This window comes from Bacteroidota bacterium (assembly GCA_016195025.1).
Taxonomy (GTDB): Bacteria; Bacteroidota; Bacteroidia; order Palsa-948; family Palsa-948; genus Palsa-948.
Window position 1 is genome coordinate 1 of record JACQAL010000002.1, and the last position, 57,671, is coordinate 57,671.

The following is a 57,671-nucleotide window of genomic DNA, read 5'->3' on the forward strand; positions in this document are numbered from 1 at the left end:
GCATGAATTGCAATATCCATTAAAAGGAGGTTGCTGCCATGTTTGTGTAGTTAGGGAAATATCCTGCTGTACATCAAAATCGGATTTCTGATAACAGCAAGGAGCAATTTCTACAGGATGGCAAACAGTTGTAGAGCATCCTTTGGCATCCGTTACAGTCAAACTCACCATATAAACTCCGGGTCCGCTGCTAACAGAAGAATAAACATGAGATGGATTAGCCATTGTGGAAGTGTTATTCGAACCAGAAGCAGGGTCACCGAAATTCCAATTATAGATAAATGGCAAGATGCCACCAAACACAGAACTTGTAAACTGAACTTTACCACCACTAAGGTCTAAACAATGGACGCCATTATCGGTATTGAAAATTATCGCGAAGGGCAAAACTTGTACGGTAATAGTTGCCGAAGAAGTGCATCCGCCAGGACCTGTGAAGGTAACCGTATAGTCAGTTTTACTTTGCGGACTAACCGTTGGATTGAAACTGGTAGATGTAAAACCCGCAGGAGAAGAAGTCCAACTTGCAGTAACGCCTAATGCTTGTAATTGCTGCCAACATGGGGATGAAATTAGTAGTATTGAAGTTCCTTGACAAATTATAGGGTTAGTTGGCTGCGGGCTGGGATCAAAGGGAAAAAGTTCAATATCGTCAATATCCCATGTATGAATCAATTTTACTATTTGTGAAGGAAATAAAAATAAACTGCCATAAGAATTATTATCGGTCTTGAAACAAATAACTTTTTTTGTCCAAGCCGTATAATTAACGTTATCATTTCCTTTTATCGGACCTACAATTTCAAAATTAGGAGAAGGAAGGGGTTGTGGTACACATTGCAGATGAGTTGGGTCTCCCTGACCCTTCGTCATAATTGGACCTAAACCAATAAATGCACTTACTGGCGCTGGATAACCATTTTGGTCATATCCAACATGGTCATAATAAGATAAAATATAACTTGCATTGTTGCCAACAGGATTTGGTAGAACTGAAAATATAGCATCGCTTACGGCTGCTTTAGGGTTACTGCCACAAGTTCCATATCCGGCACGCAAAATAGCATAATCAGGAGAAGCGGGAGGAGGTAGAGGTACGATAGTACCTATTCCAGCCGCACCCCATGCATCGTTCCAGCAACAAACATCACAGGAATAAAAAGGACTTTGACCAGATGGCGGAGTATGATTATTTGTAAAATCTCCGTTAGGAATTATCTGACATGATGAAGCTTTACAATTAACCGAAACACAATTGTTACTGCTGCATGGACCCGCAGTGCTCACATGGAATTTATTACTTATATTACTTATACAATAAGAGAATGAAGAATTCGAAAGAGTAGTTTTTAAATTTAGCAAATAAAGTTTCCCAGGTGTAAAAGGAATCGAATCGAAGGCAGATTCAAATAAGCTGGTATTGCCATGATTTGCGATACAAGTAAAAAAAACATTTTGATTGCAATCGCCATAATAAATAAATAATGTATCATTTCCAATCTGTGCATTATTATCTCTAACAGAAATTCCTACCTGCTCGGAATCAGGAATAAATTTTAACCACAATTGATTATCGGATGTTATCTGATTATTCGCGCATGTATCCTTATTTCCCAAATCAATGGCAGATGCACAGGAGGATCCGGGAGAAGCTGATGATTGCGGAGTGCTGTATTTCACGGTAGTCATATTATCGTTTGTACCCGTATAGCTGCTACCGGTTACATATACAACATCTTTTTGCGGTACTGCCAAAGCATAAGCTAAAGATTGGCAGAAAGTGGAATTATTACATCCTAAATCCTCTGCCCCATAGGTCTGTTTCCATAAAGCATTCCCGTTAGGTGAATATTTAACAACTAAAAAACTGGCGCTATTATAAAATTGGCTTGTTTGCTGGTTGGATAATTGGTACGACCTGTATCCTGCAATATAAATATTGCCTGAAGCGTCTGTTTTAATTCCATTAACAACATTTATATTTTGATAGACAATTATGTTTGGGTTGGAAGAAGAATCTAAAGATTCCGATACCGCCCAAACTTCTGCACCCAAAGGACTGTATTTAATAGTAATGATATCTTCGAAATTACCATTTGAAATAGAAATTCTGCTTCCGCTGACAATACTATTTCCATTGTTATCTGATGTAATGTGCGGTAATTGCTGGTTAAGGGAACTTCCCTTGCTGTTTGCCCATAACTGGTTGCCATTGTTATCATATTTTACAGTGGCAATATCAGCATTTCCTTGGGCATTCGTTATACTAAATCCTGTAACGATTACATTACTCGAGTTATCCAATGTAATTCCAAATGCAACATCATCAAAATGAGCAGTGCCATCAAACATGGATGTCCAGACATCATTTCCATTCTGGTCATATTTAACGGTTAAATAATTTAGCCCGTTCTGTTGTGTGCCTACGCCTCCTGTTGTATAAACATTTCCGGAATTATCGACTGCCAAAGCATTTGAGCCGCCAGGGATATTATTATTGGCCCATTGCAGGATACCGTTGTTATCATATTTAATGACCAGTATATTACCTCCGCTGTTTCCTGCTTCATATACATTTTCCGCAGCGTCCAGTGCAATGTCAGAAAAATATTCATCTTTATTATTTGGATTAACATAGTTTGTAATCCACTGCTGATGGCCGAGCGAATCATATTTTACAACATGAATTTTTTGTTTGAATGATATAGAATCGAGATCGTCATACCCGATATAAATGTTACCGCCCGAACCAATTTTCAATTTGGGGTTTGTGCTTATACCGCCCGTGCTGCTTAGTATGCTTGATACCCACAATAAAGTTCCGTGTGAAGAATATTTTACGGTGGTAAGTTCTGCCGTACCGTTATTAAAGTTATAGGTCACTCCGCAGGCAATCGCGCACCCATCTGCATCAATATCGAACCCTATGCTTTCCAGCGTATCGCTTATGTTTTGATGCTGTACCCATTCAAGGGAAACGGGAGATTGCTGAGAAAAAATTGTCAAGGAAAAAAATGTAGAAAGGGCGATAGCGAGAGTAAAGATTTTTTTCATGAGTAAAATATTTTAGATTGAATTTCCATAAACCTTCAAATCAAAAATAACTGCAACGAGCCATTGGAACAACAAAAGTAAAAATTTATTTTACAAAAGCAAATAATAGAAATCATTCAAACAAAACCACTATATCGTAACCCTTACTATGAATATTTGTTCAAACATTCGCGGCTGTTATGAAAAGATACTGCGATGCTTTTCACTGATTTGCAAACACAATGAGATTTCTGACAAAACATTTTTTTCTTTTTGTTTATGGAATCATGTATGGAGGCGCATCTTCTCTCTAAACAATTAAAAACAATCATTAACGCTGGCGAGCATAAACGCAACAAACACAAATGAAAAAAATCATCCTCAAAGCCAGCGATTATGCGCGCTTCATCATCCTGCTGGCAGCCACGAGCAATCTTCCGAAAATTGTGATTTCACGCACCTACAAAAAACTGAACACTCCTGACCTGGGCGCATTCGCACATGACACCGTTCATTTTACTGGCGACCCCGATGCCACCGCTCCGCCCGTCCGCTCCGCCCGTATCAGACGGCACGCTGCAAGCCAAAGCAACTTCCCTGCTCACCGATTACGGCACCTGGCTCAAAACAAAAGACCCCGCGCTGGAAAAGCAAATCAAGAGAAAGCGCAACGACCTCATTCTTCAATTGGATAAAGATGCCGACTACCTGCAGGGGGTGGCAAGAGATGTGGCGGTGGCGGCAGGCGATGTTACGGCAGGCGAAGCGGTGGTAATTCGCATTGGCTTTACGCTGAAAAAGAAATCGCCTTCGCATCCGCGCGATTTTGAATTCCTGAAAGCCGAAAAAGGAAGTTTTCATGTGCGCGTGAAATCGGCAAGCAAGGGGCGCTCAACGTATGTATATGAATACGGAATAACCACTGATGAAGATGTAATGCCTGCTAAATGGGAAAAACCTGTTTCGCTTCCGGTTACCGAACTCATTGTAAGCGGGCTGAAAGCGGGAACCATTATTGGCGTGCGCTACACGGTGGTGCTTCCTCCGTCACACACCAAAAAAACCGCTGCTAAAATGAGCGCCACCACCGATAAAAACGCTACCATTCTAACCACTAACAAAGCAAAAAAAGTTACTGTAACGCACGGTACTGAACTTTACAACTTCAGCGAAATACTGTACATAGCCATTCAGTAAAAAGAAGACAGGGAGAAGATGAGAAAGCGGGGAAAGTGAGATTTGCTCGCCTGCCCGTTTTCTCAGTTTCTCAGTTTCTCACTTTCGTTTTTCGTCATACTTGCTTCTCCTAACGAAAGTCCTGCTTTTTTGAAAGAGAAACCTGCTCCTCAGAGCCGCGTGACTGCCCGAACGAGCGATGCGGACGCCCGAACGAGCGATGCGGACGTCCGAACGAGCGATGCGGACGCCCGAACGAGCGATGCGGACGCCCGAACGAGCCATGCGGACGCCCGAACGAGCGGTGCGGACGCCCGAACGAGCGGTGCGGACGCCCGACCGAGCCCTGCGGACGCCCGACCGAGCGATGCGGATGCCCGACCGAGCGATGCGGACGCCCGACCGAGCCCTGCGGACGCCCGACCGAGCGATGCGGACGCCCGACCGATCGGTGCGGACGCATCACGAAAACCTTTTTAAAAAATTAGGCGTGCACACCGTGTATGAACTGATGGAACTTGCACGGAAACTGGGGGCGGTGTAATATTTATTTTGCGCTTTGAAAAGAAAGAAGTAGGTTTGCGGGATGAAAAGGAAATTGGTTTTGCTTTTATTTATTTTATTCGTCATTGCGATGGCGCGCTTCGCGCCAGAAGCAATCTCTCAAACATGCGACAGCATGGGAGTGGAAAATGGATGGGCAGGATGGCTTTGGCAGAATGGGGGAGATACCGGTTCTCTTCCTCCTGTATGGTATGGTGCGCCTGCTGCGAATCCATCAACTTCCCCTGCTGGTCCCGGTGGGAATTTTTATACGATTACCAGCGGAACAGGAATAGATACAAATGGAAATTTTCCTGTAGTATGTCCCGGTTTTGGAAATCACTCTATAAAAATTGGAGATGATTGCGGCACCGCCTCTAATTGCAATAAACTTAGTTATGCTTTTACAGTTACTCCGCAAGACACAAATTTTGTTTTTGCTTATGCGTTTGTAATGAATAATGTTCAATTGCCGGGAGATATGCCCCGTGTATATTTTTCTATTTACGATACGAATGATGATTCGCTTCCTTGTGCATATTATAATTTTTGGGTAGGAGCAAATCTTCCAGGACTTTATCCTGTAAGCGGAACAGGTTGTGCTTTGGGCAGCGCTTTATATAAACCATGGACAACTATAGGAGTAAATCTTGCTCCTTATATAGGACAAACATTAAATATTGTCATCTCCAATCAAGATTGTATTTATGGCGGGCACTTTGCTTATTCTTATTTTGATTTTACCTGCGGAGCTATTAAACCGCAGTATTGCTCAGGAGAACAAATAACTTTATGTGCACCTGATGATTATTTTTCCAGCGGGAATAAATACCAATGGTCAACAGGAGATACTTCAAATTGTATTGCAGTTAACCCGCAGCCAAACGATACTTTTTCTGTTTATGTGATGAATACTTCGGGTTGCAATTATTATTTGTTCTTTGCTCCGGTAGATACTGGTAATTGCCTTACTGGTGTGAATGAAATTTATAATAACTCTATAAGTATTTCCCCCAATCCCACCAGCGGAGTGTTCACAATACAAATGGATAATGGACAATGGTTAATGGCTAATGGCAATACCTACCTGCCGGCAGGCACGGCATCAACAATTAATATTTATAATCTTCTCGGAGAAAAAATATTTACATCAACCATTAACCATCAAACATCAACCATTGATTTGAGCGCCTCGCCCAGCGGAATTTATTTTCTGCAAATCAAAACCAACGAGGGAGTTGCAAACAAAAAACTAATCATCAATAAATAAAACAAAATGAAAAAACTCTACGCAATTATTTTTGTTGCCGTTATTGCGAGCGCGGCAAAGCAATCTCATGCACAAAACACATGGACACAAAAAGCCAATTATGGCGGAGGTGCAAAGCAATATGCTTATGCCATCTCCATCGGAGCCAAAGGTTATTTCGGATTAGGAAATAACACCGGTTATACTACATGGTATAATGATTTCTGGGAGTGGGACCCTGGCACAAATATCTGGACACAAAAAGCAACATTCCCCGGAGCGGCAAGAGGTAATCTGGCAGGTTTTGCCATCGGAACGAAAGGATACATCGGCACGGGCTCTTATGCGCTTAATGCCAGCACATGGATTTCTTATAATGATTTTTGGGAGTACGACCCCTCCGGAAATACATGGACACCGAAAGCCGCTTTTCCCGGAGCTCCAAGATATGATGCCGTAGGTTTTGCCATCGGAGCAAAAGGATACATCGGCACCGGCTATGATGCTTCTGTAAACTACAGCGACTTTTATGAATATGACCCCGGAACCGACACATGGACACCGAAAGCCGCTTTTGCAGGAGGCACGAGGCGCAATGCTGTTGGTTTTTCCATCGGCACAAAAGGATACATCGGCACAGGTTTTCCAAGTTCAAACGATTTTTGGGAGTACGACCCATCAGGAAATACATGGACGGCAAAAACTCCATTCGGAGGAACCGCAAGATACGGAGCTGTTGTTTTGCCTTTGGCGGAAAAGGATACATTGGCACAGGCAATGATGCAAGTGGAAAAACAAATGATTTCTGGGAATGGGACCCAATGACAAATGTATGGACTGCAAGAGCTTCTTTTGCAGGAACAGCAAGAGTATATGCTGCTGGCTTTTCTATCGGCAGCAAAGGATATATTGGAACAGGGCAAGATGGTTCTCCTTATGTAAGCGACTATTGGCAATACAGCGCCATAAATGATGCGGTGAATGAAATCAATCTTGATAATTATTTTTCTGTTTCCCCCAACCCCACCAGCGGAGTGTTTGAATTGCGGATTGCGGATTGCCAAAATTGCGGATTGAAAATTTACAATACGCTCGGAGAAATTGTTCACCAATCCGAAATCCACACTCCGCAATCCAAAATTGATTTGAGCGCCTCGCCCGGTGGAGTTTATTTTCTCCAACTCACCACCGATAAGGGAATTGCAAGAAAGAAAATTGTAATCAGCAAATAATTTATATTTGTTCCCATTCAGTTTCGTACATTCGTTCCGCTAAAAGGCGGAATCCGTCCTTTGGCGGATAAAAATTCGTATTCGTAGCTATGAAAAGGAAATTGGTTTTCTTATTTATTACGATTAATTTTCCGGTTGTTCTTTTTTCTCAGGATACTTACTTTTCTCAATACAATTCTTTTCCGCTTCAATTAGATAAATCATTGGCAGGAAGCGCAGGTTGTTCGCGTGCTCTGGCAGGAACACGCCTGCAATGGCTGAATTTTGATGGCGGATACATCACCCGATATTTTTCTTACGACCAGTATTCAAGGCATATCTGTGGCGGATTGGGATTGGACTACTCTCATTCTGATGAATCGAACGGAGTAATAAAAAATGATTTTGTTTACCTGACCTATTCTCCTTCCATCTCAATTGGAAAAAGAGATTCTTCCGATTCGCTCAGACCTGTTGTTATTAAACCTGCATTCAATGGAGGATATGTGCGGCATTGGTTTGATTATTCTCAATTAACTTTTGGAGACGAGATAGACCCTTATTACGGATTTATCTATGGAACACGGGAAACACAAAACCAATACATAGTTAATGCGCTTGATTTTGGTGCGGGATTATCTGTGTATGGAAAAACTTTTGTTGCCGGATTTTACGCACATCATATTACGCAACCTGATTTGGCTTTTGTATACGGCAATGGCCCATTGTACATGAGAAAAGTTTTTCATGCTTCCTATCTGCTGAAGTGCAAATGGCTTGGCAAATTCACGCTTGTTCCTTCATGCGTATATGAAGCGCAGGGCAATGTAAGAAGAACTGAACTTTCATTGTCTGCAAAGTATGATAAATATATTCTGGGAATCAGCCGCAGGTTTGCAAGTTCTGTTGTGTTCATGGCGGGCGTTGAATATAAATTTCTGAAGGTTGGGTATGCGTATGATTTGAACACAACGCCCATAAGCAAAATAGTTGGCGCAACGCATGAAATACTTTTATGTTCACGGTTTGCTTGCAGGGAGAAAAAGAAAAGAATAAGAACGCTGAAGTTTTTCGGAATGTAAGTTACAGGAAGAGCGTGAACTTCCCCTGAAATTTATAATACTCACCGTTTTTGTCTTTCGCTTCAATGTAATAACCCAATGTCTGCATTGCCATACTATTTCCATCTGTTCCTCTTCCGTCAAACTTTGCCGGAGTGTTATACTTGACAATAATTTTTCCTGTCCTGTCAAAAATACTCAGGTGATAATCGGAAGAATCCAGTCCGCATGATTTTGGTTCCCAATAATCATTAGAGCCATCTCCATTTGGAGTAAATCCGGTTGGAACATAAAATGCAAAAGTTATGGGAGGTACGGTGCAACTGCAATTAACATTGTATGTTTTGGCAACCGTTTCATAAGTAATGAGTGAATCATAGTCCGGCTTCTGTTTTTCTTTTTTGCAGGAAGCAATTACAAGAACGAAAAGAAAAAATATAATCACGCGATTCATGGCACTAAGATAAAACAAAATATTGGAATAATAATTTCTACATTTGCCTCCACTATGAAAACCCTCCAATTCCGCGAAGCCCTCCGCGAAGCCATGAGCGAAGAAATGCGTGCCGTGTTCCTTAAGCGGACAAAATTTAATGATTAACTTTGTGCATGAGAATTTATATTGATACTTCTGTAATTGGTGGATATTTTGATGAAGAATTTGAGGAAAGTTCAAAAAAACTCTTTGATGAATTCAAGGCAGGAAAAAAAACAATGATTATTTCGGATGTTACGCTCAAGGAATTAGAAGATGCCCCTGTACGAGTACGCAGTTTACTTGACACGGTTTCCGATAAGCATAAAGAAATTGTTTTACTCGATGATGAAGCAAGAGAACTTGCCAACCATTATCTGAAAGAAAAAATTGTAACAGAAAAATCATTGGCAGATACCAGGCACATTGCAATTGCTTCCGTAAACCGCGCAGATGTTCTGGTGAGTTGGAATTTTAAACATATTGTGAACTATAAACTCATTCGCCTTTATAATTCTGTAAACTTAAAATTTGGTTACCCGATGCTTGAAATAAGAACACCTCAAGAAACAGTGGAACCTTAAAAAATAATACAAATGAGAAAGAAAAAATTTGACTCCGTCAAAATGATGCGTGAAATCAGGAATAAACTGAGTAAGCGCTGGGCAAAAAATCCTGAACAGGAAATGGCAGATTTGGAAAGGATAAGGAGCAAGTATAAAATCAGGAAAAGAACAAAAAAACACGCTGCATAAAATCAACCTAACTTATAACGGTGAAAGTTCTCCAATTCCGCGAAGCCCTCCGCGAAGCCATGAGCGAAGAAATGCGTGCCGATGAGCGCGTGTTCCTCATGGGCGAAGAAGTGGCGGAGTACAATGGCGCTTATAAAGTGAGCCAGGGAATGCTTGCCGAGTTTGGCGCAAAGCGCGTGGTGGATACTCCCATTGCCGAACTCGGTTTCACCGGCATTGGCGTGGGTGCTGCCATGAACGGCTTGCGCCCCATCATCGAGTTCATGACATTTAATTTTTCACTCGTTGCCATTGACCAGGTAATCAACAACGCGAGCAAATTATATAACATGAGCGGAGGGCAGTTTAATGTTCCCATTGTTTTCAGAGGACCCACGGCTTCTGCCGGGCAGTTGGCGGCACAGCACTCCAATGCGTTTGACAATTGGTATGCAAACTGCGCGGGGCTGAAAGTGATTGTGCCTTCCAATCCTGCCGATGCGAAAGGTTTATTGAAGAGCGCCATCCGCGATGATGACCCGGTGATTTTTATGGAAAGCGAACAGATGTATGGCGACAAAGGCGAAGTTCCCGAAGGAGAATACGTGATTCCGATTGGCGTTGCCGATATAAAAAGAGAAGGAAGCGATGTTACCATTGTGAGTTTCGGAAAAATTATTAAGGAAGCGTATAAAGCCGCGGACGAACTTGCCAGAGAAAATATTTCTGCCGAAGTGATTGACCTGCGCACCATCCGCCCGATTGATTATGCAGCGGTGGTGGAGTCGGTGAAGAAAACCAACCGCCTCGTGATTCTTGAAGAAGCATGGCCCCTCGGAAATATTTCCACAGAGATTACTTACCACATTCAGAAGAATGCGTTTGATTATTTAGATGCTCCCGTCCGCAGGGTGAACTGCGAAGATGTTCCGCTCTCCTATTCCGCTCCGTTTGTGGAAGCCGCCCTGCCGAACATGAAAAAAGTGATTCGCGCGGTGAAGGAGGTAATGTATCTCTGATTTATTCCCCCTTAATGAAGGGGGCAATCCCGCTTTGCGGGATGGGGGATGTCTTCTCATATCTTGTTAGCAACTTTCATCTTCCCTTCGGAAGAGAAAAATTTACATTCGCGTAAAATATTTCAGCACTCGTTCGTTACGTGCTCGTTTCTACAACCCGAAATTTGAACCATTAACCCTAAACTTTCCAACTCTTCCATGAAAAAACATTTCCTTTCTTTTTGCCTGCTGCTTACTGCCAACTGCCAACTTGTATTTTCCCAGATGGCCGGCAATTCCACCTACAACCAGGCGGCAGAAAATTACAAATCATCCCTTTCTCTTCGCGGTAGCAGATCTAATTCCGAAAGTATAACAGGGTATGAAGCACCTAAAATGTCAAATTACGATTATCAGCAGCAAACGCAAACCTATTACACTTCTTCCGTTGCAAATGCATGGGTGATTAGCGATACTGTTTTTGAATTGAGCGTGAATGCGCTGATGAATGCGCACGCCAACTCGTATGTGGTTTCTCTCGGAGTTTCGCAGGCAGCGGGCACCATTGATTCCTGTCAGCAAATCATCAACGAGCGAATCAATAATTTCATTGCGCAACTTATGAAGTCAGGAATAAAGAAGGAAGATATATTTATTGATTTTGTTTCGCAGGTTCCCGTTTTCGAAGTTGCCATTGAAAAAAAGATTTTCAGCAAGCGCTATAACGAACTGCCCAGCGGGTTTGAACTCAAGAAAAATATTCACATCGCTTACAGGAAAAATGAAACGCTTGATGAAATTGTAACGCTTGCCGCCAAGAGCGAGATTTACGACATCATCAAAGTGGATTACATCATCAATACTATTTCTGCCGTGTACGACACGCTTCGCAATGCATCCATAAAATTGCTGAATGAAAAAGCGGAGGACTATAAAAAACTCGGAATCAAATTTAATCCTAAGTTCCAGGTGATGGCGGAAGATGTGCAGGCGGTTTATCCGATTGAGCGCTATAAAAGTTATACTGCTTACAACAATTCATCTTTGCAGGCGCTGAAGAAAAGCGGAGTTTCTTCCACCAGCATTACTTACCAGCCCAAGCAAGCCACGCTTTACTACGATAAACTTCCCTACAACAATTATGATATAGTAATAAATCCGGTTGTGATTGAACCTGCCGCGCAGTTCACCTATAGTTTGAAAGTGCGTTATACTTACAAAGATGATTATGTTCCGAAAGAAAAAGTAACACCAATAACAACGACAGTAACTCCTCCTAAAAAATAAGGAAGACGTGGAAGAGCGGAAGATTGGTATTTGTCATTCTTCCGTCCTTCCCCCTACAAGAAATTCGATTTCAAAAATATTTCCACCCACATAATTAAAATCTTAAAACATGAATCGCAAAATGATGCTCACGCTCACTGCGCTCGCAGTGATTGGAATTGTTTCCATTCCTTTCCTGAAAAAAAGCGGAACTGTTTCAGGCGCGCAGAAAGTAAATCCTGAATACAGCGAATATATTTCTGCATTCACTGCCGGATATATTTCTTCGGAAAGCACCATCCGCATTGTTCTCGCAAGCGAAGCGGAAGGCGAACACGAGTTCAACAAACCAACGGATGAAAAATTATTTTCCTTCTCTCCGAACATTGAGGGGACAACGGTGTGGATTGACAACCGCACGCTCGAATTCCGCCCGAAGAGTAAACTTCCTTCGGGACAGAAATACGATTGCACGTTTCATCTTTCGAAAGTCACAGGCGTCCCTTCCAACCTCGAAGATTTTGATTTCACTTTTTCCACGCTCACGCAATCGTATGATGTGTATGTGGACGGAATGAAAACTGTTGACAAGAAAAATATGGTCTGGCAAAAAATTGCAGGGCAGATTGTAGTTGCCGATAATGTGGAGAACGATGCCGTGGAAAAAATGCTCAGCGCAATTGAAGGAGGAAGAAAATTAAAAATCACATGGGAGCACAGCGTTGAAAACAAACACAAATTCTCGATTGACAGCGTGGAGCGCAAAGAAAAAGAAATGGAAGTTCTCATCGAATGGACAGGTGCGCCAATCGGTGTGGAAGGAGGCAACTCGCAGAAGTTTATGATTCCCGCTCTTGGAGATTTTAAAGTGATGGATATAAAAGTTATTCAGGAACCCGAACAATATGTTTCCGTTCAGTTCTCAGACCCGCTTCTCGAAAAACAAAATCTCGATGGATTAATTTCCTGTGACAACAGCGGAGTGAATGTAACTTTCAAATATATCATTGAAGACAACGAAGTGAAAGCATATCCTTCCACGCGCCAGAGCGGAGTGAGAAATATAAATGTGGAACCCGGAGTGAAAAACATTCTCGGCTACGCGCTCAAATCAAAAATGACTATGGAAGTGATGTTCGAAGAACTCAAGCCGCAGGTGAGCATGACGGGCAAAGGCGTGATTCTTCCGAGTTCGAACGAAGGATTTGTTCTTCCCTTTCAGGCAGTGAGTTTGAAAGCGGTGGATGTGAAAGTGATTAAGATTTTTGAAAACAACATTGCGCAGTTTCTGCAGGTGAATGAACTGGGCGGAGAAAGAGAATTGAAAAGAGTGGGAAGAGTGATGCTCAAAAAAACCATTCAACTGAATCCGAAGAGCGAAGTGGATTTGCACAAGTGGTCAACTTACTATCTGGATTTATCCGATTTGGTGAAAGCCGAGCCGGGCGCTATATATAAGGTATCACTTGGTTTCCGCAAGTCGCAATCGGTTTGTCATTGCGAAGGCGAAACAAAAAATAAATCGAACACGGTGGAAGTGGATGAGGAATTCAACGCGGACAATAACACGGATGACAATGTGCAAACTAATTATTATGATTATTACGGAGAAGATTATTATGGCGAAGGTTATTATGATGAAGAAGGCGGTGGTTATAATTACAGCGAGCGCGATGACCCGTGCAAGTCAAGTTTCTATCGCAGCAGCCACGAAGTAAGCCGCAATATTCTCGCGTCTGATTTAGGAATTATTGCGAAGAAAGGAACGGGCGGACAAATGACTTTTCTTGTAACCGATTTGAAAACCACCAAGCCGCAATCGGGAGTGAACATCGAACTCTACAATTACCAGCAGCAATTAATTTCTTCTCTCAAAACAAACGGAGAAGGAATGGTGCAGATAGACAACATGAAAAAAGTTCCGTTCCTTCTCGTTGCGAAAACCGGAAATCAAAGAGGATATTTAAAACTGGATGACGGCTCTTCGCTTTCGCTTTCGATGTTTGATGTGGGCGGACAAACGGTGGAAAAAGGAATGAAAGGATTTATTTATGGCGAACGCGGTGTGTGGCGCCCGGGCGATTCGATTTATCTTTCCTTCATTCTCGAAGACAAACAAAAAACACTGCCTGCAAATCATCCCGTCACCATGGAATTAATTAATCCAAGATGGCAGACGGTAAAAAAACTTACTTCGACAAAAGGACTGAACGGCTTCTATAATTTTTCCACTTCTACTTCGCAGGATGCTCCCACAGGAAACTGGACGGCAAGAGTAAAAGTGGGAGGTGCAACTTTCTCCAAAGATTTGAAAGTGGAAACCATCATGCCGAACCGTCTGAAACTTCATCTGGATTTTGGCGCGGAAAAAATTTATTCCAATGCAAAAGATGTAAAAGGCGAACTCGAAGTGAAATGGCTGCACGGTGCAATTGCGCGCGGGCTTGCCGCAAAAGTGGATGTTACGCTTGCGGAACAAGTCACCGAGTTCAAGGGTTTCGATGGATTTGAGTTTGATGACCCGACAGTGCATTTCGAAACGGAACAGCAGACAATTTTTGACGGCAATCTTTCGCAGGAAGGAAAAGCGACTGTGATTCCCAATCTGAAAACAAAAACTTCTGCGCAAGGAATGCTGCGCGCGAGTTTTGTGGTAAGAGTTTTTGAAGAAGGCGGAAATTTTTCCATAGATAGATTTTCTCTTCCGTATTCTCCGTTCCCTTCGTATGTCGGAATAAAATCTCCCGAAGGAGATAAATATTCCGGGATGATTATGACCGATACGAACAACGTGGTGCAGGTTGCGACTGTGGATGAAAACGGAAAACCGATTTCCCGCGACAAACTCATTGTGAAAATTTATAAAGTGCAGTGGCGCTGGTGGTGGGATTCGTACGAAGAAAATCTCGGACAGTATGTGGGCGATGAATATCATCAGCCCTATCAGACGAAAGAAATTTCTACTGTGAATGGTAAAGGACAATTCATTCTCCGCGTGAACAAACCGGATTGGGGAAGATTTCTTGTTCGCATCACCGACCCTGTGAGCGGGCATTCCACCGGAAAAACAATTTACATTGACTGGCCTTCGTGGCGTGAGCGCGGAAACCAGGGCGACAATCAAGCGGCAACGGTTCTTTCCTTCAATGCCGACAAGGAAAAATATAATGTGGGAGAAAAAGTAAAACTCACGATTCCTTCAGGCGAAGGCGGACGCGCATTAATTTCTTTGGAGACAGGTTCAAAAGTTTTGCAGGCAATGTGGGCGGAAACAAAAAAAGGAACTACCGAAGTTTCTTTCTCCGTCACGCCTGAAATGGCTCCGAATATTTACGCGCATGTAACACTTGTGCAGCCGCACGCGCAAACGGTGAACGATTTACCTATAAGAATGTATGGCGTGATTCCGATTTCGATCGAAGACCCGAACACGCACTTGCGTCCGATAATTGAAACGGCACAGTCATGGCGGCCGGAAGAAAAAGCAAGCGTAACCGTTGGCGAAGAAAATGGAAAGCCGATGACATACACGCTCGCGATTGTGGATGACGGCTTGCTCGACCTCACGCGTTTTCAAACACCCGACCCGTGGAAATATTTTTACGCGCGCGAAGCGCTCGGAGTGAAGACATGGGATTTGTTCGACAATGTGATTGGCGCGTATGGAGCAACCTTGCAACGGTTGCTTGCCATAGGCGGTGACGGTGAAGGCGCGGGCAAAGGCGGAGCGAAAGCGAACCGCTTCAAGCCGATGGTAAAATTTTTCGGGCCGTTCCATCTCGATAAAAATAAAAAGAACACTACGGAATTTATGATGCCGCAGTATGTCGGCTCTGTGCGCGTGATGGTGGTTGCAGGCGAGCCCGGAAAAAAATCGGGAGCGTCCTGCGCGTATGGTTCATCGGATAAAACAGTTCCTGTGAAAAAGCCGCTGATGATTCTGGCAACGCTTCCGCGCGTGGTGGGCCCGAACGAGATTGTGAATTTGCCGGTAACTGTTTTCGCGATGGAAAAAAATGTGAAGAGCGTGAATGTAAATGTGGAAGCGAATGAATTTTTCTCGCCTCTCGAAGGAACGAAGAAAAATATTTCTTTCAAAGAAATCGGAGATGAAGTCATCAATTTCCCTATGAAAGTGAATCCGAAACTCGGAATCGGGAAAGTAAAAGTGCTGGCGACTTCCGGAAATGAAAAAGCAACTTACGATATAGAGATTGATGTGCGCAATCCGAATCCAAAGGTCACCGACTTCATTGAAACTGTGATCGAGCCGGGAAAAACCTGGAACTCCGATTATAAACCTGTGGGAATGTTCGGCACGAACAAAGGCACGCTGGAGATCTCTAACATTCCTCCGATCAATTTGGATTATCGTCTGAAATATTTGATTCAGTATCCGCATGGCTGTGTGGAGCAAACCACTTCATCTGCTTTTCCGCAGTTGTATCTCACCGACATTATGGAACTCAACAGCGATTTTAAATCTGCGATTGATAAAAATATTAAAGCCGCTGTACTTCGCCTGCAGAATTTCCAAACTTCCAGCGGAGGATTTTCTTACTGGCCCGGAGAAGTGGAAGCGAACGACTGGGCTTCTTCCTACGCGGGACATTTTCTTCTTGAAGCCGAAGCGAAAGGTTACGCGCTTCCCGCAGGAATTCTCGACAACTGGAAACGCTATCAGAAAAAATTGGCGAACGCGTGGACGTATAAAGCGCGCAACAACCGCTACTGGTATTACAACGATGATTTGATGCAGGCGTATCGTTTATACACACTCGCGCTCGCGAAATCTCCCGAACTCGGAGCGATGAACCGCCTTCGCGAAGCCGGGGAACTTTCTACGAATGCGCGATGGAGATTGGCGGCTGCCTATGCGCTCGCAGGACAGCCCGAAGTTGCAAAACAGTTAGTGTACAACGCAACAACAAAAGTAAATCCGTATGCTGAACTTACTTATACTTACGGCTCCGGCTACCGAGATGAGGCGATGATTATCGAGGCGCTCTGTATCCTCAATGATTTCACCAAGGCTGCTCCTCTCGTGAAAGAACTTTCGCAGCAGTTGAGTAATAACAGTTATTGGATGAGCACACAAAGCACTGCATATTCTCTCATAGCGGTTTCACGTTTCGCAAAAGCGGGAGGAATGTCAAGCACGATGAGTTATTCTTTCGTGCAGAATAATTCTTCGCCTGAAAATAAAAATACAAAACTTCCCGTGTCGCAAATCAATCTCGGAATCAAAGGAACTGACGCAGGAAAAATTTCTGTGACCAATAACGGAAAAGGAATTCTCTACGCAAGAATTATTCTGGAAGGAATTCCTGAAGAAGGCGATAAAACTTCTGCCGAAAGCAATCTCGGCATGAGCATTTCGTATCACACCATGGATGGAGGAAGCATTGATGTTTCCAAATTGGAACAGGGAACGGATTTCTATGCGGAAGTTACCATTTCAAATCCCGGAATAAAAAATTCGTGGTACAACGAAATGGCGCTCACGCAGATTTTTCCTTCCGGATGGGAAATTCATAACACGCGCATGGATGAAAGCGAATCGGCAATAAAAAGTTCAACGCCCACTTATCAGGATATTCGCGATGACAGAGTTTACACTTACTTTAATGTGGGACAGCGCCAACCGGTAACTTTTCGCGTGATACTGAATGCTTCTTACATAGGAAAATATTATTTGCCAACGGTGCAGTGCGAAGCCATGTATGATAATATGATCAACGCGCGCAAGCCCGGACAGTGGGTGGAAATTGTGAAGCCGGGGAATATTTAAAACAGAAGATGTAAATCTCTAAGGATGACATTGTGAAAATGGTGTCATCCTTTTTATTTAGAAAGTGAAAAATATTTTTCTATCAGGCAAGAAAAAAAAGATTTTGTTTGGAATCAGTTTTGTTTTTTTCATTTGGTTTATTTTCTGCCTTCCCCGCCATCTTTTCAAAGATCCAACCTGCACTGTTCTTGAAGACAGGAACGGAGTTTTAATTGCTGCGCGCATTGCAGAGGATGAGCAGTGGAGATTTCCGTACAATGAAAAAGTTCCGGAGAAATTTCGGAAAGCAATCACGGAGTTCGAGGATAAATATTTTGAATATCATCCCGGAATAAATCCTGTTTCCATTCTTCGCGCGCTGTGGCAGGATGTTACTCACGGAAAAATTATCAGCGGAGGAAGTACGCTCAGCATGCAAGCCATCCGCATTTCAAGAAAAGGAAAAGGCAGAAACATTTTTGAAAAATTTATTGAAATGATTCTCGCCACGCGCGCGGAAATTTCCTATTCCAAAAAGACAATTCTCGCTTTGTATTCTTCCAACGCTCCGTTTGGCGGAAATGTGGTTGGATTGGATGCTGCTTCGTGGAGATATTTCGGAAGAAGTCCTGAAAAACTTTCATGGGCGGAAACGGCTACACTTGCAGTTCTTCCGAATGCGCCTTCATTAATTTATCCCGGCAAAAATCACAACAAACTTTTAGCAAAAAGAAATCGTTTACTTGACGCGCTCTGGAAAGATGGTGAAATAGATTCGCTCACTTGCATTCTTTCCAAATCCGAGCCGCTTCCCGAAAAACCTTTTCCGCTTCCGCAGCTTTCTCCTCACTTGCTCGACCGCGCTTTCAAAGAAGGAATGAGCGGACAAAAAGTTTTGACTGTGCTTGATGGAACTTTACAGGAACGCGTTGCCGATATAATTGAAAAACATTCTCTCAAACTCCGCGGCAACCAAATCTGGAATGCAGCAGCAATTGTGGCTGATGTGGAAACTGGAAATGTGCTGGCTTACGTTGGAAATACTTCTCCCTCTCCTGTGGGAGAGGGACGAGGTGAGAGCAAAGATGAACACGGAAACTCTGTTGATGTTATAATGTCGCAAAGAAGCACCGGCAGCATTCTCAAACCTTTTCTTTATTCCGCAATGCTCAGCGAAGGAGAAATTCTTCCGAACACATTGGTGCCTGATATTCCCACGCAGATTGGAGATTTCTCTCCGCAGAATTATTATCTCACGTACGATGGCGCAGTTCCTGCAAGAAGAGCGCTTGCGCGTTCGCTCAATGTTCCCGCAGTGAAAATGCTTCAGCAGTTTGGCGTGGACCGGTTTCATTACTTTCTGAAAAAACTTGGAATCACCACGCTGAATTTTTCTGCCGACCATTACGGGCTTTCATTAATCCTTGGTGGCGCAGAAGCAAAACTCTGGGACTTAGTCGGAATTTACGCAAGCATGGCGCGCACGCTGAATCATTCCAATCGCGAAGAAAATTTTTCCGAAGATTTATTTCCATTGAATTATTTTTCTTCCACATCATCCATCATCCATAAACCCTCAACCATTCCACTTGATCCCGCTTCCGTTTATTTAACCTTCGAAGCCATGTCGGAAGTGAACCGCCCGGATATGGATGCGAGTTGGCAACTCTTTTCTTCTTCTTCAAAGATTGCGTGGAAGACAGGAACAAGTTTTGGCTATCGCGATGGCTGGGCAATAGGGATCACTCCGAAATATGTGGTAGGAGTTTGGGTCGGCAACGCGAACGGAGAAGGACGACCGAACCTTACAGGAATCGGAACTGCCGCGCCAATTCTTTTTGAAGTTTTTGGTTTGCTGAAATCGAATGAATGGTTCAGGATGCCGAAAGATGAGATGAAAGAAATTTTTGTCTGCAAGGAAAGCGGCTACCGCGCAACGGAACTTTGCGAAAATAAAATAAAAACTTTTGTGCAATCAGCAGGATTGAAAACTCCTCCGTGCCCGTTTCATCGCTTAGTTCATTTAGATGCTTCGGGAAAATTTCGTGTGAACAGCGAGTGCGAAGATGTTTCAAAGATGATTCACAAATCCTGGTTTGTGCTTCCGCCTTCGATGGAATATTATTACAAAACAAAAAATCCGACTTACAGCGAACTTCCTCCTTTCCGAAGTGATTGTAAAAGTTCTTCCGCAAGTTCAATGGAATTAATTTATCCGAAGCAGGACACAAAAATTTTTGTTCCGGTTGAACTGGATGAATCTTCCGGCAAAACAGTTTTCAAAGTTGCTCATCGTAAACCGGAGACAACTATTTACTGGCATTTGGATGATAATTATATCGGCAGTACAAAGGGAATTCACCAACTCGGATTTTCTCCCGAGCCGGGAAGACATAAACTTACTCTTGTGGATGAATTTGGCGAAACAATTTCGCAGCAGTTTGAAATTATCGGTAAGAAAACTAAGTAGTACATTTACAAATGCGAAAATTAATTTTCATTTTTGGATTTTTCTCTTTTCTCTTTTCCTGTAACGCCCAGAAAACTCTTCCGCAGAAATTAAACGGAGCTTATTGCGACAAAGTTCCGGGACTCATTGCATTTTGTCTGACCTTTGATGGAGATACTTTTCATTCAGCGCTTGCTTCAATGATGTTCGGTTACACCGGAAAAGGAACGTATGCGATAAAAAATGATTCGCTCATTCTTTATTATTGCAAAGCCGACAGCGGCTATTATGTGGATGGTACAACTCCTGCAGGCACAATTACAAAATATAAAATCAAAAAGGCGACTGAGGCGGAACTTATCATTAAAGGAACAGACGAAAAAGATTTCTCAACTTTAAAAAAAGAAAAACATGAATAGAAAAGAGTTTCTTCTAAAATCTTCTCTTGCAATGGGAGCTATAGGATTGGTAACCCCGTCCCTAAAGGGAGAAGAAAAAAAATTATCGGCTGTTTCACCCTTTAGGGCTGGGGCTTCATTTCCTCTTGTGATTGCCACCTGGAATAATCTTGGCGCAACCGAAGCCGCATGGAAATCAATTCAGCAAAACGGAACTGCACTTGATGGAGTGGAAGCAGGTGTGCGCGTTCCCGAAGCTGACCCGGAAAATGATTCTGTCGGTTTGGGTGGTTTGCCCGACCGTGACGGACATGTTACGCTCGATGCCTGCATCATGGATAAAAATGGAAACGCGGGCTCGGTAACTTTTTTGGAAAATATTGTTCACCCAATTTCCGTAGCGAGAAAAGTAATGGAGAAAACTCCGCACGTAATGCTGAGCGGTGAAGGAGCGTTTAAGTTTGCAATTGATAACGGATTTAAAAAAGAAAATCTTCTCACGGAAAAATCGAAGAAGGCATGGGAAGAATGGAAAAAAACTTCCAAGTACGAACCGATTGTGAATTATGAAAATCACGATACGATTGGAATGCTCGCGCTCGATAAAGAAAATAATATTTCAGGCGCGTGCACAACGAGCGGGCTTTCTTATAAAATGCACGGCAGAGTAGGAGATTCACCTATTATTGGCGCGGGCATGTTTTGTGATAATGAAGTGGGCGGGGCTTGTGCAACTGGCGTGGGAGAATTTGTAATGAAGACGCTTGGCTCTTTTTTGGTTGTAGAACTTATGCGCCAGGGAAAAACTCCGCAGCAGGCATGCGAAGAAGCGATTAATCGAATCGTAAAAAAATACGATTATAAAAAATTTCAGGTTGGATATCTTGCAGTGAATAAAAACGGAGAGACGGGTTCTTATTCAATTCAAAAAGGATTTACGTATTCCCTCTTTCTGAATAATGAAAATAAAATTTTTGATTCGGATTATTTTATGCATTGATAGACACGCTTCCATTATTCACCACCCCAACAATTTTTCCTTTCAGTTTTTTCCCTATGAACGGAGTGTTTTTGGATTTTGAACGAATATTTTTTTCTTCCAACTTCCATTCTTTGTTCGGAAGGAATAAAGTGAGATTTGCTTTTTCTCCCGCTTTTATTTTCGAAACAGGCAATCCGAAAATTTCTCTCGGGCGGACAGAAAATTTTTTCACGAGTTCATTTAACTTGAGATTGCTGTATGTATTTGCAATTGCAAAAGCGGTTTGCACTCCAATCATTCCGAAAGCAGCATAATCAAACTCCACATTTTTATTTTCCACATCTTCGGGCGAGTGGTCGGAAGTGATTGCATCAATGGTCCCGTCAGTCAAACCTTTTTTCAGCGAGGCAATATCTTCTTTCGTTCTGAGCGGAGGATTCACTTTATAGTTTGTGTCAAAATCTTTCAGTAATAAATCATCGAGCGCGAGGTTATATGCATTCACCGATGCGGTTACTTTTAATTTTTTCTTTTTCGCTTCACGAATCAATTGTACCGAACCTGCTGTGGAAATGGAAGAGAAATGAATTCTTCCGCTCGTATATTCGCAGAGAAAAAGATTTCGCGCCACCATCACTTCTTCGGCAAGCGCGGGAATTCCTTTCAGCCCGAGCGAAGTAGAAATTTTTCCTTCGTTCATTTGTCCGTTGAGAGAAATAGTTTTTTCATCGCAGTGCGTGAGTAAAAGTCCGTTGAAATTTTTTGCGTAGAGAAGCGCGCGCAGCAAAAGTCCGGAATCACTTACAGGTTTTTTATCATCTGAAAAAGCAACCGCACCCGCGCTATGCATATCAAACATTTCGGATAGTTCTTTTCCATCGGTGTTTTGCGTGATTGCTCCAACAGGAAAAACATCTATAATATTTCCTGCTATTTTTCTTTTCACATATTCTATTTGCGATTTATTATCTATGGGCGGATGAGTGCCGGGCATCACTGCAACTCCCGTAAATCCGCCAGCACTTGCCGAAGCACAGCCGCTCAGTAAATCTTCCTTGTATTCATGTCCCGGGTCGCGGAAGTTCACCTGCATATCAAAAAATCCCGGAGAGATATGCAAGCCATCTGCTTCTATAATTTGTGTATTGGAACTTGAAACCTGTAACTTGTAACCTGAAACCTCTTTGATGATTCCGTTCTCAATAAAAATGCTGATTGTCTTGTTGTGATGAGGAGAGTTGGGGTCAACTACTTTCGCGGACTTTATGAGCAACTGCATTTCAAGTGGCAAAGATAAAATTTATTTCCATAATCGGAGAAGAGCGGTTTCCATAGCAAGAAACAGCAAAACAAAAAGAATGCACCACTTCCATAATTTTTTTCCTTGACCAATATCTGCAAGAACTTTGGTGATGTCTTTATTGCCCGCATCAATGAGTGAAAAGTTTTTCAGGTTTGATTTTTCATAGAGAGAAATAAGTTCTTCGGGCATATACCGGCTCAGGTCAGATTCTTTTCTGTCATAGTTGAAAGAGATACCGGAAATTTTTTCTGCTCTGGCATAGAGTTCATAATTGCCTGCGTTTTTTATTTGGTCGTGTACAAAAATTGTGGGCTGCAAATCAACCATTCTGCTTTCAGGAATTACTTCAAAACCTGTGGTGAGCGGAGCCGAACCATCTCCTTTAATCTTGAAAACATTTTCCCCTGTTAATTTCGTTTTAACATCAATCGAATTATCTTTTCCGATTGTGTAAAATAAATCTGATGATGGCTGGCTGTTCATCGCAATCTTATACATCAGCGGAACAAATATGGCATGCTTGGAAAGATTGCTCCATTCAGAATTAAGCGGGACTGCGCTCAGATAAATTTTTCCTTTCTTGAAATTATATTTGGAAAAAAAAGGATTTCCATTTTTCATTTTCATCAGCACTTCTTCATTGGTTTTGCTTGAGTGTGATTGGATATAATGATTATGCACGACAGGCAAATCCAAATTCTCTCCTTTCTTTTCGAACACATCTGCAAAAATTTCGCTTTCGAAATTTGCCCAGTCAACTTTTGTGCCTGCTGTATCTTTTTTCAAATAAAAATTTGTCCCGAGAGAAGATAGAAATGCTTTGTAAGAACTTGTATCGGTTTCCGCGGAAGGAAACACAATTAAACTTCCCCCATTCTGCGCGAAGCGCGTTAACTCCTGCGCAAGCCCGGAAGAAATTGATTTGAGTTCGCTGAGAATAATTACTTGTTGTGAAGGCAGTGAAGAGTAATCAATTTTATTTTCATCCTGAACAGTTAAAATAAATAATGAATCCTTTCCGAATAAAGTTTCAATTGGTTTAGAAGATTCCTTTCCAATATTCATTACGAAAATATTTTTTGCCACATCAAACGAGAAATAAAACTTGTCATCATACGTAACCGGATAATCGGTGATTTCAATTCTTCCCTGCTGTATGCCCGGCTCTTTGATGACAAAAGAAAGTGGAATGTCTTTGCTTTCATTGGGCGCAATAGAAAAAGAGGAAGGAGTTTTCTGCTGGTTATTCAAAAAAAGTTTTACGGGAATATTTTCCAGATTATTTTCTGAAAGATTTTTTACCCGAATAAATAATTTTTCCGGTTGATTCAATTGATGAACGGGCGATTCAAACCAGCACGAATCAATATATAAATTACTTTGCTGGTTGGCGGGAACGGGCAGAAGAATGGCTTTGATGCCCGTATCTGCTTTCACTTTCTCAAAATCTGAAATTGATTTCTGGAAGTCAGAAACAATAAATAACTTTTTGTTTTTCGTTTCTGATTTACTGAGCACATCGTTTTGCCTTGCACTTATTTCAGAAATCGTTCTCACCGCAGGAGAAATTTTCACTTCATCGAGTAGGATGAGAAATTCTTCGCGACTTACTAAGCGTTGGTGTTTTCCTTCGAAATCATTGGTGAGCAATTGAAATAAATCTGTTTGAGAATGAGCGAGCGCAATTTCACGCGCCATTTTTTTCGCTTCATCGAGCAGCATTCCGTTCTTGCTCACGTTTTCCATGCTGAAAGAATTATCTACATAAATGCTCACTGCCTGCGTTCCAACGATTGCATTTTTTTTATCGGAAGGAATAAATGGCTGCGCAAAAGCAAAAACTAAAAATGAAATTGCAAGAATCCGCGAGAGTAAAATCAAAAGATGTTTGATTCGATTTCTGTTCTGAGTTTGCTGTTTTACTTCTTTGAGAAAACGTATGTCAGGGAAATAAACTTTTTTGAATCTGCGGAAATTTAAAAGATGAATAATTATCGGAATAGAAATTGCGGACAACGCAAAAAGAAAATATGGATAAACAAAACTCATCAAAAGCGAATTTATACTAACATACGAATAAGAATTTATTTTTCAAATGCAAAAATCCGGAAAGAAATTATTTCACAACCGCTTTGATAATTTTATTTTGCCACGGTTTCCAATCTTTCGATTCAACATAGTTAATGATGATTCGCTTGTAAGCAGATTGTAAATAAAAAAATGTGAGCACATCGCTTGCCGGTCCGCTCAAGCGGGAATTCGCGCTGAGCATTGCGTCAGTAATATATTCGATGGCAACATCATCGAGGTAATTTAATTTTTTCAGCGAGGTCATTGCGTTTGCGCGCGTGCGAAATTCATAGGAGGAACTGCAGAAACTCACGAGTTGGTCAACATATTTCGGATTGGTGAGCGAAGCAATCTCCAGCCATTTTATTTTTACGTTGCGACCGGGAAATCCTTCCACATCTTTTGTCTGCTCCAGATAAAAACCAATCTTATCAGGATTTGCAAACGCGAGATAATCGAGCACCTGCGTGATAATATCATAGGAAGGGTCTTTCAAAAGTTTTTCCACTTCGGGCAGCATATCTTCTTCGCGGAGTTCGCGGATGTTATCAATCACCGCTTTTCGCACATGCACATCGGCATCACTCAGCGCATTTTTAATCAGCGTCATTGATTGCTTGTGGTTGTCGTGCGAAAGTTGTTTTATGATTTCAGATTTCAGCGAATAAAAATCAGCTTTGTTATAAGCGGCAATCAGAAAATCGCGCTTGCGCTCTATGTCAATATCGTTCATTGCAACAAGCGCATCGTAGCGGTCAAGTACGCTGGCAGATTTCATTGCCTGCGCTTTCAGCATGTCAAAAGATTTATTGAAAGAAACATTTTTCAAAACTTCGTTATCGGGGTCGAACAAAGCAAAATCAATTTTCTTTCCTGCGGGAATTGGGAGGCGGATAATTTCTGTTTGCTGTTCAATCCGGATTTGTTTTTTGTCGAGTGTTCCATCGGTGTAATGAACTTCAAACCAGATTGGCATTTTCCAAAGTCCAGATGGGGTTGCAGAATTATTTTCTTTTTCCTGAACAAACGGGTCGGATGAAACAGCATTTGATTTATTTCCTCCCGCTTGCGGAAGACCAGAGATTTCTGTTTGCTCCTGCACCTGCTGAACTAAAAATTCAGAATAGTGCAAAGCATTTTTATCTCCTGAATTTTCTGTGATGTCACGAAACACGACTTGAAAATTCGGTTCGCCTCCGCGGTAAATCCATTCATCCCAAAACCAATCGAGTTGCATGCCCGTGACTTCTTCACAGGCAACAAGTAAATCTTCCGAATCAACATTTGAATAAGAATGAGTTTCGAGATAATGCTTGATACATTTATTATAAACTTCTCTTCCGCCTAAAATATATTTCAGCATGTTCAGCACAAATGCGCCTTTCGGATAATGGCGAACGCTTCCGGCTTCGCTGTGCGCGATTGGAAAATAATTTTTCTTCGATTCCTCGAGAGAATTTATTTGCGCGCCTCTGCGCGTCCAGTTAAAATTATTTTCTCCGAAAGTTTCTTTTTCAAAAAGCCAGTCATAATAAGTTGCAAAACTTTCCTGCAGCCAGTGATGTGCATCGCTTCTCGCTGTAATAAAATCTCCGAACCACTGATGCGCAAGTTCATGCGCGTTCACTCCGTAATAAGGGCGGTCAAGAAAAGCACGTTCATCGCAAAAAAGAAAATCTCCGAACACGGTTGCAGTTGTATTTTCCATAGCGCCATACATGAATTCCTGCACGGGAATCTGCGAATAACTTTCCCATGGATAATTCATGCCAATTTCTTTTTCGTAGAAGTCAACCATTTTTTCGCTCATCGTGTAACAGGTCTCTACACGATTTTTCCATTCAGGATAATAATATAAATGCATTGGAATTCCCGAAGCGGATTTTGTTTCTTTAATATCATATTTTCCGATTCCAATCATAATAAGATATGGCGCGAACGGATGACTCATGCGGTAATGCCACGTAAAAGTTCCGTTCGGATTATTTTTTTTGTCGAGCATTTTTCCATTTGATAAAACTTTATACGCAGTATCAAACGTGATAAAAGTTTCCGTAGTGATTTTATCGTTCATCTCATCGTACATCGGAATCCAGTTACGGTTGTCAACGCCTTGCCCCTGCGACCAGATTTGTTTTCTCGCAATTCCGGTTTTGTCATTCCACCCGATGAAATAAAGCCCTTTGCGCGGAGTGCATTCATACGTAATCGTCATCGAATCTTTTTTCTCCCAAGAAAGAGAAGGGCAGTAAATAATAATATTTAAACTATCACTTCGGAATTTTGCGGGCTTGCCGTTTAGAATAATTTCTTTTATATCCATATTGATTCCATCAAGAACAATTGAATCAACTTTTTGGCGGAGAGGAATAAATGTATGTGTAACTTTTCCTTTTACCAAATTTTTTTGCGGTTCGAAAGAAACTTCCAGTTTCAAATGCTGAAAATCTACGTTGTGTTCACGCGGAGCGAGGAGCGGGTCAATTATATAGGAACGGGTTTTGACTTGCGCATTGGAATTAAAAATTAAAAATGAAAAATTAAAAATGAAAAGACATGCATGCAGGAGTTTTTTCATATAGGAAATTTGATTCGCTAAAATACAAAAATGCAGGATGCAGAAAGATTGATTGGGATTCAGACGGGTAGAGAATTTTCTAACGGTTGCTCTGCGCTCTGTGCGTCTCTACGGGAAATCTTTAACATTTTTTAACGAAACCATTTCCCTCTTATCGTTGTTATACTCTTTGAAAAACATTCTAACTTTACTCCAATGAAATCAAAAATTTTTAATGCATTGATGACTGTTCTTTCTTTCTCATCATGCGCGCAAAATCAAAATAAAGAAGTACCAAAAATGGAAACACAAAAAGCAGATACGGTTGTTAAACCTGAAACTTCAAAAACGAAACTTGAAACTGCCACATTCGGTGCCGGATGTTTCTGGTGCGTGGAAGCACAATTTCAGATGCTCGATGGCGTGGTGAAAGTCGAGTCGGGATTTTCCGGAGGAAGCGTGAAGAATCCTTCCTATAAAGACGTTTGCACCGGAAGCACCGGTCACGCAGAAGTTTGCAATATCACTTACGACCCTTCAAAAATTTCTTACGAGGAAATGCTTTTTGCATTCTGGCAAACGCACGACCCGACTCAACTCAACAGGCAGGGAAATGATGTAGGCACGCAATACCGCTCCGTAATTTTTTACCACAACGAAAAACAAAAACGACTTGCGGAAGAGTACAAGAAAAAACTGAACGATGAAAAAGTTTTTGACAAGCCGGTGGTAACAGAAATTTCTCCGTTCACTGCTTTTTACAAAGCAGAAGATTATCACCAGAATTATTTTAACCAGAATGGAGAAGAACCCTATTGCCAGTTTGTGGTTCGACCGAAGGTGGAAAAATTTCAGAAAGTGTTTAAGAATAAATTGAAGAATCAGCAGTAAATAAAAAAGGGCTGCAATTGTTGCAACCCCTTTTCTTAAGGATTTTTTTTCTATTCATCCTGTACCGATAATTTGCCTCTCTTAATAATTTGCGTTCCATTTCTTACTTCGTAAATATACATTCCAACCGGCAGTTGGTTTTTCTGAATGGTAAATTTATTTGTTGCGATACTTTCTGTTTTTCTAATCAAGTTTCCTACTAAATCAAAAACATTAAATGAAAATCCCGCAGAAGATTTTTTAATATTATCAGAGATAAAAACTTCTGCAGAAGAAATCATCGGATTCGGATAAACAGAAACATTATTATTATTATAAAGCTCATTCACTCCGTTGAAGCTTGTTCCATAAATTTTAAAAGGTAATCCTTGCGGTGCATCATCTCCGGGTCCTGCCTGCGCAGTGTCAATAATTGAATTCCAAGTGCTGGTGTTAAATTGCATTGCATCGCCCGTAATGGTTGTTACACTATAAGAAACAGGCGGAGCCCACGGACCCGATGAAAGAGAACCGCCTGTTTGCCAATCCACCCAATATTGCCCGGAGGTGAGTTGAAGAGACGGAGTTAATGTTTCAACAACATTTTTCATAATAGGGCGGCTGGTAGCGGTAAGTGTTGCAGAAGTTACACGGTAAATGCCCGACCAATAAGAAACGGTAAGAACATTTGAAGTGGTGTCGCCCCAAATAATTGCTGAAGGGTTTGCATTCGTCAAAGGATTGGCGTTGCGCACTGCTAAACGCACATCGGTCATCGTTGAAGTGTTCCCTGAGTTGGTTTGATAGGCATAAAAAATAAGCGAGTCAATGGTCCATGTTTGACCTGCAGGAACAGTAAAATCATCTGCTACTCTGTAGCCGGATGAAACTGCATGACCGAAACCATAGGTGATAAGACCATCGTGGGTGGCAGATGCATCTGCACCGCCAGCACCTTGTCCGGGAAAATTTGCCAGCGGACCGTTGTCATAAAGCAGCGAAGCGTTGTAAGGTTCCGGGTTTGTTTTTGCTACCGGAAGAATAGCATTTTCCGCAGGAGAGATGGCGTTAACATCCGTTTCACAATCAGCCGCAAAATTTTTTTCGTTCTGTGCGAAAGCGAAACCTGCACCCGCAGTAATTAAACTGAGTAGAGTAAAAATTTTTTTCATGAAAAATAATTTAGTTGATGTTGAAGAATTATTAGAGGCGATGAAGATATACAAAAAAATTCAAAATGTTTTTTTTCTAAGAAGAAATTCTCAACTGTTATAAACAACTTTGATTTTCTCTCTCAAATTATATTGCGAAGCCATCACTTCTCCGTATGCGCCTGTTGTTCGGATGGCAATTAAATCTCCCCGCTTAGTTTGAGGAAGGATTACGGCTTTGCCAAAACAATCCGAACTTTCGCAGATGGGACCGACAACATCATAGCGGATGGTTGATGGTTGATGGTTGATGCTTGATGGAGAAGAAATATTTTCAATCTTGTGAAAGGATTGATAAAGTGCCGGGCGAATCAATTCCGTCATTCCTGCATCGAGGATTACAAAATTTGTATTCACACCTTTTTTTACATAGAGCACTTTTGAAATCAAACTTCCGCATTGCGCGACAATTGCTCTGCCGATTTCAAAATGCAAAGTTTGTTTCGGGCGTAGTTCAAGGAATTGTTTGAACAATCCAAAGTAAGAAGTAAAATCAGGAATGGAATTTTTATCCGGCTGGTGATAATCAACGCCAAGTCCGCCACCAACATTTATATGTTCCAAAGAAATTTTATGGCTTACAAACCAACTCTGAATTTCATTCGCGCGGAGGCAAAGCGATTTGAATGCATTCAAATCTGTAATCTGCGAGCCAATATGAAAATGTATTCCGCAAATTTTTATGTTCTTCAATTGCTGCGTGCGTTTCACCACTTCTTCCAGTTCCCAGAGATTTATTCCGAATTTATTTTCTTCCAAACCTGTTGTAATGTACTTGTGCGTGTTCGCATTCACATTCGGATTAATGCGGAAAGCAATCGGAGCAATCTTATTTTTTTTCTTTGCTAATTCATTTATCACTTCAATCTCCTGTAAACTTTCGCAATTGAAACATGAAATATTTTTTTCAAGCGCAACATTTATTTCTTCATCGTTTTTTCCAACTCCGGCAAAAAATAGTTGCGCAAACTTATATTCGCTTGCTTTTTTTACTTCATTACCGCTCACACAATCTGCTCCTAAACCGGATTTCTGAATCATAGAAAGTATTTCATCATTTGCATTTGCCTTCAGCGCATAGTGAACGTGATAGCCGTATTTCTCCGATTCTTTTTTCAATGCCTCAATCGTTCGAGTCAGCAAATCCAAATCATAATAATAGAATGGAGTGGAGATTGAAGAGAACTTTTGTATTGTATTTTTTGAAAACATCTATTTCAAATTAAATGACTGAATGGTTAGATGATTGGATGGTTATTTAACCATATAGCCATTCAACCATATAACCTATAAATTAAACAGCCCTTTGTTAAGGGCAATTAAAGCGTCCTTTTTATATTTCGTTCCCACCAGCATCGAAATATTATTTTCACTTCCGCCATAGGAAATCATTCTCAGCGGAATGTTTTTCAGCGCGTCAAATATTTTTACAGCCACACCTTGTTTTTCCGCAGTGAAACTTCCCACCACGCAAATGATGGTTTGGTCTTTATCAATTTCAACAGAACAAAATTCTTTCAGCTCTTTCACAATCGCGTCTAAATTTTTTAGGTTATCAATCGTAACAGATACTGCCACTTCCGAAGTGGTAATCATATCAATCGGAGTTTTGTAGCGCTCAAAAATTTCAAACACGCTGCGCAAAAATCCATACGCCAAAAGCATTCGAGCAGATTTTATATTCACGGCAATGATTTCATCTTTCGCAGCAACAGCCGTAATTCTTTCTGTCGGTTTCATTTCTTTAATCACTGTTCCTTTTGCCTGCGGCTGCATTGTGTTCAGCAACCGAACCGGAACTTTTCTTTTCTGCGCGGGAAGAACACAAGTCGGGTGAAGAATCTTTGCTCCGAAATATGCCAGCTCTGCTGCTTCATCAAACGAAAGTTCAGTAACCGGAAAAGTTTTTTCTACGATGCGCGGGTCATTATTGTGCATTCCGTCAATGTCTGTCCAGATTTGAATTTCTTCGGAGTTAAGAGCTGCGCCAATCAACGTTGCAGTGTAATCGCTTCCTCCGCGTTTCAGATTATCTATTTCACCGAATGAATTTCTGCAGATGTATCCTTGCGTGATGAAAAGTTTTTTCCCGGAATACTTTTTCAATTCTGCTTTCAGATTCTCCTCTATATATTTCAAATCGGGTTCATCATTTTCGTCAATGCGCATGAAGTTCAGCGCGGGAAGCAAAACAGAATCAATTCCGATTTCTTCCAGATAAAAATGTTCCATTGCGGTGGAAAGCAGTTCACCTTGCGCGAGAATCGCTTTCTCTTCATTCGCAGTGAACATATCGAGCGTAAATGAGCGGATAAACTCAAAATGATTTTTTACTAACTCCTTTCCTTTATTCAGAGAAGATTCTTTCGAGTAAAGTTCTTTCAGAACTCCTTCGTATTTTTTTTCAAGCGCGTCAATCAGTTGCTTTGCTTTGGCATTTTCTTTTGCGTACAAAGCGTTTGCAATTTCGACCAGAGCATTTGTGGTTCCGCTCATAGCGGAAAGCACAACAATCTTCGGCTCATCACTTTTAATAAGTGCGACAAGATTTTTCATCCGCTCAGCTGAGCCAACAGAAGTTCCTCCGAATTTTAAAATCTTCATAGCCGAATTCAAATAAGATTGCGAATATACAAACTCAACTCACATCGGTCCCATAGGAGTTTGAATGGCTTTCTTGCCGTTGCATTTTCGGTAAGTGTGGCAGGATGAAAAAAGAAAAGAGATAAAAATGAAAACGAATGCAACTGTTGCTAAGTGAATAAGAATTTTTTTCATCAGTCGAGAATTTTCACCTGCACCTGTTCAATAGTTGTGCCGGAGGTGCTGAGAATTTTGAAAACATAAGGAGAGATAACCACAATTTCATTTTGGTTGGGAATGCTTTGTCTGAGATGAAGAATTAATCCAGCCAGCGTGGTGTACTCATCCGACTGCGGGAGCGAAAGTTTATAGCGCTCGTTCAGATAATCAATTTCCAATCTCCCTGAAAAAACAAATTCATTGGAGGAAATTTTTTTCTCCGTCATTTCTTCTTTGTCGTGCTCGTCTTCAATCTCGCCAAAAATTTCTTCGATGATGTCTTCCATCGTGAGCATTCCTGCCGTTCCGCCAAATTCATCCACTACCAGCGCCACGCTTTTATGCTGCTGAATGAAAAGCGTGAGCACTTCGTTTGCGGGCATAGATTCGGGAAGGATGATGACAGGTAGAAGAATGGATAAAATGTTTTCAGGTTTTTTGAAAATTTCAGACGAGTGCGTGTAGCCGATGATGTTGTCCACGCTGTCGCGGTAAATTAAAATTTTTGAGAGACGCGTTTCGATGAACATTTTTTTTAGTTCTTCTACTGAATCGTCAATGTTGATAGCGGAAATTTCATTCCGCGGAATCATGCAGTCGCGGGCTTTCACTTTTGAAAATCCAAGTGCGCGTTTGAAAATTTTCACTTCATTCTCCAGTTCGTTGCGTTGCTTTGGAGAAGTGCTTTCACGGATGAAATGGTCGAGGTCAATTCTTCCGAACACAACTTTTTTTTCGGGGAATGAAGTGCCAAGTACGAAACGTAAAATAAATCGTGCAAGATTATTTGTAAGAAAAACTATCGGGTATAAAATCAGATAGACAAGCAGAAGAGGAATTGCGAACACGGAAAGAATTCTGTTCGGGTTTATCCGGAAAAGATTTTTCGGAATGAATTCTGCGGTGACAAGAATGAAAATGGTTGAGAGAACAGTTGTAAGAAGCAGAATCAAGATTTCCGAGGAAATATATTTTTTCAAATGCGGCTCTAAGATTTCTGCCATAAAAATACTGAACACAACCAGCGAAATGCAATTTCCCACCAGCATAGTGCTGATGTAATGCGAAGAATTTTTTATGAAGTAAGAAAGAATCTGCGCGGGGAAAATATTCCGTTTTTTCAGCAGTTCAATTCTTAATTTGTTGGAGGTGAGAAAAGCAATCTCCAGCCCCGAAAAAAATGCGGAGAGGATGAGCATTACAAGAACAATAATCCAGGGGGTAGTCATCAGCGAATGCGAATCTTTTACGAATGTACGAATAAGAAAACGAAACCTCTACTTCACGCGCTCCACATATTCGCTCGTGCGGGTGTCAATGCGGATTTTATCGCCTTGGTTTACGAAAAGAGGAACGTTCACTGTTGCGCCTGTTTCAACCGTTGCAGGTTTCATTGCGTTGGTTGCTGTGTTGCCCCTGACACCGGGTTCGGTGCGAATGATTTCTACTTCAACAAATGTTGGCGGTTCAGCATAAATGGGAGTTTCGCTTTCAATTCCTATTTTCACTTCCATTCCTTCCTTCAGAAATTTTGTGCCTTCGCCAAAAAGAGTTTTCGGAACATAAATTTGTTCGTAGGTAGCGGGGTCCATACAAACTAAGTTTGCGCCATCTTCATAAAGGTATTGCATCATTTTATATTCGAGGCGGGCAACTTCCACTTCTTCGCCTGAGCGGAAACGCTGGTCGAGCATTTTTCCTGTGCGAAGGTTGCGCATTCTCACCTGCACGAACGCGCGCTTGTTTCCCGGTGTGCGGTGCTGAAGTTCTGTAATCTGGCAGAGGTCGCCATTGTAGCGTATCACTGAGCCGTTGCCGATATCTTGTGTGGTTGACATAGTTTTTTTGTTTTCGTTTAAATGGACGCAAAGATAATTTATTTCATAAGAGCGAGAAAAGGAGTTTTGTACATTCGTTCTGCTATGAAAATTGCAAAGTGGATAGGCGTAATACTCGGTTGGATTTTGATTCACAACTTCTGGGGAATATTTTTGGGATTTATTATCGGGTCGCTCATTGACGAAGGACAAGTAAGAGTTTACAGCGGAAGTTCCGGCTCTTCGCCTTTCGGAAACATAAATGATTTCACCACTTCGCTGCTTTATCTTTCGGCTGCGGTGATGAATGCGGATGGAAGCGCGATGAAGTCGGAACTGGATTTTGTGAGAAGATTTTTCACGCAGCAGTTTGGAGAAGCGAAAGCAAATGCGGATATGCTTTTGCTCCGCGAAATTCTTCAGAAGGAAATTCCTGTGCAGGAAGTTTGCAGCCGGATAAAAAATTTTATGCCCTTTGCTTCCCGCTTGCAGTTGATTCATTATTTATTTGGCTTATCGAATGCGGACGGACATCTTCATCCTGCAGAAATTTCTGTCATAGAGCAAATCGCTTACTATCTCGGAATTAATTCTGCCGACATGAATTCGATAAAGGCAATGTACTGGCGTGATGCGGAGAGCGACTATAAAATTCTGGAGATAGAAAAGAATTCTACGGAGGCAGAAATTAAAAAAGCGTACCGCAAAATGGCAAACAAGTTTCATCCTGATAAGGTAGCAAGCGAAGGAGAAGAAGTTCAGCGCGCGGCAACGGAAAAGTTTAAGAAGGTGCAGGAAGCGTATGAGAATATAAAAAAGCAAAGAGGTATAAACTGATAAGTCAAAAATCAAAAGTTAAAAGAGAAATACGATTACATTTGCGTTATGCCGGTAGAAATAAAAGAAGTTAAAACGAAGAGTGACGCAAAGCAGTTTGTAAATCTTCCGTTTGAAATTTACAAAGGCAATGCCTTTTGGGTGCCGCCTTTGAAGGAAGGAGAAATGAAATCGCTTTTTCCCGAGACAAATCCCGCCTTTGATTTCTGCAAAGCAAAATTCTGGCTTGCGTTTAAGAATAAGAAATGCGTTGGAAGAATTGGCGCCATCATTAACGAAGCGTACAATAAAAAAACCGGAGAGAAGTTCGCGCGCTTTTCACGGCTGGAATTCTTTGATGACGAACCCCCCCCCCACTCCCCGAAGGGGGGAACACGGGAGAGTGGATTTCCTGATTTCCCCCTTCGGGGGACAGAGGGGGCTTTGCTTTCCACTGCCGAAAACTGGGCGAAAGAGAATAATTGCATAGGAATTCACGGGCCGCTTGGCTTTGCCAACCTCGATACTCAGGGTTTGCTGGTGGAAGGTTTTGAGCATTTGCAGGCGGTGGGTTCGGTTTATCATCACGATTATTATCACAAGCACTTGGAAAAACTGGGCTATGAAAAAGAAATTGACTGGGTGGAGTTTCGTTTAACGCTGGGGCAGCAGGCGGTGGAAAAAGCAAACCGCGGTGCCGCGCTCATTCAGAAAAGATACGGCATTGAAGTTCTTCATTTCAAAAAGATGGACGAACTTCTTCCGCATTCCGACACTATTTTTAAAATACTGAACGATGCTTTCAGCGAACTTCCGTATGTAACGGAGTTTTCTGAAAGGATGATGGAGTTCTACAAAGAAAAATATATCAAACTTCTCAATCCCGAATTTGTGAAGATGGTAAAACTAAAAGGCGAGTTGGTTGGTTTTGTAATCGGGCTTCCTTCTTTATCCCATGCGCTGCAAAAAGCAAAGGGAAAACTTTTTCCTTTGGGGTTTCTTCACCTTTTAAAAGCGCGCAAGGGCGGAGAAGTGGTGGAGCAGTTGCTTACCGGAGTGAAAAAAGAAGTGATGTCAACCGGTGCGGGAGTTATTCTGATGGCTGAACTGCAAAAAGAAATGCTGAAGAAGGGAATGAAATATATTGAGACCACAGGCATTTTTGAAACCAACCAGAATGCAATTTCCAACTGGAAAAACTACGAGCATATTCAGCATAAAAGAAAGCGGATTTACCGCAAGATGTTTTAGAAATTACTTCACCACCACCATCTTCTTTGTTCCCACACTCCCCTTGCTGGTTTGCAGTTGGTAATAATAAACCCCCGCAGGAAGTTGCGTGTTATCAAGCAGCAAATCAGTAAATGTATCATCCACTTTATAGCGTTTAACCTCTGCGCCTTGCGTGTTGTATAAAATTATCTCTCCCTCTTTTTCTCCTTTGGGTAATTCATATTGTAAAGTTACCGCGCCATTGCTTGGGTTTGGGTATAAATTGCCTAAGCCCTGCGCCTGCATTAGCGCGGCATTGCCCTCCTGTATGCCGGTGCTTAGGGTGCCGGGTAAACTATATACAATTGCATCTCCTTTAGTTGTGCTTTGGTCGCTTAAAATCATTTTTGTTCCTTGCGAAGTATTGTATATAGGATATTGTTGTAACTGAATATTAAGTGTTATTAAAGGAGCCATACTATCTGCTGAAAAAATAATAGTCCCATCTTCTTTATATATTTGTGTGTGTACTCCACCGGCACAATCACCATAAATATACATAAATTCGATTTGCGCATCAGTATTAAATAATTGCTCAGAGAAATAAAGTATAGTTGCATATGGTCCATTACATCCAGGGAAGCCTGAAAGAGAAATTGTTTTAACTAAAGAATGGTTTATATCATAGATGCTTATCATTTTTCCTGTTCTATTAATCTTAACATATCTTTCTCCAGATAATTCAAATTTTATTAACATTAGTTGAGATGAGGGAGCAGTATTAGTAGATGTATTGAATACGCCATAAGTAGAGGCACTATCATATTTGTGCTCCATAGTAATTTGTGCTTTTGTTTTGATAGCAAATGCAAACAATACAAGAAGTAATATTTTTTTCATAGCATTCTACTTTTAGCAAAAGTAAAGATTTTATAGTAAAAGCCCATCTTTTTTCTTAATACGGGCTTTTACTATAATTAGTTGCGTTGTTATTTACTTCTTCAGTTAATCCTTAATCATTTTTTTCGTCTCTATAACTTTTCCGTTTACAATAAGGGAATAAGAATAAACTCCTGCTGAGAGATTAGTGGCGGTAATATTCAACTGCCCCATTCCTTTTTCTTCCACTTTGTAAATCTTTAACTGAGTGCCAAACTCATCGTAGAAAACAATTTGCGCGTTGGCATTATCGGGCACAAAGTATTTAATGGTTGTGCCATCGCCAAACGGATTAGGAGAATTTTGAAAAAGTACAGCAGTATTTGCGAGTTCAAGTTCATGAATGGAAGGAATATTTCCCTGCTCGGTATTTGTATTGCCGTTTGAATTATTTCCGCTGCCGTTTGTGCGCTGTCCGCCTGTGAGTGTGGAAATTTGTGATTTCAATGCAGCAACAGTAGTTGTTAATGTATCAATCATTTTTTGCTGCTCTTGCATTGCTTTTACCATAGGAACAATAAATTTTGCATAACCCAAACTGTAATGGTCTTTTGAATTTTGTGGTCTGTAAACTCCATCAAAATCATATCCAAGTTTATTAGCAACGCTATCAACTTCTTGAGCAATAAATCCAGTACAAACCTTTTTTTCTGCTTTATCAAGTCCATCATTCATTTGCTGAATAAGGCTATCGCTTCTGCCAATAAATTTTTCTAAAGCATGGGCTTGAAAATTATAAGTAATAGGTCGTAGTTTCATAATGAAAGCTAATCCGGGAACATTTTCTTTAATATTTGTTTTGAATCTACCATCAGAAAGAATTGACCAACCTGTTGTTGGATACCCGCCTATTGTCCCGCCTGTCATTGTAGAATTTCCTATAACTATTTTATCGCTTGCAGTCGATGAAGCAAGATATCCAAATGCACCTGCATTTGTACCAGTCGCTCCCGCATCCGCGCCATAGCCCACGCAGGTATTATAAGTACCGGTAGTAATGCTTGCTCCCGTATTATATCCAATTGCAGTATTGCCGTCACCGGTGCTGTTGCTGCTTGCATTGCGTCCCACGCAGGTATTGTAACTCCCCGTGTTGGTGTAGCCGGCAGAAAAACCAATCATTGTGTTTGAGCCGCTGGTTGCATTGGAATAGCCCGCCTGATAACCCAAGTTTGTATTTCTTGAGCCGCTTGTATTGAGGTATCCCGCCCCGCTTCCTATAGAAGTTGCCCAGGACGCTGTGTTGTTATAACCGGACTGGTAACCCATCATAACAATATCGGTGGCGGTGGTTGATTTATATCCTGCCTGTGAGCCAAAAAAACAGTTATCAGAAAAAGAATTAGCAACCGTGCCTCCTCCTCCGCCTGCTTTATAACCGGTAATTGCATTATCAGTTCCGGTCTGGTTCCAGTAACCGGCATTATATCCAGCAATGGTGTTGTTTGTACCCGATGAATTACTTGCTCCTGCTAAACTTCCCACCATAGTATTGCTGGTTGCAGATGCCGCGCAACTAAATCCTGCCTCATAACCGAGCAAAGTATTGTCATTTGCACCTGAAGCAAGATTTTGACCTGCATAATATCCGAAACAGGAATTATTGCTTCCGTTAGAATTGTTATATCCTGCATTATTTCCTACAAAAACATTACCTGTGCCCGTTGTATTTAAGTCACCGGCATAATATCCAATAAAGGTATTTCCATTCACTGTATTATTTGATCCTGCAAGATACCCGACAAAAACATTATTGCTCGCAGTTTGAGTGGTGCAAGTAGGACAATTACCTGCCGAATATCCTACATATACATTGGATGTGCCGGAGTAATTATTAATCCCCGCATCTCCTCCTAAAAATGTATTGCCTGTAGCGCCTGAAGAGTTTTTGCCTGCGTCAACTCCCGCATAAATATTAGTATGAGTTCCATTAATCCAAAGAACTTTTTGTGTTCCTAAAAAATACGCGTTTGACGTGCCTGTGGTTGTGCCGCCTGCATTTATATCTTGATCGACATCCAATCTATAAGTACCTGGAGAGTAATTAGTGCCAATGCCAAGATTACCGGTGCTATTTTTAAGAACCAATAAATCTGTATTGTCAGCGGCATTACTTACACGGAGTGAAAGAGAGCTTGCTCCGATTTTAATATAGGAGTGTTGATAGGTTGTGTTATAGTAACCAATCTCCAATTTTGCGCTTATATTATCATCTATATGAAGCCCTCCGTGAAGCGTTAATTTTCCATAAGTGGATGAGGAAGTGGTACCGCCAATTACAATTTTGCTGTTAGTAGCATCTTCATAAATTGGAGTGGCAGTGTTTCCTGCTGTACTCCCCGTAGATGTAAATTTCGTTATGTAATTATTTGTACCGCTTCCAGTAATATTTTGTGCAAACATGCTGCCTGCGCTAAAGCACACCGCCACTCCCAGCAGCAATGCCTTTGTAAAAGTAGTTGTTTTCATTATTATTTTTGTTTTAGAAATTTATTTTGCAGTTTTAAAAATCATTATTCAATAATCAATAATCATTACACATTGGTCATTCCCCCTCACGACACCACCGCCCAGGCAGGCATGGAAAAAGCCCCCAGTTCGCCACGCGAGTTTTTCACGCGCGCAATGTACCAGGCGCATTTGCCAAGAGAGGTATTGTCTAAAACGCTTCTGAACAAGCCGCGGCTCGCATCGCCCGAATACTGGTAATCTGCCTGCGCGGGAATGGTTTGCGGGTTTAGTGTGAGCGCTATGTACACCTGAATTTCTTTCACTCCTTTTTCCTTGCCGCGTTTTTTATGCTCCACGCTGGTTACCAAAAGCACATGCAGCAAATGTTTTATTTCGCGTATGGCAATGCTCACTTCTTTTCTGCCGGGCGCGGCAGTGCGTGTGAGGGTGGTATCCTGCAAAAGCGTTCCTTTCTTAATGCGGAAGGTTTCGCAGTCGCTCACCGTGCCGTTGAGGGCAATTTTATCGAGCAGGTGATGCCCCGTGTTTTTATCGTGGTCATACCTGAGCGTGTTCTTAATCAGAATAAGCAGTTGGTCTTTAATGTCGGTGTTCCGGTGCCGCTTGTCGGCATACTGCGCGTAAAGCGTATCGCTCTGGCTGCGGAAGGTATGCCAGTCAGTGCTTTCCTGCCCCGTCCAGCCCCAGTTCTGGAAGCGGTTGTTTTGCAGTTGATAGTTATCGGTGTTCACCATATAAGCGGCAAACTCCGAGGGTTTGTTGGGGATGCGTGTGGTGCAGGCAATGAATGGCTCACGGACGGCAATGAGTGATTTTTGGCAGGCAATGAGCGGCTCACGGACGGCAATGAACGATTTTCGGCAGGCAATGAGCGGCTCACCGCCTGCCATAAATGCCTTGCGGTTAAGAGAACCGCGTTTTTTGAATGATTTTGCTACCTTGCGGAGTGCCTCAGCCAATGCGCGAAGCAGAGCCGAAAGGAGGCGCAAACGCGGGTGAGTGTAATAATAAGGAAGAAATAAACTTTGCTTATGAGAGCAGAAGAAGGGCTGGTCGCTGGTCGCTGGTCGCTGGTCGCTGGTCGCTGGTCGCTGGTCGCTGGTCGCTGGTCAAACGGTTTCATAGAGCGAACATAACTGATTGCCGTCAATTTATTGCAAGGAGAGAGGGAAAAGATACGATTTTTTGCAAACAAGTTTTCAACAATAAAAAAAACCCTGAATCTGCCTTAAACAGACAGTCCCGGGGTTTTCTGTGAGAGAATTTTACCTTTTATTTCATCACACTGAATCTTTTCGTCAGCACTGCTTCGCCTGCTTTTAACTGGAAAAAATAATTTCCCGCGCTGAGTTTGGAAGCATCGAGGGTGAGCGTGTTTCTTCCCTGCTGAATGTTTTCATAGGTCATTACCACTTCGCCCAGTGAATTCATAATGCGGATGGCGGCATGCTCGTAGCCAATCACGTTGTAGGCAATGTTCACGTTGGTGGTTGCGGGCGAGGGATAAGCATACGCCCAGAAGTTATCGGTTTCGCCATTTTCAAACACACCGGTGCTGCAGGAGTTATCCCATTTATCCTGCGCAGCGCAGGCGGTTGCCTGAATGTCGGCAAGGTTGTCTCCGCCAATGAGCGCGAAGGCAACGGTTACGCTGTCGCCCGCATTTACGGTGAAGGGCCCGCTGCTCACGCAGTTCATCACATCTCCTCCGGTGGCAGAAAATCCATCGCTGGCGCGCAGAACGGAAAGGGCTTTGTATTTATCGGCAGTGGTGAAATTGGTGGTGGGGTCAATGTCTCCATTTCCTCCCGAAACGTTGTCCACCACATGGCAGTTGGGAGGTGCGGAATTAGTTAAGACCTTCGTAGCCGCATATAAATTATTTCCCACCCAGTAAACGTATCCCATTTTGTTGGGCACATCCCAACTTGCTTTGTCCTGCCCCGAATTGGCATTGGGCACATCCCAGTCAGACATGATTCCGGCATACAAGCCGCTGAGCGTGCTTGCGCCCGTATTGGTGATTACATATTTCACAATCACAAATTTCCTGTAAGGCGCGGTTTGCCATGCATACGCATTGTGGTGAACGCTCACGGGAATGGGACCGCTGGTGGTGGCAGGCGCATCGTTGAAACTTCCATCCACATCAAAATCGGAAACCGTTGCGGGAAGAACTTGTTTCACGCGAACGGTAGAACCAAAATCGGTGTTGCCCGTGCTTGCATCGCGGAACATATCAGAAACCTTTGTACTTGAAGCGCCAATCATCAAACTGGATTCATAGAGAAGCGCCTGGGGCGATGGGTTTTCGTATTCAACGCCAAGCCCGTTCACCTGCCCGTCATTGTTATAGCCAATTCTTCCTTTGCTGGTAATGGTGGTGTGCAAATCATTAATGGTAATATTAATGTAATCGGGGTTCACCAGAATATCAAAATACGTATCGCCCGTGAACGTTCCATCCGTAATATGAATTTTGAAACGCACGGTTTGATTAATGGGAGCGCTGGCAGAAAGCACCGCTGTAAAAGGCGAAGCATTGTTGTTGGTTGTTGCCAGCGTGGCAAGCGCGCCAATGGTGAAACTTCCGTTTGTAATAGTAGGATTGGGTCCCGCAGAAACCGAATAGGTGCTCAGCGTTGCCGTTGCGCTGGAAGAAGAAGGGTCAAGATAATTGGTGAATATTCCGCTGATGTCAATGGTTTCACCCACATCAAAAATGTTATCGTTATTGTCAGTAACTGTAACCGGATTTACCAAAATGGATTTTGCCGCCTGCGTGAGCGCGTTGTTGATGTCAATTCTTCCCTTGCCAAGTTTTCCTAAAGGATATTGCGTGGCGCTTGGCATAGGGTCGCAGGTTTGTTTCATCTGCTCTCCAATCTGGAAAGCATTGGTATAATTTTTCACCGACTGAATCAATGCCGCACCGCCTGCCGAAACCGGGCAAGCCATGGAAGTTCCGCTGGCTGATTGGTATCCTGCACCGCTCGTGGTTGAATAAACATTATTTCCGGGAGCGCAGTAGTCCACATCCAGCCCGTAAGAAGAAAAACCCGCCATGTTATCTGTGCTGGTGGAAGCCGACACGCGGTATATATTATTATAGGAAGAAGGATAGGTTTGGTCTTCCACTCCGTTATTGCCGGCAGAAGCCATCACCAGAATATTATTGTTGATGGCGGCATAGTCAATAATGTTTTGCCCGTAAGAGCCGCCACCGCTTCCGCCCCATGAGTTGCTGATCATCTGAACAATGTTTCCATGCTTGGCAGAAAAATCGGCAAGCCATTGAATTCCCTGGTAGGCAGCCACCAGTGCACCGCTTGCATCGGCAATTTTGCACATGATAAATTTCGTATTGAAGCCGGGGCTTGAAACTCCCGTGCTGTTATTTGTAACCGCACAGGCATCTCCGCTTGTCATCACTCCGTGATTGTTTCCCTGCCAGGTGGGGTCGTTGTCATTCATTCCCACATCCCAGCCGTTGTAATCGTCTATATAACCGTCTGCATCATTATCACTGCCATCAACCGGGTCAGCGGTGTTGTGGTAAACATTTGCGGCAAGGTCGGGGTGAGTGAGTTCTGTGCCGGTGTCGGTGATTCCCACTATAAAACTTGCGCTTCCGTTGGTGGTGCACCAGGCGGTTCCTTTCACATCAATGCTGCCGGTAACATTTCCTTGGATATGATATTGGCTTCCTAAAGATGGGTCATTCGGAGTGCATACGGCATGAAGTTTGGGAACATACCAGGGCTCCACGTATTCAAAATAGCCGAGCGAAAGCATTCCGTTAATTACTTTTTCAAGATTCAAACCTGAGGTGAACTTGAAAGAATAAATAAGAGAGAGGTCAACTAATTTTTGTCCGAGCGCATTTCTTTCCTGCGCGGGCGCTTCCACGTGAGGATAAATTTTTGCCACTTTAGTTGCGCCCACCGAATTAAGATAATCCTGAAGCGGAAGAATATTATCAACTGAATTTATTTTGCAGTTCTGCCGGTACTGGGGTTTTACTTTGAAGATAACTGTGGTTGGCAGATAATCTCCTTCGTGAACATTTGCAGCCAGTTTGAAATGCATGGGCGCATGGTTGCCCGGAATAATTACTTCGCATTTGTTGCCTGCGAATGTAAGCGCTGTGCCAGAGAGAAAAAGCGCAGCAGTAAACAGAGATGTAAATTTTTTCATAGTGAAAATAGTTAGTTTGGTTTTAAAAGGGATGTAAAGGTAGAAATCTCCTAATCAAAACCAAAATTTAGGTAAACTTTTTTTTACACTTAGAACTCACCCCTAACCCCTCTCTTTCTGAAAGAGAGGGGAATTTAAGGGGAGAGTTATTTGTACTCAGGAAAATCTTTTAGAAATAAATGCTTTCCCTGTTCATAGTTCATTTCGCAGCAATAATGTTTCAAGCCGTTTGTTACCGCCAAAAATTTTGTTCTGAGTTTATTCGATATATTGTAAACGGCAACCTGATTAAAAGTTTCCTGAGAAATTTTTACATCGGGTTTTTTGCATTCCACAATCATCCACACATTTCCTTTCCGGTTGTGAATTTTTATGTCGCTTCGCTTTTGAAGTTTGTTGTACTTCAATCCTGTTTCAACGGCAATAAGCGAAGCAGGATATTTTTTTTCTTCAATTAAATACTGAATAAAATTCTGGCGCACCCATTCTTCGGGTGTGAGAGCGACAAACTTTTTGCGAATCGCATCAAAGATTTGATTTCCTTTTTCACCTTGTCGAATTCGAAAAGAATATTCGGGAAGATTTAATTTTAACATCTACTAAATACTAATTTTTACTAATGTACTAATTTACGAATCAGCGCACGGCTGTTTTGTCTAATTCGTAAATTCGTATTAATTAGTATTTAGTAGATATGGATTTTGACAAAATAATATCCGACCTCAAGAACAAAGTTTACCATCCCGTTTATTTTTTAATGGGCGAGGAGCCGTTCTTTATTGATGAAGTTTCAAATTACATAGAGAAAAATATTCTGGATGATTCCGAAAAAGAATTCAACCAGACAGTTTTATACGGAGGCGAGACAAACATTCTGCAGGTCATCGGCGAAGCCAAGAGTTATCCCATGATGAGCAATTACCGCGTGGTGATTATCAAGGAAGCGCAGAACATGAAAGACCTTGTGCCGAAGGAAAAATCAGACCCCTCTCCATCTCTCCCCAAAGGGGAGAGGGTTGAGCGCGCAAACTCCTCCCCTTCGGGGAGGTCGGGTGGGGTTGTTCATCCGCTAGAAAATTATCTCGACAATCCCCAAAAGACAACCATTCTTGTTTTCTGCCATAAGTACAAAACCATTGACATGCGCACAGGGTTCGCAAAAAATCTTTCCAAGCGCGCAGTGGTTTTGAAATCGGATACGCTTTACGATTACAAAGTGCCGAAGTGGATTGAAGAATTTATAGCGGATAAAAAATATTCCATTGAGCCGCGTGCGAGCCAACTGCTCACGGAATTTCTTGGAAATGATTTGAGCAAGATTGCCAACGAACTTGAAAAACTTTTCTTAAACATTCCTGAGAAAAGCAAAATTACTTCCGACCACATTCAAAAATACATCGGCATCAGCAAGGAGTACAACAATTTTGAATTGCAGGATGCCATTGGGAAAAAAGATTCGCTGAAAGCAAACCGCATCATCAATTATTTTTCTGCCAATACAAAGGATAATCCCATGGTGGTAACGGTTGCTTCGCTGGCAGGGTATTTCAGCAAGATGCTGCTGTATCATATGGTAAAAGGAAAACCGCAGAATGAAATTGCAGCAACTCTCAAAGTGCCTCCGTTTTTTGTGAAGGATTATGCATCGGCTTCAAATAATTATCCTCCCGGAAAAATTTTCAGCGCCATTTCTCTCCTCCGCGAATACGATATGAAATCAAAGGGCTATGAAAATTCAAACATAGATGAAGGAGAACTGATGAAAGAAATGGTGTATAAAATAATGCATTGAAAATTTTTTATTCGAAAAAATTATACGCTTTTTCCAGATACTTTGTTTTCAGCGCAGCAATGCGGTTGCTGCCGAAAATACTTGACGGACTCGCAAAAATTCCCTGCAGAAGCGGAAAAACCCCGCACGGAATTGCTGAATAAACAGACGGGATGCCTGAATGAACGCGCGGGACTTCAAAAAGAAGTTCAAGTTATTGATGAATCCCGCACCTGCATTTAAAATGAACACGCGGGAGGGCAGAAAAAATTTGCGTTATGTATGCGGAAACATTCCCTTATGCAGCAGGAAGTTTTAGTAGTTGCACAGCAAGTTTTAGTTGAGCGCGCCAAACATTGCCTTATGCAGCAGGAAGTTTTAGCAGTTATACAGCAAGTTTTATTTCAACCTGCCGAACATTGCTTGCTGCGCGCCAAAGGAAAATTTTTTTCTGAAAATGTCAACTTCAGGCAAAAGGGTGCTTCGCCCTTCGGAATAATTTTTCTTTCGCTATTCCCATATCTCAATTATTTTTGCAGAAAAAAACAGGATGAATTATTTCCTCGTCAAATCCGAACCCGAAACGTATTCATGGGAACAATTTGCCAAAGACGGCAAAACCATGTGGGAAGGCGTGCGCAACTTTGCCGCGAGAAAAAATTTACGCTCTATGAAAAAAGATGATTTGGTTTTGTTCTATCACAGCGGAGAAGATAAATGCGTGAAAGGAATTGCAAAAGTTACCAGAGAATTTTACCAAGACCCCACCACAAAAGAAGATTGGTCGGTGGTTGACCTTGCTTCTGAAAAACCGCTGAAGAAACCCGTTACGCTGGCGCAAATAAAAGCAGAAAAAAAATTGCAGAACATTTATCTGGTGAGACAAGGAAGATTATCCGTTATGCCGCTTGGCAAAGAAGAGTTTGAACTTATCGTTCGCATGGGAAGTTGAAGCCAGTAGGCAATCGGCAGTTGGCAGTAGACAAAAAATTCATTCGTACATTCGCAGAAATTCGTATTCGTAGATGACCATTCAGGAAAACATTTCTCTTCGCAAATACAACACCTTCGGCATTGATGTTTCGGCAAAATATTTTCTCGAAGCGAATTCTGTTTCTGATGTTCAAAACTATTTAGATGAAAAAAAATCTTCGCCTCTGCTTATCTTGGGCGGAGGAAGCAATATTCTTTTCACAAAAAACTTTGACGGAGTTGTTCTGAAAAATAATCTCAAGGGAATTGAACTGCTCAGGGAAGATTCGGAAAATTATTTTGTGAAAGTTGGCGGAGGCGAGGTGTGGCATGAATTCGTTCTGCACTGCATAAAAAATAATCAGGCGGGCATTGAAAATCTTTCACTCATTCCCGGCTCGATGGGCGCAGCGCCCATTCAGAACATTGGTGCGTATGGCGTGGAGCAAAAGGAAACTTTTCACGAACTCGAAGCCGTCAATCTTCAGGAAAACAAAAAAGTTATTTTCAAAAATTCCGATTGTAAATTCGGTTACCGCGACAGTATTTTCAAACGCGAAGCAAAAAATAAATACATCATTACTTCCGTTACTTTCCGCCTGAACAAAAAACCAAAATACAATACAAGTTACGGAGCAATCAATCAGGAGTTAGAAAAAATGGGGGTGAAAAAACTTTCCATCGCTGCCATTTCTCAGGCGGTGATTACTATCCGCAGAAGCAAACTGCCCGACCCTGCAATGATTGGCAATGCAGGAAGTTTTTTTAAAAATCCAATCGTTTCGAATGAGAAATATGAATTGCTGAAGAAAGAATTTCCGGCTATTGTCGCCTATAAAAACTCCAATAGCGAAATGAAATTGGCTGCCGGCTGGCTCGTTGAACAATGCGGATGGAAAGGAAAACGGTTCAACGCTCATGGCGTTCACAAAGACCAGGCATTGGTGCTGGTGAATTATGGAAACGCAAACGGAAATGATATTTATGAACTCTCGGAAAAAATTTTGCAATCAGTGAAAGAAAAATTCGGAGTAATGCTCGAAAGAGAAGTAGTAATCGTATAATGATATTCAGCAAGCAGGTTGAACTTGGTTTTCGCTCTTACTTCAATGCCATCGGATTTATTTTTTCGAAAGGTTTGTGGTGGGCATTCTTCATTCCGCTCCTGCTGAATATTCTTTTATTCATAGGAGGATATTCACTGATTGAAAATCTTACAACTCATGTGCAGGATTGGTTAAAAGGAATTTTAGGATTGGACAGCGATTCTTTTTTCCTCTCGAAATATCTTGGCGTGTTTATCGCAGGATTTGTATGGATTTTTTTCCGCGTGCTTTTCTTTTTTGTGTTTGCTTATTACGGAGGATACATTATTTTGATTTTACTTTCGCCTTTGTTCGCGTACCTCTCTGCGAAGACCGAAGAAATCATCAGCGGAAAAAAATATCCCTTCGATGGCGACCAATGGATGCGCGACATGGTGCGCGGAATTTTAATTGTGCTGCGGAATCTTTTCATTCAAACGGGCTGGATTATTTTAATGTTCGTTGCAGGATTTATTCCGGTGGTTGGATGGTTTTCGGCAATTGTTTTATTTCTTGTCTCCGCCTACTTCTACGGGTTTTCTTTTATTGATTACACCAGCGAAAGAAGAAAATTAAAAATCCATGAGAGCATTCAGTTTGTGCGCGCGAATAAATGGCTGGCAATTTCCAACGGATTTATTTTTTGCCTTTTTCTTCTTCTTCCGTTCTGTGGAATTTTATTCTCAGGGTTTGCGGCAATTGTTGCAGTGGTAGCGGCAACACTGGCTGTAAATGAAATTTCTCCGGGCAGGGAATAGTTCTTTAGAATAATTTACATTTGAATCCTTTTTATGAAAAAATCTTCTCTGAGAATTTCTGCCGTATCCTATATAAACGCAAAGCCGTTTGTGTATGGAATTGAGCAAGGCGGGTTTCTGAAAAATTATTCTCTTTCACTCGATATTCCTTCTTTATGTGCCGATAAATTAATGAAAGATAAAGTGGACATCGGGCTTGCACCTATAGCCGTTATTCCCCATTTGAAAAAATATTTTCTCTTTCCTGATTTCTGCATTGGCGCAAATGGTCCCGTGCGCTCGGTGATGCTCTACAGCGAAGCTCCGTTGAATGAAATAAAAAGAATTCATCTCGATAATCAATCGCGAACATCCGTTATGCTGCTGCAAATTCTGGCAAAACATTTCTGGAAAATTTCTCCTCAGTGGATTCAGGCGAAAGACGGCTATGAAAAAAATATTAACGGAAATGTTGCGGGATTAATTATTGGCGACCGGAATTTTTCTTTCACAAAAAAATTTCAATATGCATTTGACTTATCCGAACAATGGAAATTATTCACCGGTCTTCCGTTTGTTTTTGCCTGCTGGATTTCAAATAAAAAATTAGATGCGCAGCATGAAATTTCATTTTACAAATCCATGAAGTTCGGGCTGGAGCAGAAAGAAAAAGTAATTGAGCAATTAGACAAAGAGTTCGATAAAAAAATAATGAGCGATTACCTGAACGAGTATATCATCTATTCTCTTGACCAGCCCAAAAGAATTGCCATGAATTTATTTCTGAAACTTTGCGCTACCATTCGTTGAAAAATATTCTTTTTGGCTTTTAAATTCTATTCGTTATGTTTGCATCGTTAAAAAAATCCATGAACTAATTCGCATTGCTATGAAAAAAAATATTTTACTTATCGGTGTTATTTCAATTGTCATACTGAGCGGAGTCGAAGTATCCTTTTCTCAAAAAGGAGATGGCGGAAATGTTTTCAAAAAAGGGACCGATGAATATAAAATGTTCATGGCGAAGCAGGATTTTTTCGGAGGCGATTACCGCTCGGCTCTCAATAAATTTAAGGAAGTGGAAAAGAACCGCCCGAACGATGGCAACATTCATTTCTGGATTGGCAACTGCTATTACATGATGAAAACCTATCAGGATGCGGTGGATGAATTGGAAAAAGCAAAATCACTCGACCCTAATGCTTCTTCCGAATTAAGCTTGGCGCTCGGCAAGGCGTATCACGCGCGCGGCATGATTGACAAAGCGCTCGAAGAACTGAATGCTTACCGCAAAACCGTTGCCGACAGTCCCAAAAAAATTTCCGAGAGCGAAGTGGATGTGGAAATTGCGCAGTGCAACGTTGCAAAAGAAATGATGGCGCATCCGGTAAATGCCAAACTTTCTTTTCTGATAGACCTCAATTCGCAATACGATGACAAAGGTCCCGTGCTTACCGGAGGCGACAAGGTGATGATTTTTACTTCGCGCAGGCCCGAAGGCGATAAATCAAAAACTGACAAGGAAGGCGATTACGGATATTTCGACAACGTGTATGAAAGTTTCTGGAGCGATGAAAAGAAAACCTGGCTGGCGGGTGATTTAATTCGTGGTCCTATTAATTTGGATGGCGGCTATAATTCTGTTACGAGCATTTCTTCCGATGGAAATCAAATGTTCATTTACCGCAACCATGTTACCGAAGCGCACGGAGGAGAAATTTTTGTTTCCAAAAAAGCCACTTCCGGAAAATGGAAAACGCCCGAAATTCTTCTCAAGCCCGTTAATACGAGTTACTACGAAGATGCGGCAGTGCTTTCGCCCGATGGAAACACACTTTATTTTGTGAGCGAGCGACCGGGCGGATTAGGACAAGGAGATATATGGCTCTCAAAAAAAATGCCGGAAGGATGGGCAGAGCCCGTGAATATGGGTGCACCTGTAAATTCTCCCTTCGATGAAAACGGATTATGGCTTGCGCCCGATGGCAAAACACTTTTCTTCTGCTCGAACGGGCCCAACTCCATTGGCTCTTATGATATTTTTAAAACCACCATGGATGAAAAAGGAAAATGGAGCAACCCGGTAAACATCGGTTATCCGATTAACAGCGTAGGCATAGAATCAAAATTCGTGATGACTGCCGATAAAAAAACCGCTTACATTGCCACCGTGCGCGACAGCGGGCTGGGCGAACGCGATATTATTATGGTAGATATTTCCAATTACGATGTGATGAGCGGAGTGAGCAAGCCACTTTTGCAGACGGCTTCGCTTGCCGGAAAAATTACAGGTGCCGACAGCACACACAAAGCATTGCCTGCCGAAATTCGGATTCTTGACAAAGCCACCGGCATGCAAAGCGCCATGACTAAATCGGGAGAAGATGGTTCTTACATCATTGATTTTCCTTGCAGTAAGCCCTGCCTTATAGAAGTTTCCTCAGAAGGATACCAGAAATTCTCGGAAGAAATTTCGCTGCCTGCCGGAAAAACCGAAACAAAAAATATTACGCTTTCGAAAAGCCAATAGAGAAAGAATCGGATTTCTCTGCCGGAAAATGAAATTTCCATTTTGCTATTCAGATATTTTACTTACTTTCGCCCTCCGTTTTAACAAACACATAAACATAAAAATTAAAAATGCCTGCAATCATTCGCCTCTCGCGCCATGGAAAAAAAGGACAAGCGTTCTATCACATTGTGGTAGCCGACAAACGCTTTCCGCGTGATGCCCGCTTCATTGAAAAAATAGGAACCTATAACCCGCGCACCAATCCTGAAACGGTGGTATTGAAATTCGACCGCGCCATTGAATGGCTTCATAAAGGCGCCAAGCCATCGGATACTATGCGCTCCATTTTTTCAAGGCAGGGAGTGTTGTTTAAATCCCATTTGCTCAAAGGCGTGAAAAAAGGAGTTCTTACGCAGGAGCAGGCAGATGCAAAGTTTGCCAAATGGGTTTCTGAAAACGAAGCCAAAGTGAGCGGAAAAAAATCATCCTCTGAATCTTCTAAGCGTGATGCGTATAAAAAGCGCATGGCAACAGAGCAATCTGCCCGTGAAAGTCGTAGTGCAAAGCGCAAAGCGAAAGAGGCAGCCAGCATTTCTGCCGCAGAAACGCCTGTTGCTGCCGAAACTCCTTCATCGGAAACTACTGGAGAGCCAAAGGCATAGTTTCTCTTTACTTCTTTGGAGTTTTTCTCAGGTTTACTTCTTGTAACTATTTTATAGTTATTTTCGTATTAAGTCGAAAAGAGGGATTGGTACGCTTCTTTTCTTCTTTTATCCCAGGAAAAAAATGTATGCCGAAAACTACTTTTGCATTCAAGGAATTTGTTGTCCGTCAGGACAAATGCCCGATGAAAATCAGCACAGATTCTGTTTTGATTGGCGCGTGGGTGGATAGCGGCAAGGCAAAAAAAATTTTAGACATAGGCACCGGCACCGGAGTTATTTCATTGATGCTTGCCCAGCGCTCTTCCGCACAAATTGATGCCATAGATATTGATGCCAATTCCTGCAAGCAGGCAGAAATAAATTTTTCCCAATCGAAATGGAAAGAGCGGCTGCAGGCGCATCATTCTTCCTTGCAGGAATTTTTCCCGAAAGAAAAATATGACATCATCGTGAGCAATCCTCCGTATTTTCCCTGCCCGTTATCGCACGAGAAAAAAGAAGGCGCACAGGCGCGTTTTCGCCATAAATTATCTTTTGTTGAACTGGCTGAAAATGTTTTGCGGCTGCTTGCTTCCAAAGGAAGTTTCTATGTAATTTTTCCCGTGCACGAAGGCGCTTATTTTACCAACGAAGCGGAAAAAAGAAATCTCTTTCTTACCAATTATATGTGGGTGAAAACTACTTCCCGGAAAAAATTTCCCAAACGCATTCTCATGCGTTTTGAATTTTTCAAAAAAGAAATTCAAGATGATAATCTGCTCGTTATTCAAAGTGAAAACAATTTTACGAGTGATTACAAACAATTAACCAAAGAATTCTATTTGCATTTTTGATTTCCTTCTTTTCAGTACGAAAGAAAAAAAATATTTACTCCCGTAAAAACTTGTATATCTTCGCCAAAATTAAGATTAAGGATTAAGGAATTACGATGTAGGATTTTTAAATTCCAAATCCTTAATCTAAAATCCTAAATTTATTTTTATGTCGCTATTCAGAACAAAATCTCACGAACATTTATTGAACGAAGCAGCGGAATCGGATAAAGGACTGAAACGTTCACTCACAGCACCAAGTTTGGTTGCACTTGGAATCGGAGCTATCATTGGTGCCGGGCTTTTTGTTCGCACTGCAGCAGCAGCAGGCGAGCATGCAGGCAATGGAGTTATCATGTCGTTTGTGATTGCCGCAGTGGGCTGCGCGTTCGCAGGACTTTGCTATGCAGAATTTGCTTCTATGATTCCGATTGCGGGAAGCGCGTACACTTACGCTTACACAACCATGGGAGAATTGATTGCATGGATTATCGGCTGGGCGCTCATTCTTGAATATGCATTGGGCGCTGCAACCGTTTCCATTGCATGGAGCGAATACCTCAATAATCTTGTCGGAGGTTCAATTCCTTTTTCGTTATGTCATTCACCGTTTGAAGTTTCAGCAGCAGGCGAGCATGGCTTGGTAAATCTTCCCGCGCTTTTTATTTTGCTTTTGCTTTCTCTCATTCTCATTCGGGGAACGCAGGAATCGGCAATGGTGAATGCGGTGATTGTATTTGTAAAAGTTGCCATCGTTCTTATGTTTATTGGCATCGGCTGGAAATTTTTGAATCCGAGCAATCACACTCCATTTTTAATTCCCGATAATGCTCCTCCGGTTGATATGGGAAACGGAAAAATGTATGATTACTCTCCCACGTTCAATCACGGGTGGATGGGAGTTCTTCGCGGAGCGGCAATTGTATTCTTTGCTTTCATCGGGTTCGATGCGGTTTCCACGGCAGCGCAGGAAGCAAAAAATCCCAAGCGCGATATGCCGATTGGAATTCTTGGTTCATTGGTGGTCTGTACTATATTATATATTCTTTTCTCCTGGGTATTAACAGGAGTTGCGCCTTACACCGATTTTGTAAAAGCCGGAAAAGAAGCATCGGTCGCTTACGCCATTCAGCATTACATGGCAGGATATAACTGGCTGGCAACTTTTGTTACGGTTGCCATCCTCGCAGGATTTTCTTCTGTAATACTTGTAATGCTGCTCGGTCAGTCGCGTGTGTTTTATTCCATGTCGCGCGATGGATTGCTTCCAAAAACTTTTTCTGACATTCATCCGAAGTTCCGCACTCCTTGGAAATCAAATTTAATTTTGTTTGTCTTCGTAGGAATTTTCGGAGGATTTATTCCCGGAAGTGTTGCCGGTGATTTAACTTCCATCGGAACTTTATTTGCGTTTGTGCTCGTATGTATTGGCATTTGGATTATGCGCGTGAAAAATCCAACTATTCCCCGCCCGTTCAAAGCTCCTGTTGTTCCCATTACTGCAACGCTTGGCGTTATTGTATGTGGAGCAATGATTGTTTCACTCGATAAAATAACCCAACTCAGCGCTTTTGGCTGGATGATTGTCGGGCTCATAATTTATTTTGGTTACAGCCGCACGCGAAGCAAACTGCACCCCCAGCCCTAAAGGGAAAAATCCCAAATGACAAATTCCAAAACACAAATAAATTCCAAACACAAAATTTCAAATTCAAATAATTTGGAATTTTTGATTTAGATAATTGGTATTTGTTTGTTATCTGGTATTTGTGTTTTGGTGCTTAATGATTAAATGGAGAATCAAAATCCCGATACAGAATTAAAACGTTCACTCGGTCTCATTGATGCAACAATGATTGTTGCCGGCTCCATGATTGGCTCGGGAATTTTCATAGTGAGTTCGGATATGGCGCGCGCGGTTGGCTCTGCTGGATATTTAATTTTACTTTGGATAATTACAGGAGTGATTACCGTGTTCGCAGCGCTGAGTTACGGAGAACTGGCGGGCATGATGCCCAAAGCAGGCGGACAATTTGTTTACATTGAACGCGCGTTCGGAAAACTTACTTCGTTTCTTTATGGCTGGACGGTCTTCACAGTAATTTCAACGGGAGTAATTGCGGCAGTGGCGGTTGCGTTTGCAAAATACTCAGCAATCTTCTTTCCCATTCTGAACTCAACTATTTTTTCAATCGGAGAAAAATTTTCTATCACGCCTGGTCAGTTATGCGCCATCGCAATGATTGTTCTTCTTACTTATATCAACACGCGCGGGGTGAACAGCGGAAAAATGATTCAGGGAATTTTCACTTCGACAAAACTTCTTGCGCTCTTTGCGCTGATTGTTCTCGGAATTTTTTTCGGAATGAAATCAAACACGCTTGCAGAAAATTTTTCTCATCCGTGGGATGCATCCACAACAACTTTCAAGGATGGAATTCTGAATGTTGTTCCGCTTGCGGGGTTTGCTTTGCTTGGCGCGATGGGTTCCACAATAATTAATTCTCTTTTCTCTGCCGATGCGTGGAACAACGTTACGTTCATTGCCGGAGAAATTAAAGACCCGAAAAAAAATATTCCGCGTAGTTTGTTTCTCGGAACTTTTTTAGTCACCACAATTTATGTTCTTGCAAACGTTGCATATCTCTCTTTGCTTCCGCTGAAAGGAAATCCTAATGCAGCCGATGTTGCAGGATTGGGAATGCAGTTCGCAACGAATGACAGAGTAGGAGCGAGCGCTGCCTATATGATTTTCGGAGATGCTTCGCTGTTCATCATGGCGGGATTGATAATGGTTTCCACTTTTGGCTGCAACAACGGACTCATCCTCGCGGGCGCGCGCGTGTATTATGCCATGGCGAAGGATAAATTATTTTTTCAGAAAGCAGCTGCGGTAAATTCAAAATCAGTTCCCGGAAATGCGTTATGGTTTCAATGCGCATGGGCGTGTGCATTATGTTTGACGGGCACGTATAAAGATTTGGTGAACTACTCCACCTTCGCCTCCATGATTTTTTACATTGTAACTATCACCGGAATTTTTGTGCTGAGAAAAAAAGAGCCGGACACCGAGCGTCCGTACAAAGCATTCGGCTATCCGCTTGTTCCCGCGCTGTATATTCTTGCCGCACTTGCCGTTTGTATTATCCTTATTATATATGACGGAAGAAATACCGGTTTCGGATTGGTATGCGTTGCAGCAGGAATTCCGGTTTATTATCTCACCGTTGGCAGAAAAAAATAAATGAAGCAATTCTTTAGAGATTATTTTACTTTCAACCGCAGAGAGCGCAACGGAGTTTTCATTTTGCTTTCAATTATTATTCTGCTTTTGCTTTATCTTTCTTTCTCTGATTTCTTTTTTCCGCAGGAGAAAACTGATTTTTCAAAGTTTGAAAAAGAAATTGCAGAGTTTGAAACCGCACAAAAGAAAGCCGCTGATTCCATTACTGATTCAAGGAAAAATTATTTTTCAGGAAATAGTTTGGTTTCTGACTCGGAAGAAACGGAAAAAGTTTTTACCAAAGAAAAGAAGTATCAAAAGTTTGAAAAGAAAAATAATTATGAGAAAACCGAAAAAATAGTTGAGAATAAATTCCCGAAGAAAAATGCAACTGTAATTGTTGAATTAAATTCTGCCGATACCACTTCGTTAAAGCAATTGAAGGGAATCGGTTCGGGTTTTGCAAAACGCATCGTGAAGTTTCGTGACTTACTTGGCGGCTTTGTGAAAAAAGAACAACTGCTGGAAGTATATGGTTTCGATAAAGAAAAATTCGATTTGGTTTCTCCGCAACTGGAAATTGATTTATCGAAAGTCAAAAAAATAAATATTAATTCTGCTTCGGTGGATGATTTGAAAAAACATCCTTATATGGATAAGAAAGCCGCAATAAAAATTTTCTGGCATCGCATTAACAAAGGTGATTATTCAGATGTGTCGGATATTATGAAAGATAATTTGGTGGATGGAGAAACCTTCAGTAAACTTGCGCCCTATTTGACTGTGAAATGACGCAGGAAGAAAAAATAAAAAGCAGTATCAGAGATGTTCCCGATTTTCCAAAGAAAGGAATTGTTTTCAAAGACATAACCCCTATCCTGAAAGATTCAAAACTCTGTACGGAAATTGCAAACGGATTTATAAAACAATTAAAAGGAAAAAAGATTGATGCAATCGTAAGCACCGAAAGCCGCGGATTCTTTTTCGGATTTCTTCTCGCAAATAAAATGGGAATACCTCTCATTCCGCTACGCAAACCGGGAAAACTTCCTTACAAAACCATTTCACACGAATACGAACTCGAATACGGAAAAGCAAAAGTTGAAATGCACGTGGATGCACTGAAAAAAAACTGGCGCGTGCTCATTCACGATGATTTGCTCGCCACCGGAGGAACTGCTGAAGCATCGGCAGTTTTAGTGCAGCGTCAGAATGCAAAAGTCGCGGGCTTTGCTTTTGTGGTGGAACTTGGTTTTCTTGGCGGAAGAAAAAAACTGGAAAGATATTCTGATAACATTATAAGTTTAGTAAGATACGGATAACGAATGGCTGCGAAATTTCGAATTAATACAAAACAATAATTCGTAATTTCGTTATGTTTCGTTATCCGCATTAAAAATAAATTTTCAAGTATGAGTACAACGGTTCACGAAGAAACAACAATGGAATTTTCTCTCAGCGAAAACCAGCAGATGATTGCGGAAATGATTCGCAAGTTTGGAGATGAAAATATTCGTCCTCACATGATGGAGTGGGATGAGACGCAAAAATTTCCTGTGGAATGTTTTAAAAAATTGGGCGAACTTGGATTAATGGGCGTTCTCGTGCCTGCTGAATACGGAGGAGCGGGATTTGGTTATATGGAATACGTAACAGTGATTTCCGAGATTGCAAAAATCTGCGGCTCGATTGGATTATCCGTTGCCGCGCACAATTCACTTTGCACCGGACATATTCTCCAATTTGGAAATGAAGAACAGAAGAAAAAATATTTACCCAAGCTTGCATCCGCAGAATGGATTGGCGCATGGGGATTGACTGAAGTAAACACGGGCTCTGACGCGGCAAACATGCTCACCACCGCAGTGAAGGATGGAGATTATTATGTGCTTAACGGTTCAAAAAATTTTATCACGCATGGTGTAAGCGGAAACGTTGCGGTTGTAATCGTGCGTACGGGAGAAAAAAGCGATTCGCACGGCATGACTTCTTTCATCATTGAAAAAGGCACTCCGGGTTTTCGCGGAGGAAGAAAAGAAAATAAATTGGGAATGCGCGCGAGCGAAACCACCGAATTGATTTTTGAAAACTGCCGCGTGCATAAATCGCAGATGATGGGAAAAGAAGGCGATGGTTTTGTTCAGTCGCTGAAAGTTTTGGATGGCGGAAGAATTTCCATTGCTGCGCTTGGTCTTGGAATTGCGAAAGGCGCATACGAAGCGTCAAAAAAATATTCCAAAGAGCGCCAGCAGTTTGGAAAACCCATAGCGGAATTTCAGGCAA

Annotated in this window: 45 protein-coding genes (1 of these 45 running past the window's edge); 30 read left to right on the forward strand and 15 right to left on the reverse strand. The window is 41.9% G+C overall.

Going from position 1 to position 57,671, the window contains the following annotated elements:
* A partial coding sequence (locus HY063_00070) for a PKD domain-containing protein (protein MBI3500167.1) occupies positions 1-3,054 on the reverse strand: 3,054 nt, incomplete at its 3' end.
* Between the two features lie 480 nt (positions 3,055-3,534).
* On the opposite strand from HY063_00070, the gene HY063_00075 reads away from it, so the two are divergent.
* From HY063_00075 to HY063_00095, 5 genes are all read left to right on the forward strand, one after another.
* The gene (locus tag HY063_00075; GenBank protein MBI3500168.1) at positions 3,535-4,230 is read left to right on the forward strand and encodes a hypothetical protein; all 696 of its coding nucleotides are present in this window, start codon (positions 3,535-3,537) and stop codon (positions 4,228-4,230) included.
* A gap of 565 nt (positions 4,231-4,795) precedes the next feature.
* Entirely contained in the window at positions 4,796-6,022 is a 1,227-nt protein-coding gene (locus HY063_00080) for a T9SS type A sorting domain-containing protein (GenBank protein MBI3500169.1), read from the forward strand.
* Between the two features lie 6 nt (positions 6,023-6,028).
* Complete coding sequence (locus tag HY063_00085) at positions 6,029-6,826, forward strand: galactose oxidase (GenBank protein ID MBI3500170.1); 798 nt, start codon at positions 6,029-6,031, stop codon at positions 6,824-6,826.
* On the forward strand, positions 6,823-7,233 hold the full coding sequence (locus HY063_00090) for a T9SS type A sorting domain-containing protein (protein ID MBI3500171.1): 411 nt from the start codon (positions 6,823-6,825) through the stop codon (positions 7,231-7,233). The genes HY063_00085 and HY063_00090 overlap by 4 nt, the downstream gene beginning before the upstream one ends.
* A gap of 89 nt (positions 7,234-7,322) precedes the next feature.
* A complete protein-coding gene (locus tag HY063_00095; protein MBI3500172.1) occupies positions 7,323-8,294 on the forward strand; it encodes a PorP/SprF family type IX secretion system membrane protein in 972 nt (323 codons plus the stop codon).
* A 1-nt stretch (position 8,295) separates the two neighbouring features.
* Here HY063_00095 and HY063_00100 read toward each other — a convergent pair whose 3' ends face one another.
* The gene (locus HY063_00100) at positions 8,296-8,727 is read right to left on the reverse strand and encodes a gliding motility-associated C-terminal domain-containing protein (protein MBI3500173.1); all 432 of its coding nucleotides are present in this window, start codon (positions 8,725-8,727) and stop codon (positions 8,296-8,298) included.
* 149 nt (positions 8,728-8,876) lie between these two features.
* Here HY063_00100 and HY063_00105 point away from each other — a divergent pair, with 149 nt between their 5' ends.
* The 8 genes from HY063_00105 (at position 8,877) to HY063_00140 (ending at position 21,363) form a co-directional block, all read left to right on the forward strand.
* The gene (locus tag HY063_00105; GenBank protein MBI3500174.1) at positions 8,877-9,332 is read left to right on the forward strand and encodes a PIN domain-containing protein; all 456 of its coding nucleotides are present in this window, start codon (positions 8,877-8,879) and stop codon (positions 9,330-9,332) included.
* A gap of 12 nt (positions 9,333-9,344) precedes the next feature.
* The gene (locus tag HY063_00110; protein MBI3500175.1) at positions 9,345-9,503 is read left to right on the forward strand and encodes a hypothetical protein; all 159 of its coding nucleotides are present in this window, start codon (positions 9,345-9,347) and stop codon (positions 9,501-9,503) included.
* A gap of 20 nt (positions 9,504-9,523) precedes the next feature.
* Positions 9,524-10,501 carry a pyruvate dehydrogenase complex E1 component subunit beta gene (locus HY063_00115; GenBank protein ID MBI3500176.1) on the forward strand — a complete coding sequence of 326 codons (978 nt, stop codon included), beginning with the start codon at positions 9,524-9,526 and terminating at the stop codon, positions 10,499-10,501.
* Between the two features lie 198 nt (positions 10,502-10,699).
* On the forward strand, positions 10,700-11,767 hold the full coding sequence (locus tag HY063_00120; protein MBI3500177.1) for an SIMPL domain-containing protein: 1,068 nt from the start codon (positions 10,700-10,702) through the stop codon (positions 11,765-11,767).
* 109 nt (positions 11,768-11,876) lie between these two features.
* Complete coding sequence (locus HY063_00125) at positions 11,877-17,537, forward strand: hypothetical protein (GenBank protein ID MBI3500178.1); 5,661 nt, start codon at positions 11,877-11,879, stop codon at positions 17,535-17,537.
* A 64-nt stretch (positions 17,538-17,601) separates the two neighbouring features.
* Positions 17,602-19,986 (forward strand): penicillin-binding protein 1C, encoded by a 2,385-nt coding sequence (gene pbpC / locus HY063_00130; protein MBI3500179.1) that lies wholly within the window; start codon positions 17,602-17,604, stop codon positions 19,984-19,986.
* Between the two features lie 11 nt (positions 19,987-19,997).
* Positions 19,998-20,384, forward strand: coding sequence for a hypothetical protein (locus HY063_00135; protein ID MBI3500180.1), 387 nt, complete (start codon positions 19,998-20,000; stop codon positions 20,382-20,384).
* Positions 20,377-21,363: a N(4)-(beta-N-acetylglucosaminyl)-L-asparaginase gene (locus HY063_00140; GenBank protein ID MBI3500181.1), complete on the forward strand. Its 987-nt coding sequence runs from the start codon at positions 20,377-20,379 to the stop codon at positions 21,361-21,363. Before HY063_00135 ends, HY063_00140 begins: the two co-directional genes overlap by 8 nt.
* On the opposite strand, the gene HY063_00145 is transcribed toward HY063_00140, so the two are convergent.
* The 3 genes from HY063_00145 to HY063_00155 form a co-directional block, all read right to left on the reverse strand.
* Positions 21,353-22,624, reverse strand: coding sequence for a dihydroorotase (locus HY063_00145; protein MBI3500182.1), 1,272 nt, complete (start codon positions 22,622-22,624; stop codon positions 21,353-21,355). The two genes, HY063_00140 and HY063_00145, sit on opposite strands and share 11 nt — an antisense overlap.
* A 21-nt stretch (positions 22,625-22,645) precedes the next feature.
* Positions 22,646-24,697: a BatA domain-containing protein gene (locus HY063_00150; GenBank protein MBI3500183.1), complete on the reverse strand. Its 2,052-nt coding sequence runs from the start codon at positions 24,695-24,697 to the stop codon at positions 22,646-22,648.
* Positions 24,698-24,764: 67 nt separating this feature from the next.
* Positions 24,765-27,296, reverse strand: a complete 2,532-nt coding sequence (locus HY063_00155) for a M1 family metallopeptidase (protein MBI3500184.1) — start codon at positions 27,294-27,296, stop codon at positions 24,765-24,767.
* Between the two features lie 195 nt (positions 27,297-27,491).
* On the opposite strand from HY063_00155, the gene msrA reads away from it, so the two are divergent.
* Positions 27,492-28,166: a peptide-methionine (S)-S-oxide reductase MsrA gene (msrA, locus tag HY063_00160; protein MBI3500185.1), complete on the forward strand. Its 675-nt coding sequence runs from the start codon at positions 27,492-27,494 to the stop codon at positions 28,164-28,166.
* A gap of 50 nt (positions 28,167-28,216) precedes the next feature.
* Here the strand turns inward: msrA and HY063_00165 are convergent, their stop codons facing one another.
* From HY063_00165 to efp, 5 genes are all read right to left on the reverse strand, one after another.
* Positions 28,217-29,317 (reverse strand): T9SS type A sorting domain-containing protein, encoded by a 1,101-nt coding sequence (locus HY063_00165; protein MBI3500186.1) that lies wholly within the window; start codon positions 29,315-29,317, stop codon positions 28,217-28,219.
* 90 nt (positions 29,318-29,407) lie between these two features.
* A complete protein-coding gene (lysA, locus tag HY063_00170; protein ID MBI3500187.1) occupies positions 29,408-30,568 on the reverse strand; it encodes a diaminopimelate decarboxylase in 1,161 nt (386 codons plus the stop codon).
* 75 nt (positions 30,569-30,643) lie between these two features.
* A complete protein-coding gene (locus HY063_00175; protein MBI3500188.1) occupies positions 30,644-31,960 on the reverse strand; it encodes an aspartate kinase in 1,317 nt (438 codons plus the stop codon).
* Between the two features lie 173 nt (positions 31,961-32,133).
* Positions 32,134-33,387 carry an HlyC/CorC family transporter gene (locus HY063_00180; GenBank protein MBI3500189.1) on the reverse strand — a complete coding sequence of 418 codons (1,254 nt, stop codon included), beginning with the start codon at positions 33,385-33,387 and terminating at the stop codon, positions 32,134-32,136.
* A gap of 48 nt (positions 33,388-33,435) precedes the next feature.
* Complete coding sequence (gene efp / locus HY063_00185) at positions 33,436-33,996, reverse strand: elongation factor P (protein MBI3500190.1); 561 nt, start codon at positions 33,994-33,996, stop codon at positions 33,436-33,438.
* Positions 33,997-34,017: 21 nt separating this feature from the next.
* On the opposite strand from efp, the gene HY063_00190 reads away from it, so the two are divergent.
* Together HY063_00190 and HY063_00195 are read left to right on the forward strand one after the other, a co-directional pair.
* A complete protein-coding gene (locus HY063_00190) occupies positions 34,018-34,812 on the forward strand; it encodes a TerB family tellurite resistance protein (GenBank protein MBI3500191.1) in 795 nt (264 codons plus the stop codon).
* A 48-nt stretch (positions 34,813-34,860) separates the two neighbouring features.
* Complete coding sequence (locus tag HY063_00195; protein MBI3500192.1) at positions 34,861-36,042, forward strand: hypothetical protein; 1,182 nt, start codon at positions 34,861-34,863, stop codon at positions 36,040-36,042.
* A 3-nt stretch (positions 36,043-36,045) separates the two neighbouring features.
* Here HY063_00195 and HY063_00200 read toward each other — a convergent pair whose 3' ends face one another.
* The 3 genes from HY063_00200 to HY063_00210 form a co-directional block, all read right to left on the reverse strand.
* The gene (locus HY063_00200; GenBank protein ID MBI3500193.1) at positions 36,046-36,903 is read right to left on the reverse strand and encodes a T9SS type A sorting domain-containing protein; all 858 of its coding nucleotides are present in this window, start codon (positions 36,901-36,903) and stop codon (positions 36,046-36,048) included.
* Positions 36,904-37,008: 105 nt separating this feature from the next.
* A complete protein-coding gene (locus tag HY063_00205) occupies positions 37,009-39,411 on the reverse strand; it encodes a tail fiber domain-containing protein (GenBank protein ID MBI3500194.1) in 2,403 nt (800 codons plus the stop codon).
* An 86-nt stretch (positions 39,412-39,497) separates the two neighbouring features.
* Positions 39,498-40,373 carry a hypothetical protein gene (locus HY063_00210; GenBank protein ID MBI3500195.1) on the reverse strand — a complete coding sequence of 292 codons (876 nt, stop codon included), beginning with the start codon at positions 40,371-40,373 and terminating at the stop codon, positions 39,498-39,500.
* Here HY063_00210 and HY063_00215 point away from each other — a divergent pair.
* Positions 40,373-40,672: a hypothetical protein gene (locus HY063_00215; GenBank protein MBI3500196.1), complete on the forward strand. Its 300-nt coding sequence runs from the start codon at positions 40,373-40,375 to the stop codon at positions 40,670-40,672. The genes HY063_00210 and HY063_00215 overlap by 1 nt on opposite strands.
* A 14-nt stretch (positions 40,673-40,686) precedes the next feature.
* Here the strand turns inward: HY063_00215 and HY063_00220 are convergent, their stop codons facing one another.
* Complete coding sequence (locus HY063_00220) at positions 40,687-43,611, reverse strand: S8 family peptidase (GenBank protein ID MBI3500197.1); 2,925 nt, start codon at positions 43,609-43,611, stop codon at positions 40,687-40,689.
* 146 nt (positions 43,612-43,757) lie between these two features.
* A complete protein-coding gene (locus HY063_00225) occupies positions 43,758-44,207 on the reverse strand; it encodes a type I restriction enzyme HsdR N-terminal domain-containing protein (protein MBI3500198.1) in 450 nt (149 codons plus the stop codon).
* 98 nt (positions 44,208-44,305) lie between these two features.
* On the opposite strand from HY063_00225, the gene holA reads away from it, so the two are divergent.
* The 13 genes from holA to HY063_00290 form a co-directional block, all read left to right on the forward strand.
* Positions 44,306-45,403: a DNA polymerase III subunit delta gene (holA, locus tag HY063_00230; protein MBI3500199.1), complete on the forward strand. Its 1,098-nt coding sequence runs from the start codon at positions 44,306-44,308 to the stop codon at positions 45,401-45,403.
* A 529-nt stretch (positions 45,404-45,932) separates the two neighbouring features.
* Positions 45,933-46,334 (forward strand): EVE domain-containing protein, encoded by a 402-nt coding sequence (locus tag HY063_00235; protein MBI3500200.1) that lies wholly within the window; start codon positions 45,933-45,935, stop codon positions 46,332-46,334.
* Between the two features lie 73 nt (positions 46,335-46,407).
* Entirely contained in the window at positions 46,408-47,418 is a 1,011-nt protein-coding gene (gene murB, locus HY063_00240; GenBank protein MBI3500201.1) for a UDP-N-acetylmuramate dehydrogenase, read from the forward strand.
* On the forward strand, positions 47,418-48,197 hold the full coding sequence (locus HY063_00245; GenBank protein MBI3500202.1) for an EI24 domain-containing protein: 780 nt from the start codon (positions 47,418-47,420) through the stop codon (positions 48,195-48,197). Before murB ends, HY063_00245 begins: the two co-directional genes overlap by 1 nt.
* Before the next feature lie 33 nt (positions 48,198-48,230).
* The gene (locus tag HY063_00250) at positions 48,231-48,986 is read left to right on the forward strand and encodes a menaquinone biosynthesis protein (GenBank protein ID MBI3500203.1); all 756 of its coding nucleotides are present in this window, start codon (positions 48,231-48,233) and stop codon (positions 48,984-48,986) included.
* Positions 48,987-49,065: 79 nt separating this feature from the next.
* The gene (locus tag HY063_00255) at positions 49,066-50,706 is read left to right on the forward strand and encodes a PD40 domain-containing protein (protein MBI3500204.1); all 1,641 of its coding nucleotides are present in this window, start codon (positions 49,066-49,068) and stop codon (positions 50,704-50,706) included.
* A 110-nt stretch (positions 50,707-50,816) separates the two neighbouring features.
* Complete coding sequence (locus HY063_00260) at positions 50,817-51,350, forward strand: 30S ribosomal protein S16 (GenBank protein MBI3500205.1); 534 nt, start codon at positions 50,817-50,819, stop codon at positions 51,348-51,350.
* 128 nt (positions 51,351-51,478) lie between these two features.
* Positions 51,479-52,186: a methyltransferase gene (locus tag HY063_00265; protein ID MBI3500206.1), complete on the forward strand. Its 708-nt coding sequence runs from the start codon at positions 51,479-51,481 to the stop codon at positions 52,184-52,186.
* A 148-nt stretch (positions 52,187-52,334) separates the two neighbouring features.
* On the forward strand, positions 52,335-53,813 hold the full coding sequence (locus tag HY063_00270) for an amino acid permease (protein MBI3500207.1): 1,479 nt from the start codon (positions 52,335-52,337) through the stop codon (positions 53,811-53,813).
* Between the two features lie 144 nt (positions 53,814-53,957).
* Entirely contained in the window at positions 53,958-55,409 is a 1,452-nt protein-coding gene (locus HY063_00275; protein ID MBI3500208.1) for an amino acid permease, read from the forward strand.
* The gene (locus HY063_00280; protein ID MBI3500209.1) at positions 55,410-56,180 is read left to right on the forward strand and encodes a helix-hairpin-helix domain-containing protein; all 771 of its coding nucleotides are present in this window, start codon (positions 55,410-55,412) and stop codon (positions 56,178-56,180) included.
* Positions 56,177-56,710, forward strand: coding sequence for an adenine phosphoribosyltransferase (locus HY063_00285; GenBank protein ID MBI3500210.1), 534 nt, complete (start codon positions 56,177-56,179; stop codon positions 56,708-56,710). The genes HY063_00280 and HY063_00285 overlap by 4 nt, the downstream gene beginning before the upstream one ends.
* Positions 56,711-56,830: 120 nt before the next feature.
* Positions 56,831-57,671, forward strand: partial view of an acyl-CoA dehydrogenase family protein gene (locus HY063_00290; GenBank protein MBI3500211.1) — the 5' portion only. It continues 299 nt past the right edge of the window; the window shows 841 of its 1,140 coding nt (coding positions 1-841); the start codon lies at positions 56,831-56,833; its stop codon lies off the right edge, out of view.

What these genes read in the sequence shown, in the direction of transcription:
- HY063_00075 (MBI3500168.1), top strand. Translation starts at nt 3,535, where the DNA reads ATGACACCGTTCATTTTACTGGCGACCCCGATGCCACCGCTCCGCCCG.
- HY063_00080 (MBI3500169.1), top strand. Translation starts at nt 4,796, where the DNA reads ATGAAAAGGAAATTGGTTTTGCTTTTATTTATTTTATTCGTCATTGCG.
- HY063_00085 (MBI3500170.1), top strand. Translation starts at nt 6,029, where the DNA reads ATGAAAAAACTCTACGCAATTATTTTTGTTGCCGTTATTGCGAGCGCG.
- HY063_00090 (MBI3500171.1), top strand. Translation starts at nt 6,823, where the DNA reads ATGACAAATGTATGGACTGCAAGAGCTTCTTTTGCAGGAACAGCAAGA.
- HY063_00095 (MBI3500172.1), top strand. Translation starts at nt 7,323, where the DNA reads ATGAAAAGGAAATTGGTTTTCTTATTTATTACGATTAATTTTCCGGTT.
- HY063_00100 (MBI3500173.1), bottom strand. Translation starts at nt 8,727, where the DNA reads ATGAATCGCGTGATTATATTTTTTCTTTTCGTTCTTGTAATTGCTTCC.
- HY063_00110 (MBI3500175.1), top strand. Translation starts at nt 9,345, where the DNA reads ATGAGAAAGAAAAAATTTGACTCCGTCAAAATGATGCGTGAAATCAGG.
- HY063_00120 (MBI3500177.1), top strand. Translation starts at nt 10,700, where the DNA reads ATGAAAAAACATTTCCTTTCTTTTTGCCTGCTGCTTACTGCCAACTGC.
- HY063_00125 (MBI3500178.1), top strand. Translation starts at nt 11,877, where the DNA reads ATGAATCGCAAAATGATGCTCACGCTCACTGCGCTCGCAGTGATTGGA.
- HY063_00135 (MBI3500180.1), top strand. Translation starts at nt 19,998, where the DNA reads ATGCGAAAATTAATTTTCATTTTTGGATTTTTCTCTTTTCTCTTTTCC.
- HY063_00140 (MBI3500181.1), top strand. Translation starts at nt 20,377, where the DNA reads ATGAATAGAAAAGAGTTTCTTCTAAAATCTTCTCTTGCAATGGGAGCT.
- HY063_00145 (MBI3500182.1), bottom strand. Translation starts at nt 22,624, where the DNA reads ATGCAGTTGCTCATAAAGTCCGCGAAAGTAGTTGACCCCAACTCTCCT.
- HY063_00150 (MBI3500183.1), bottom strand. Translation starts at nt 24,697, where the DNA reads ATGAGTTTTGTTTATCCATATTTTCTTTTTGCGTTGTCCGCAATTTCT.
- HY063_00155 (MBI3500184.1), bottom strand. Translation starts at nt 27,296, where the DNA reads ATGAAAAAACTCCTGCATGCATGTCTTTTCATTTTTAATTTTTCATTT.
- msrA (MBI3500185.1), top strand. Translation starts at nt 27,492, where the DNA reads ATGAAATCAAAAATTTTTAATGCATTGATGACTGTTCTTTCTTTCTCA.
- HY063_00165 (MBI3500186.1), bottom strand. Translation starts at nt 29,317, where the DNA reads ATGAAAAAAATTTTTACTCTACTCAGTTTAATTACTGCGGGTGCAGGT.
- lysA (MBI3500187.1), bottom strand. Translation starts at nt 30,568, where the DNA reads ATGTTTTCAAAAAATACAATACAAAAGTTCTCTTCAATCTCCACTCCA.
- HY063_00175 (MBI3500188.1), bottom strand. Translation starts at nt 31,960, where the DNA reads ATGAAGATTTTAAAATTCGGAGGAACTTCTGTTGGCTCAGCTGAGCGG.
- HY063_00180 (MBI3500189.1), bottom strand. Translation starts at nt 33,387, where the DNA reads ATGACTACCCCCTGGATTATTGTTCTTGTAATGCTCATCCTCTCCGCA.
- efp (MBI3500190.1), bottom strand. Translation starts at nt 33,996, where the DNA reads ATGTCAACCACACAAGATATCGGCAACGGCTCAGTGATACGCTACAAT.
- HY063_00190 (MBI3500191.1), top strand. Translation starts at nt 34,018, where the DNA reads ATGGACGCAAAGATAATTTATTTCATAAGAGCGAGAAAAGGAGTTTTG.
- HY063_00195 (MBI3500192.1), top strand. Translation starts at nt 34,861, where the DNA reads ATGCCGGTAGAAATAAAAGAAGTTAAAACGAAGAGTGACGCAAAGCAG.
- HY063_00200 (MBI3500193.1), bottom strand. Translation starts at nt 36,903, where the DNA reads ATGAAAAAAATATTACTTCTTGTATTGTTTGCATTTGCTATCAAAACA.
- HY063_00205 (MBI3500194.1), bottom strand. Translation starts at nt 39,411, where the DNA reads ATGAAAACAACTACTTTTACAAAGGCATTGCTGCTGGGAGTGGCGGTG.
- HY063_00215 (MBI3500196.1), top strand. Translation starts at nt 40,373, where the DNA reads ATGCGCGAAGCAGAGCCGAAAGGAGGCGCAAACGCGGGTGAGTGTAAT.
- HY063_00220 (MBI3500197.1), bottom strand. Translation starts at nt 43,611, where the DNA reads ATGAAAAAATTTACATCTCTGTTTACTGCTGCGCTTTTTCTCTCTGGC.
- HY063_00225 (MBI3500198.1), bottom strand. Translation starts at nt 44,207, where the DNA reads ATGTTAAAATTAAATCTTCCCGAATATTCTTTTCGAATTCGACAAGGT.
- holA (MBI3500199.1), top strand. Translation starts at nt 44,306, where the DNA reads ATGGATTTTGACAAAATAATATCCGACCTCAAGAACAAAGTTTACCAT.
- HY063_00235 (MBI3500200.1), top strand. Translation starts at nt 45,933, where the DNA reads ATGAATTATTTCCTCGTCAAATCCGAACCCGAAACGTATTCATGGGAA.
- murB (MBI3500201.1), top strand. Translation starts at nt 46,408, where the DNA reads ATGACCATTCAGGAAAACATTTCTCTTCGCAAATACAACACCTTCGGC.
- HY063_00245 (MBI3500202.1), top strand. Translation starts at nt 47,418, where the DNA reads ATGATATTCAGCAAGCAGGTTGAACTTGGTTTTCGCTCTTACTTCAAT.
- HY063_00250 (MBI3500203.1), top strand. Translation starts at nt 48,231, where the DNA reads ATGAAAAAATCTTCTCTGAGAATTTCTGCCGTATCCTATATAAACGCA.
- HY063_00255 (MBI3500204.1), top strand. Translation starts at nt 49,066, where the DNA reads ATGAAAAAAAATATTTTACTTATCGGTGTTATTTCAATTGTCATACTG.
- HY063_00260 (MBI3500205.1), top strand. Translation starts at nt 50,817, where the DNA reads ATGCCTGCAATCATTCGCCTCTCGCGCCATGGAAAAAAAGGACAAGCG.
- HY063_00265 (MBI3500206.1), top strand. Translation starts at nt 51,479, where the DNA reads ATGCCGAAAACTACTTTTGCATTCAAGGAATTTGTTGTCCGTCAGGAC.
- HY063_00270 (MBI3500207.1), top strand. Translation starts at nt 52,335, where the DNA reads ATGTCGCTATTCAGAACAAAATCTCACGAACATTTATTGAACGAAGCA.
- HY063_00275 (MBI3500208.1), top strand. Translation starts at nt 53,958, where the DNA reads ATGGAGAATCAAAATCCCGATACAGAATTAAAACGTTCACTCGGTCTC.
- HY063_00280 (MBI3500209.1), top strand. Translation starts at nt 55,410, where the DNA reads ATGAAGCAATTCTTTAGAGATTATTTTACTTTCAACCGCAGAGAGCGC.
- HY063_00285 (MBI3500210.1), top strand. Translation starts at nt 56,177, where the DNA reads ATGACGCAGGAAGAAAAAATAAAAAGCAGTATCAGAGATGTTCCCGAT.